Origin of the sequence: Amycolatopsis sp. A1MSW2902 (assembly GCF_017312175.1) — a bacterium.
In the GTDB taxonomy this organism is placed as follows: Bacteria; Actinomycetota; Actinomycetes; order Mycobacteriales; family Pseudonocardiaceae; genus Amycolatopsis; species Amycolatopsis nivea.
This window is the reverse complement of sequence record NZ_QJPO01000001.1, coordinates 4,166,372-4,221,504: the sequence shown is the minus strand read 5'-3', so window position 1 is coordinate 4,221,504 and position 55,133 is coordinate 4,166,372. Positions and strand designations below refer to the sequence as shown.

56 protein-coding genes (2 of these 56 running past the window's edge) are annotated in these 55,133 nt (G+C 71.5%); 34 read left to right on the top strand and 22 right to left on the bottom strand.

What is annotated here, in order from left to right; all coding sequences use genetic code 11:
• The 7 genes from DMP23_RS19455 to DMP23_RS19425 form a co-directional block, all read left to right on the top strand.
• Window positions 1-398: the end of an acetoacetate decarboxylase family protein gene (locus DMP23_RS19455; RefSeq protein WP_337821969.1), read on the top strand. It extends 517 nt beyond the left edge of the window; only the last 398 of its 915 coding nucleotides appear in the window; its start codon lies off the left edge, out of view; it ends in the stop codon at window positions 396-398.
• A gap of 414 nt (window positions 399-812) precedes the next feature.
• Complete coding sequence (locus DMP23_RS19450; protein WP_337821968.1) at window positions 813-1,436, top strand: hypothetical protein; 624 nt, start codon at window positions 813-815, stop codon at window positions 1,434-1,436.
• 125 nt (window positions 1,437-1,561) lie between these two features.
• The gene (locus DMP23_RS19445) at window positions 1,562-2,176 is read left to right on the top strand and encodes a Crp/Fnr family transcriptional regulator (RefSeq protein WP_337821967.1); all 615 of its coding nucleotides are present in this window, start codon (window positions 1,562-1,564) and stop codon (window positions 2,174-2,176) included.
• A 120-nt stretch (window positions 2,177-2,296) separates the two neighbouring features.
• Window positions 2,297-3,058 carry a hypothetical protein gene (locus DMP23_RS19440; protein ID WP_337821966.1) on the top strand — a complete coding sequence of 254 codons (762 nt, stop codon included), beginning with the start codon at window positions 2,297-2,299 and terminating at the stop codon, window positions 3,056-3,058.
• A complete protein-coding gene (locus DMP23_RS19435) occupies window positions 3,051-3,641 on the top strand; it encodes a hypothetical protein (protein ID WP_337821965.1) in 591 nt (196 codons plus the stop codon). Before DMP23_RS19440 ends, DMP23_RS19435 begins: the two co-directional genes overlap by 8 nt.
• A 122-nt stretch (window positions 3,642-3,763) precedes the next feature.
• Entirely contained in the window at window positions 3,764-4,387 is a 624-nt protein-coding gene (locus DMP23_RS19430; RefSeq protein WP_337821964.1) for a hypothetical protein, read from the top strand.
• Between the two features lie 659 nt (window positions 4,388-5,046).
• The gene (locus DMP23_RS19425) at window positions 5,047-5,760 is read left to right on the top strand and encodes a glycerophosphodiester phosphodiesterase family protein (RefSeq protein ID WP_337821963.1); all 714 of its coding nucleotides are present in this window, start codon (window positions 5,047-5,049) and stop codon (window positions 5,758-5,760) included.
• On the opposite strand, the gene DMP23_RS19420 is transcribed toward DMP23_RS19425, so the two are convergent.
• On the bottom strand, window positions 5,738-6,286 hold the full coding sequence (locus tag DMP23_RS19420; RefSeq protein ID WP_337821962.1) for a DUF4231 domain-containing protein: 549 nt from the start codon (window positions 6,284-6,286) through the stop codon (window positions 5,738-5,740). The genes DMP23_RS19425 and DMP23_RS19420 overlap by 23 nt on opposite strands.
• 199 nt (window positions 6,287-6,485) lie before the next feature.
• Window positions 6,486-6,743: an LGFP repeat-containing protein gene (locus tag DMP23_RS19415; protein ID WP_337821961.1), complete on the bottom strand. Its 258-nt coding sequence runs from the start codon at window positions 6,741-6,743 to the stop codon at window positions 6,486-6,488.
• 106 nt (window positions 6,744-6,849) lie between these two features.
• On the opposite strand from DMP23_RS19415, the gene DMP23_RS19410 reads away from it, so the two are divergent.
• Window positions 6,850-7,176, top strand: a complete 327-nt coding sequence (locus DMP23_RS19410; protein ID WP_337821960.1) for a DUF7683 domain-containing protein — start codon at window positions 6,850-6,852, stop codon at window positions 7,174-7,176.
• A gap of 289 nt (window positions 7,177-7,465) precedes the next feature.
• Here the strand turns inward: DMP23_RS19410 and DMP23_RS19405 are convergent, their stop codons facing one another.
• From DMP23_RS19405 to DMP23_RS19365, 9 genes are all read right to left on the bottom strand, one after another.
• On the bottom strand, window positions 7,466-8,692 hold the full coding sequence (locus DMP23_RS19405) for an MFS transporter (protein ID WP_337821959.1): 1,227 nt from the start codon (window positions 8,690-8,692) through the stop codon (window positions 7,466-7,468).
• Between the two features lie 132 nt (window positions 8,693-8,824).
• Window positions 8,825-9,592 (bottom strand): YwiC-like family protein, encoded by a 768-nt coding sequence (locus DMP23_RS19400; RefSeq protein ID WP_337821958.1) that lies wholly within the window; start codon window positions 9,590-9,592, stop codon window positions 8,825-8,827.
• Window positions 9,589-9,987, bottom strand: coding sequence for a CBS domain-containing protein (locus tag DMP23_RS19395; protein WP_337821957.1), 399 nt, complete (start codon window positions 9,985-9,987; stop codon window positions 9,589-9,591). The genes DMP23_RS19400 and DMP23_RS19395 overlap by 4 nt, the downstream gene beginning before the upstream one ends.
• The gene (gene narI / locus DMP23_RS19390; RefSeq protein ID WP_337821956.1) at window positions 9,980-10,726 is read right to left on the bottom strand and encodes a respiratory nitrate reductase subunit gamma; all 747 of its coding nucleotides are present in this window, start codon (window positions 10,724-10,726) and stop codon (window positions 9,980-9,982) included. The genes DMP23_RS19395 and narI overlap by 8 nt, the downstream gene beginning before the upstream one ends.
• On the bottom strand, window positions 10,723-11,400 hold the full coding sequence (narJ, locus tag DMP23_RS19385) for a nitrate reductase molybdenum cofactor assembly chaperone (RefSeq protein ID WP_337821955.1): 678 nt from the start codon (window positions 11,398-11,400) through the stop codon (window positions 10,723-10,725). Before narJ ends, narI begins: the two co-directional genes overlap by 4 nt.
• Window positions 11,397-13,022, bottom strand: coding sequence for a nitrate reductase subunit beta (narH, locus tag DMP23_RS19380; RefSeq protein WP_337821954.1), 1,626 nt, complete (start codon window positions 13,020-13,022; stop codon window positions 11,397-11,399). Before narH ends, narJ begins: the two co-directional genes overlap by 4 nt.
• A 1-nt stretch (window position 13,023) precedes the next feature.
• Entirely contained in the window at window positions 13,024-16,725 is a 3,702-nt protein-coding gene (locus tag DMP23_RS19375; protein ID WP_337821953.1) for a nitrate reductase subunit alpha, read from the bottom strand.
• Between the two features lie 658 nt (window positions 16,726-17,383).
• Window positions 17,384-18,622 (bottom strand): sensor histidine kinase, encoded by a 1,239-nt coding sequence (locus tag DMP23_RS19370; RefSeq protein WP_337821952.1) that lies wholly within the window; start codon window positions 18,620-18,622, stop codon window positions 17,384-17,386.
• The gene (locus DMP23_RS19365; RefSeq protein ID WP_337821951.1) at window positions 18,619-19,302 is read right to left on the bottom strand and encodes a response regulator transcription factor; all 684 of its coding nucleotides are present in this window, start codon (window positions 19,300-19,302) and stop codon (window positions 18,619-18,621) included. Before DMP23_RS19365 ends, DMP23_RS19370 begins: the two co-directional genes overlap by 4 nt.
• Before the next feature lie 115 nt (window positions 19,303-19,417).
• Between DMP23_RS19365 and DMP23_RS19360 the strand changes: the two genes are divergently transcribed.
• The 10 genes from DMP23_RS19360 (at window position 19,418) to DMP23_RS19315 (ending at window position 25,956) form a co-directional block, all read left to right on the top strand.
• Window positions 19,418-19,741, top strand: a complete 324-nt coding sequence (locus DMP23_RS19360; protein WP_337821950.1) for a hypothetical protein — start codon at window positions 19,418-19,420, stop codon at window positions 19,739-19,741.
• Window positions 19,738-20,676: an FAD:protein FMN transferase gene (locus DMP23_RS19355; RefSeq protein WP_337821949.1), complete on the top strand. Its 939-nt coding sequence runs from the start codon at window positions 19,738-19,740 to the stop codon at window positions 20,674-20,676. Before DMP23_RS19360 ends, DMP23_RS19355 begins: the two co-directional genes overlap by 4 nt.
• A 217-nt stretch (window positions 20,677-20,893) precedes the next feature.
• Entirely contained in the window at window positions 20,894-21,241 is a 348-nt protein-coding gene (locus DMP23_RS19350; protein ID WP_337821948.1) for a hypothetical protein, read from the top strand.
• A complete protein-coding gene (locus DMP23_RS19345) occupies window positions 21,241-22,572 on the top strand; it encodes an NADH-ubiquinone oxidoreductase-F iron-sulfur binding region domain-containing protein (protein WP_337821947.1) in 1,332 nt (443 codons plus the stop codon). Before DMP23_RS19350 ends, DMP23_RS19345 begins: the two co-directional genes overlap by 1 nt.
• Complete coding sequence (locus DMP23_RS19340; RefSeq protein WP_134732205.1) at window positions 22,542-22,793, top strand: ferredoxin; 252 nt, start codon at window positions 22,542-22,544, stop codon at window positions 22,791-22,793. Before DMP23_RS19345 ends, DMP23_RS19340 begins: the two co-directional genes overlap by 31 nt.
• 94 nt (window positions 22,794-22,887) lie before the next feature.
• A complete protein-coding gene (locus DMP23_RS19335; RefSeq protein ID WP_337821946.1) occupies window positions 22,888-23,451 on the top strand; it encodes a DUF2231 domain-containing protein in 564 nt (187 codons plus the stop codon).
• Window positions 23,452-23,491: 40 nt separating this feature from the next.
• A complete protein-coding gene (locus tag DMP23_RS19330) occupies window positions 23,492-23,827 on the top strand; it encodes a hypothetical protein (RefSeq protein ID WP_337821945.1) in 336 nt (111 codons plus the stop codon).
• 75 nt (window positions 23,828-23,902) lie between these two features.
• Complete coding sequence (gene sqr, locus DMP23_RS19325) at window positions 23,903-25,150, top strand: type III sulfide quinone reductase, selenoprotein subtype (protein ID WP_337821944.1); 1,248 nt, start codon at window positions 23,903-23,905, stop codon at window positions 25,148-25,150.
• Between the two features lie 15 nt (window positions 25,151-25,165).
• Window positions 25,166-25,483 (top strand): TusE/DsrC/DsvC family sulfur relay protein, encoded by a 318-nt coding sequence (locus tag DMP23_RS19320; RefSeq protein WP_337821943.1) that lies wholly within the window; start codon window positions 25,166-25,168, stop codon window positions 25,481-25,483.
• Between the two features lie 14 nt (window positions 25,484-25,497).
• Window positions 25,498-25,956 carry a DsrE/DsrF/DrsH-like family protein gene (locus tag DMP23_RS19315; protein ID WP_337821942.1) on the top strand — a complete coding sequence of 153 codons (459 nt, stop codon included), beginning with the start codon at window positions 25,498-25,500 and terminating at the stop codon, window positions 25,954-25,956.
• Between the two features lie 74 nt (window positions 25,957-26,030).
• On the opposite strand, the gene DMP23_RS19310 is transcribed toward DMP23_RS19315, so the two are convergent.
• From DMP23_RS19310 to DMP23_RS19295, 4 genes are all read right to left on the bottom strand, one after another.
• On the bottom strand, window positions 26,031-26,471 hold the full coding sequence (locus DMP23_RS19310; protein ID WP_238606279.1) for a DUF6292 family protein: 441 nt from the start codon (window positions 26,469-26,471) through the stop codon (window positions 26,031-26,033).
• 271 nt (window positions 26,472-26,742) lie between these two features.
• Complete coding sequence (locus tag DMP23_RS19305) at window positions 26,743-27,219, bottom strand: hypothetical protein (RefSeq protein WP_275290841.1); 477 nt, start codon at window positions 27,217-27,219, stop codon at window positions 26,743-26,745.
• Window positions 27,220-27,364: 145 nt separating this feature from the next.
• Window positions 27,365-29,308 (bottom strand): ATP-dependent zinc metalloprotease FtsH, encoded by a 1,944-nt coding sequence (gene ftsH / locus DMP23_RS19300; protein WP_337821941.1) that lies wholly within the window; start codon window positions 29,306-29,308, stop codon window positions 27,365-27,367.
• 7 nt (window positions 29,309-29,315) lie between these two features.
• Entirely contained in the window at window positions 29,316-29,645 is a 330-nt protein-coding gene (locus tag DMP23_RS19295) for a hypothetical protein (protein WP_337821940.1), read from the bottom strand.
• Between the two features lie 143 nt (window positions 29,646-29,788).
• Between DMP23_RS19295 and DMP23_RS19290 the strand changes: the two genes are divergently transcribed.
• Window positions 29,789-30,784, top strand: a complete 996-nt coding sequence (locus DMP23_RS19290; protein WP_337824414.1) for a zinc-binding alcohol dehydrogenase family protein — start codon at window positions 29,789-29,791, stop codon at window positions 30,782-30,784.
• A gap of 84 nt (window positions 30,785-30,868) precedes the next feature.
• Window positions 30,869-33,142: a heavy metal translocating P-type ATPase gene (locus DMP23_RS19285; protein WP_337821939.1), complete on the top strand. Its 2,274-nt coding sequence runs from the start codon at window positions 30,869-30,871 to the stop codon at window positions 33,140-33,142.
• On the opposite strand, the gene DMP23_RS19280 is transcribed toward DMP23_RS19285, so the two are convergent.
• Window positions 33,118-34,272: a site-2 protease family protein gene (locus tag DMP23_RS19280; RefSeq protein WP_337821938.1), complete on the bottom strand. Its 1,155-nt coding sequence runs from the start codon at window positions 34,270-34,272 to the stop codon at window positions 33,118-33,120. The genes DMP23_RS19285 and DMP23_RS19280 overlap by 25 nt on opposite strands.
• Window positions 34,273-34,437: 165 nt before the next feature.
• Here DMP23_RS19280 and DMP23_RS19275 point away from each other — a divergent pair, with 165 nt between their 5' ends.
• The 12 genes from DMP23_RS19275 (at window position 34,438) to DMP23_RS19220 (ending at window position 47,478) form a co-directional block, all read left to right on the top strand.
• Window positions 34,438-34,617, top strand: a complete 180-nt coding sequence (locus DMP23_RS19275) for a hypothetical protein (RefSeq protein WP_337821937.1) — start codon at window positions 34,438-34,440, stop codon at window positions 34,615-34,617.
• A complete protein-coding gene (locus DMP23_RS19270; protein WP_337821936.1) occupies window positions 34,614-35,414 on the top strand; it encodes a universal stress protein in 801 nt (266 codons plus the stop codon). The genes DMP23_RS19275 and DMP23_RS19270 overlap by 4 nt, the downstream gene beginning before the upstream one ends.
• A 23-nt stretch (window positions 35,415-35,437) precedes the next feature.
• Window positions 35,438-36,019: a flavodoxin domain-containing protein gene (locus DMP23_RS19265; protein WP_337821935.1), complete on the top strand. Its 582-nt coding sequence runs from the start codon at window positions 35,438-35,440 to the stop codon at window positions 36,017-36,019.
• A gap of 35 nt (window positions 36,020-36,054) precedes the next feature.
• On the top strand, window positions 36,055-36,462 hold the full coding sequence (locus DMP23_RS19260) for an Hsp20/alpha crystallin family protein (RefSeq protein ID WP_337821934.1): 408 nt from the start codon (window positions 36,055-36,057) through the stop codon (window positions 36,460-36,462).
• Window positions 36,463-36,523: 61 nt separating this feature from the next.
• Window positions 36,524-39,169: a GNAT family N-acetyltransferase gene (locus DMP23_RS19255; RefSeq protein WP_337821933.1), complete on the top strand. Its 2,646-nt coding sequence runs from the start codon at window positions 36,524-36,526 to the stop codon at window positions 39,167-39,169.
• 18 nt (window positions 39,170-39,187) lie between these two features.
• Window positions 39,188-40,312: an acetate/propionate family kinase gene (locus DMP23_RS19250; RefSeq protein WP_337821932.1), complete on the top strand. Its 1,125-nt coding sequence runs from the start codon at window positions 39,188-39,190 to the stop codon at window positions 40,310-40,312.
• A complete protein-coding gene (locus tag DMP23_RS19245) occupies window positions 40,278-40,688 on the top strand; it encodes a hypothetical protein (RefSeq protein ID WP_337821931.1) in 411 nt (136 codons plus the stop codon). The genes DMP23_RS19250 and DMP23_RS19245 overlap by 35 nt, the downstream gene beginning before the upstream one ends.
• The gene (locus tag DMP23_RS19240; protein ID WP_337821930.1) at window positions 40,685-41,311 is read left to right on the top strand and encodes a hypothetical protein; all 627 of its coding nucleotides are present in this window, start codon (window positions 40,685-40,687) and stop codon (window positions 41,309-41,311) included. The genes DMP23_RS19245 and DMP23_RS19240 overlap by 4 nt, the downstream gene beginning before the upstream one ends.
• Window positions 41,312-41,320: 9 nt before the next feature.
• Window positions 41,321-43,993: a cation-translocating P-type ATPase gene (locus tag DMP23_RS19235; protein ID WP_337821929.1), complete on the top strand. Its 2,673-nt coding sequence runs from the start codon at window positions 41,321-41,323 to the stop codon at window positions 43,991-43,993.
• A complete protein-coding gene (ppsA, locus tag DMP23_RS19230; RefSeq protein WP_337821928.1) occupies window positions 43,990-46,233 on the top strand; it encodes a phosphoenolpyruvate synthase in 2,244 nt (747 codons plus the stop codon). Before DMP23_RS19235 ends, ppsA begins: the two co-directional genes overlap by 4 nt.
• A gap of 29 nt (window positions 46,234-46,262) precedes the next feature.
• Window positions 46,263-46,766, top strand: coding sequence for a universal stress protein (locus DMP23_RS19225; RefSeq protein WP_238606298.1), 504 nt, complete (start codon window positions 46,263-46,265; stop codon window positions 46,764-46,766).
• A 10-nt stretch (window positions 46,767-46,776) separates the two neighbouring features.
• Window positions 46,777-47,478 (top strand): CBS domain-containing protein, encoded by a 702-nt coding sequence (locus DMP23_RS19220; RefSeq protein WP_337821927.1) that lies wholly within the window; start codon window positions 46,777-46,779, stop codon window positions 47,476-47,478.
• Between the two features lie 247 nt (window positions 47,479-47,725).
• On the opposite strand, the gene DMP23_RS19215 is transcribed toward DMP23_RS19220, so the two are convergent.
• Both DMP23_RS19215 and DMP23_RS19210 read right to left on the bottom strand, forming a co-directional pair.
• Window positions 47,726-48,763 carry a zinc-dependent alcohol dehydrogenase family protein gene (locus DMP23_RS19215; RefSeq protein ID WP_337821926.1) on the bottom strand — a complete coding sequence of 346 codons (1,038 nt, stop codon included), beginning with the start codon at window positions 48,761-48,763 and terminating at the stop codon, window positions 47,726-47,728.
• Window positions 48,764-48,821: 58 nt separating this feature from the next.
• The gene (locus tag DMP23_RS19210; RefSeq protein ID WP_238606302.1) at window positions 48,822-49,418 is read right to left on the bottom strand and encodes a hypothetical protein; all 597 of its coding nucleotides are present in this window, start codon (window positions 49,416-49,418) and stop codon (window positions 48,822-48,824) included.
• A 211-nt stretch (window positions 49,419-49,629) separates the two neighbouring features.
• On the opposite strand from DMP23_RS19210, the gene DMP23_RS19205 reads away from it, so the two are divergent.
• Entirely contained in the window at window positions 49,630-50,559 is a 930-nt protein-coding gene (locus DMP23_RS19205) for a universal stress protein (RefSeq protein ID WP_337821925.1), read from the top strand.
• Here the strand turns inward: DMP23_RS19205 and DMP23_RS19200 are convergent.
• Window positions 50,489-50,728: a PLDc N-terminal domain-containing protein gene (locus tag DMP23_RS19200; RefSeq protein ID WP_337821924.1), complete on the bottom strand. Its 240-nt coding sequence runs from the start codon at window positions 50,726-50,728 to the stop codon at window positions 50,489-50,491. The two genes, DMP23_RS19205 and DMP23_RS19200, sit on opposite strands and share 71 nt — an antisense overlap.
• 146 nt (window positions 50,729-50,874) lie before the next feature.
• On the opposite strand from DMP23_RS19200, the gene DMP23_RS19195 reads away from it, so the two are divergent.
• Window positions 50,875-51,549: a CBS domain-containing protein gene (locus DMP23_RS19195; RefSeq protein WP_337821923.1), complete on the top strand. Its 675-nt coding sequence runs from the start codon at window positions 50,875-50,877 to the stop codon at window positions 51,547-51,549.
• 180 nt (window positions 51,550-51,729) lie between these two features.
• Here DMP23_RS19195 and gap read toward each other — a convergent pair whose 3' ends face one another.
• The 3 genes from gap to DMP23_RS19180 form a co-directional block, all read right to left on the bottom strand.
• Window positions 51,730-52,740: a type I glyceraldehyde-3-phosphate dehydrogenase gene (gap, locus tag DMP23_RS19190; protein ID WP_337821922.1), complete on the bottom strand. Its 1,011-nt coding sequence runs from the start codon at window positions 52,738-52,740 to the stop codon at window positions 51,730-51,732.
• Window positions 52,737-53,993: an NAD(P)/FAD-dependent oxidoreductase gene (locus DMP23_RS19185; RefSeq protein ID WP_337821921.1), complete on the bottom strand. Its 1,257-nt coding sequence runs from the start codon at window positions 53,991-53,993 to the stop codon at window positions 52,737-52,739. The genes gap and DMP23_RS19185 overlap by 4 nt, the downstream gene beginning before the upstream one ends.
• 94 nt (window positions 53,994-54,087) lie before the next feature.
• Window positions 54,088-55,133 carry the 3' portion of a bifunctional aminoglycoside phosphotransferase/ATP-binding protein gene (locus tag DMP23_RS19180; RefSeq protein WP_337821920.1) on the bottom strand. It continues 412 nt past the right edge of the window, so 1,046 of the gene's 1,458 nt are visible here — the last part of the coding sequence; its start codon lies off the right edge, out of view; it ends in the stop codon at window positions 54,088-54,090.

The following is a 55,133-nucleotide window of genomic DNA, read 5'->3' as shown; positions in this document are numbered from 1 at the left end:
GCGGACACGACGGGTACGGCTTTCCCAAGTGGGTCACAGATCTCGACGTCGACATCGACGAGGAACGCACATCGGCGCGGATCGCCAACGCCGACGGCGGCGTCGACGTCGCGTTCTCGGCGCCGACGCCGAAACAGCGGCGGTTCGCCAGCGGCGACAAGGTCTCCACGCTCACCTCGTACACCAAGCGCGACGGCGCGTGGCACTCCACGCTCAACCAGACGAACCTCCTCGCGAGCGGCACCTCGCTGCTGCCGCGCGGATTCGAGCTGACCGTCGGAGAAGGCCGCATGGCGGAGGACCTGCGCGCGCTGAAGGCCGGCCGGGTCATCCAGTTCGACGCCAACACCTCGGCCCAGGCCGCACTGCACATGCCGGTCCCGTTCTCGGTCCGCTGACCTCCCGGAGCACCCGATCATGACCGCCACCGCGGAAAACCCGACCGCCGCCCGCCCAGGACTGCCCGCCTCGCTGACGCGGGCCTGCTTCAGCGGCTGACCGCGCAGGTCGCCGCCGCACCGGATGTGCTGGTGTATCGGGACGTGCGGGCCCAAGCGGAAGTTGCCCGTCGCATCGACGACGCCACAGCGGAGGCGCACCTGTTGTGGGCTGGGAGAAATCCGGCCGGCGAGTACGTCGAACGCCGCACGGCGACCATTCGGCTGAGGGCCCGCGATCGCTTCTGGGCACCGGTCCAGCGCTGAGCCTGTCATTCGGTCGCGCGGCGGGGCAGCGTCGAATTCACCGGACGCGGTGATGGATTTGTTCGGTGGTGAACGGAACTCTCGCGCTGGATCTGCTCTCGTGGCTGGATGGGTTTCGCGAAGCGGGCGGTCGGCGGTGAGGAACGGGTGGCGGTGTGGGTGCGTCATCAGTTCACGTTGAGCGAGGCGATCGAGGCGGTGCTGGCTTCGCATGCGGCCGCGTATGGCGGCTCGCTGCGTGTCGTCGTCGGGGAGTTGTCGGTACGGGGCGTGCGCGCGGATTTGAAGCGTGCGGGACGGGGACGGCAGCTCGACGGGATGCGCGTGCCGGCGGTCGGGGCGGCGGAGTCCGTCGTGCGGCGTTGCCAGGTGGCGCGGGTCCGGGGGCAGCTGCTCCGGCTGGGGATGTTCCCCTCCGAGAGCCACGGGAGCGGCTGCCCGGCGCAGGAGGTCGTCGTGGAACACCAGTTCACGTTCGCCGAGGCGGTGGAGGCGGTGATGGCGGTGAAGTCGATGGTGCGGCCTGCTCCTGGCCGGCGCATTGTTCCGCTGACTGCCGCTGAGGTCCGCAGCGCGTTGTGGTGGTGCGCTGAGCACGGTCCCGACGACGAGTTGATGGAGCGGTGGCGGCTCGAGCCCGCTGACGGTCCGGTGAACCGGTTGGCCGGGTGGGTTCGCGGCGAGCTGGTCCGGCTCGGGGTGTTCACCGGTCCGGCTGCCGGGCGCGGGTGATCGTCCGCGCTTAGGCTGCCTGCTCGGACGGCACGGTGAGCGGAGGATGTGTGGAGCGGGGAGCAGGGGGCGGGCGGCAGCCGTCGTTTCTGAATCGGCTGCCGGAAAGGGACCGGGCCCGGCTGATGACGCTGGGCAGTCCGCAGCGGGTACGGCCGCGGAAACCGGTTCTGGCCGTGGGCAAGGCAGGCGTCGACGTGGTCGTGTTGCAACAGGGCCACGTGAAGGTGACCTCGACCGATCACGAAGCGCGGCAAGTCATTCTGGACGTCGGCGGGCCGGGCGACATCTACGGCGAGGCCGCCGTGATCTCCGGGCGGCCGCGGATGGCTGACGTGATCGCGCTGGACGAGGTGGTGCTGCGGCGGATCGACGCGCAGACGTTCCGCCGGTTCCTGCTTGAGAATCCGGCCGCCAATTACGAGACCTCGGCTCTGCTGTCCGAGCGGTTGTGGAACGCGCAGAGGGAACGCACCAACACCCGCACGCCGGACATGGTCGTCCAGATCGCCCGGCGCTTGCTGTATCTGGTCGACGTCTGCGCGAGCCCGCACGACGGCGGATGGTCGGTGGACGCGCCGCTGACCCAGGAGGAGCAGGCGGCGTTCATCCCCGTCTCCCGCGGCACGCTCGCGAAAGCGCTGAAGCGGTTGCGGAGCCAGCACGTGATCAGGACCGGACGCCGGTCGCTCACCGTGATCGACATTGAACAGCTTCAATCCCTCGCCGAGATGACCTAGATCACCCATTCGAGCAAGGCTGATTCGCGGTTCTGTGCACCGGTGAACAGAACTCGATGCCGGGTAGTCGTGACACTCCTGCCTGTTACCAAATGCAGACAGCGCAGGGGGAGAACACCGATGACCGCGTTCACGTCGAGTCACTACGCCGCGCGCACCAGGGCGGTCGTCGTGGTCGACATCGTCGGCTCGTCGCAAGCCAGCGACGACTTGCTCGATCCGATGAAAACCGAGATGGAGTCCCTGTTCGCCGAGGCGCTGCGCATGTCGGGCTTGTCCTGGGACGAGGCCGGGCATGTGCGGGAGACCGGCGACGGCGTGATGCTCGCCTATTCGGACCATCAGGCTGGGCGGCTCGTCGAGGTCGTGTTCCATCTCGACCACCTTCTGCGCTCGCGCAATCGTTACCACCGTTTCCCGATGCGGGCGCGGGTCGCGGTGCACCTGGGGCCGATGGCGGATCACCAGCGCTACCACCGCACCTACATCACGCTGACCCGGCTGCTCAATTCCGCGGCGTTCGGCGAGGTGGTGCGCCACTGGTGCGACGCCGATCCAGCAGGGGAGCGGTTCGGCGCCGCGCTGGTGATGTCCGAGGCGATCTGGCGGGCGGTGGTCGAACCGTTCACCGTCGGCCTGGTCCCGCCTGCCCGCTGTGCCCCGATCCGCGTGAGCACCGCCGATTTCGCAGGCGACGCCTGGATCCACCTGCCCGGACTGGACACCGCCGGCACCGTCATTCGCCTGCAGGATCCTCCGGTCGCAGCCGTGCTTCCGCCGCTACCGCCCGGGGGACTCAGGCTTACCCATCTGGACCCCGCTGAGCCGAGTTCGCCGAGCGACAACGGTCATGCTGAGAACGGGCTGGCCCGCGGTGCCTAAGTTCCACTCCGAAGCCTGTCCTGTTCTCGGCTACCGCACCAGCCGCGCGGTCGCCTTGACCACGGCGAGGCTGCGGGGCAGGCACGTCGCCGTCGTCGCCCACCAGCCTGCCACCGCCGGGTTGAGCGTCCTCTCCGGCAAGCGCTACTACCTCATCGACCGGCGGCTGCAGACCGAACTCTTCCGCATTGTCCTGTCCTCTGCGCGAACAGAACGCCGCTGGCTGACGGTGACAGCCGACTGGTGGATCCACGACCCTTGCTTGCTCCTGTCGATCGCGCCCACCGACGCGTCCCTGCAGTTGCGCCACGACATCACTCGTGAGGTCAGCGCCCTCGTGCACGCAAGCCCGCGGCAGGAACTGCTCGCCATCCGCCGCCACGTCGACGAACACCTTCGCGGCACAACCACCAAGACCGCCGCCGGATGCGCGTGGAGACTCACCGCGCTCCGCGCCGACGCCGTCCCCGTCGAAAACTCCTGGAGAGCTGATGTCGACACGTGGCTACACTTCCATCTCCGCGACTCGCTCGCCGACGACCCGCCGAGCGGGCGGCACGCCGAGCCGGGGAATCCCGGCTGAAGCGACTGGCATCTCGAGCAAGCGGGTCTCGGTGGTGGGTCCGGCCGACCAGGGCTCGACGCATCAAGTCTGGAATTTGCTCGGCTTGTCTCCTGGGTCTGTTCGAAGAACAGGAGGATTCCATGTCGTTCTTTGCCGTTGGGCACTACCTTGGCCCGGCCGTCGGGCGTGCACCTGGTGCAGCTGCGGAACCACGCGTGTTCGCTGGTCAATGGAGGTATGAGGGGCTTGCCCATAATGCCGACATTTTCTCCCGAGCGCATGGCCGTCAGGCCGTGCAGGAGAACAGTGCGCCGCAGGCGCTCGATACGGACCAGGCACTCACGAGTGCCGCGCTGTGGTGGGTGACCGCAGCGGTGGTCGCGAGCTTGATCGCGGTCTTTGTCCTCCACCGACACATCCGTTCCCGCCACCTCCGCTCTCGTGTCCGCTACGACCTCCTGCCGACGGCGGCGTTCGACCCGTCCCTGCCGGCCGTCATCGCGTTCGCGCACCAGCTGGGCCGCGCGCGCCCGGTGCACGGCTGGGTGCCCCGCTCGGTCGTCGGCGTTCGGGTTCGCTTCGGCACCGACCCGGAATTCGGGAAGATGATCATGAGCATCGAAGGCAGGGAGTCGATCGCCGGGGTGCTGAACAAGCTCAGCTATCCGCAGGTGGAGATCCGCCGCGCGGGAACGGCGTCCGAAGGAGAAACGACCGTCGCTGACGGAGGAGGAATCGCCTCGGAGGCCACCGCGGAGAAATGACCTGGACGGTTGCGAGCGGGAGGTTTGACCGCTCGGAACCGCAGGGCGCGGCGAGTCCGGAGAGCACAGGCCGGGCTGGCTTGGCGGTTGTCGAGGTCGTCGAGCATCCGACGAGGAACTTCTGCGCTATGCGGTGATTCCTCCTGTTGGTGGCCAGTTAGCGGGGGAGTTGTTTGGCCATGCGATCGGTTACGCAGCGTGGCTCTCGGCCGTCGTGGCCATAGCCTGCAGACTGCTGGTCCTCGCGAAGGCACGTCAGCCATGGTGGTGAGTGCTGACTTCGCAGGTGGTGCATGCGATCTCGAACCCGCGTTCAGCCCGACGACGGTCGACGAGCTTTTCGAGCGCCGGCCTGGCACGTTGGAGGATCTGGTTGCCGGGCGGTCGGCTCGGTGGCCCACTTGGCGACGAGCTGTTCCACCAGCGGCGACCGAGAGTAGTCGCGATGGGTCGTGTTCGGGGACGTTTGACGTTCGGCGGCTCGCGCAGACGGCTTGCGAAGCATCGCTGGCCGGCTGCCACGTGCCTCGGACCGAGAGCAGAGAGCCCAGTCCTTCCAGGCAGTCGGCGGGACGCGCCTGGCCTGGACTGCCCGGACGGTACGGTTGCGTGCCGTGATGGGAGGAACGACTGTGACCGCTCCAGGTTGGCTTACCTCAGTGCCTATTGCTCATCGTGGCCTCCACGACGAGGGCGGTGTGCGGCCGGAGAACTCTCTCGCGGCGTTCGCGCATGCCGTGTCGGAGAACGTGCCCTTCGAGTTCGACGTCCAGCTCAGCCGGGACGGCGTGCCGGTCGTTTTGCACGACGCGGACGTCGGCCGGGTGACCTGCGGCGCGGGGCTCGTGAGCGAACTGGATTGGGCGCAGCTGCGGCGGCTGCGGATCGGCGAGTCGGGCGAGCCGGTGCCGCGGCTCGACGACGTTCTCGAAGCGGTGGGCGGCAAGGTCCCGATGGTGGTCGACGTGCGCCGCTGGGGGTTCGACCGCTCGTCGGCGCTCGAACGGGCCGTCGCTGATCGGCTGCGCGGGTACCGCGGCGCTGCGGTTGTGCAGTCGTTCGATCCGTTCGCGGTCAGGCGCTTCCGGCGGCTGTTGCCGGACCGGGCGGTAGGCCAAGCATCCGGGTCGCTGCCGTCCGCAGGTCCGTTGAAGGCGATGCTGGGTCGGATGATGCTCACGAACGCGATCGTGCGGCCGGACTTTCTCGCTTACGAGCTGGCCGGCTTGCCGGACCCGTTCGTCACCTTCTGGCGCGGGCCCCGGCGTCCGGTGCTCGCCTACACCGTGCATTCCCCGGCAGAAGCCGAACGGGCCGCCCGGCTCGCCGATGGCTATTACTTCTCCGGGTTCATTCCGGAGGGTCGTGCTTGACAGCCTGCGCCCGGGCGTGGCCGTGCACGTCGTGCTTCGGGAACGCCAGGTCGGCGAAGAACCAATCCGCTTCGCGCTTGCGGATGTCGACAAGCTTCTGTGCGAACGCCCGGGTGACTTCCCGTTGCTCCTGGCTCGGTGCGTCTTCGCCGGAGTCGACCGCGTCGAGTTTGCTGTGCCACTCCCACCAGGCCGCAGTGATAGCACGCTCGGTGTTGCGCAGCAGGATCCAGGATTGGTCCCACCGGTAGAACGCGCGCAGCGCGGTGACCCCGGCGACGACCACTCCGGCGATCGAGATGATCAGGTCGCGGCCCGGGTAGTCGAGCGTGACCAGCAGCGGCAGCCCGGCGCCGACGACAATCACGATGATCCCGCTGAGCCGGAAGAACCGACGATGCCACGTCGCCCGGGAGTTGTAGAAACTCCGAAGGCGCAATGCGTACGTCTCGACCGCCGCCGGATACCCCTGTGATCGGGGATTCGGCAGGGTGTGAGGGAAGGGTGGTTGGAACTTCAAGGCCATGCGTCCCCCAGCCGACCGTTTCTCTGCATCCGCATACGTCGCCAGCACGTTACTGAACGGGGCGCGGCTGAAGCCAGGTTCCTCGGGACGACCGACGACAAGCAACCAGTCGGAGTAACGCTGCGCCAGCTTCGCCTGCGAGACGCAGTGACGGAGGCCTTTAGTTGTCTTGGCCTGCGGCGGTTCGCGGCCATGCAAGTCATGCGCGACTTTGATCGCGCCAGCACGGCGCGGCGCGGGGGCGCAGAGATCCGTCAGTTGCCAAGGTCGTGGACCAACGTGCTGCGAGCGAGGGTGACCGTGGGGGTGTTGGTGCGGCGGTGCCAGAAGATGGTGCCGTGCCGAAGCGTTGGATCCAGCCGTCGGCGGTGGGTTGTTCGTCGGTGGTGGGGGATCCGAGGGCGCCTTGTTCCCATCCGCGTTGGCGCCACGTTTGGCGGATCATGCCTTGGACCATGTGGGTTTGTCGTGTTTGGGCTGAGTACCGTCAAAGTGTTCTTGATCCCGTCACGGGGGAACCCATCCCCGGGAAAGGCCCCGACCCGAGCCGGAGCGTCGAAACCATGAGTGATCAAGCGGTCGGATGGCAGATCGAGGCGTTCCGCGAGTCGGACGAGCTCTTGGCTTGGTCCGTGGACCTTCCTGCCGGGGTCAGCCACCAGACACTGGAGACCGTGCTCGGAATGGACGACTTGTCCGTCCCGGAGGGCTACCCGATCTCCGCGGAACAGGTGCGTGCCCTTTTGGACTGCTTCGATACGCCCGCAGGCACCGTTGGTCAGCTCGACGAGGACAGATTCGCCTACTTCATCAGCGCTTTCGCGGACCCGAGGATTGCGACGGAGGATTCAAACCCGTTGGCGCAGAATACGGCGACGGACAGGCGCTAACGGTAAGGCGGGCTCCAGGCCATGACCTTCAGCCCGGACCGGAAACTGGCCGCGATCGCCAATATCGACACCACCGTCAGCCTCTGGGACGTGGTGATCGGACAGCTGCGTCCTCGCCGGAAGATCCGGCGCGGTCCTCGCCGTGCGCTTCAGCCGCGACAGCAGCCTGCTGGCCACCGCACGGCAGCGAAGGAACCATCCACGTCCGGAACGTCGCGTCCCGCCAGGAAGCAACCACGCTGCGGGCCCGTCCCGGACGCGTGTTCGCACAGCTTGGCGGCCGCAGTACTCACACACCGGCCTTCTCCACACGGAAGTGCTGCTGCAGCGACCGCTTCGCCACCGTTGCGGTGAACGCGAGGGCTGCGGCGGCGACCAGCGCGAGTGCGGCAAGGCCGAGCGCGTACGAGCCGAGGCCGCCGTAGAGCGCTCCCATCACCAGCGGCGGAATGAACCCGCCCAGGCCTCCGGCCGCTCCGACAACTCCGGTCACCGAACCGACTTTGTTCGCCGGGACGAGCATGGCGACCATCGCGAACACTGCGCCGCTGCCCGCTCCGAGGGCTGCGGCCATTGCCAGGAATGCCAATGTGCCGAGCGGCATCAGGCCGGGAGTGAACGCTTGTACCGCGGCGCAGGCAGCGACGACGCCGAACACTCCGGCCAGCACGCGCACGGGGCCGAAGCGGTCCGAAAGCCAGCCGCCGATCGGGCGCATCACCACGGCGAAGAGGACGAAACCGGCCATCCGGTTGGCGGCTTCGGTCTGGGCCAGTCCGTAGCCGGTCTTGAGGTAGGCCGGGAGGTAGACCGAAAACGCGACGTAGCCGCCGAAGGCGATCGCGTACAGTGCCGAGGCCTGCCAGGTCACCGCGAGCCGGAGGGTCTGGCGCATCCGCTGGGCCAGCGGTTCCGTCGGGACTGTGCGGTCTGGTGCGTCGCGCAGCAGGACGGCGGCGAGGATCGCGTAACCGACGAGGACGGCCGCGGTGATCAGGAACGGGGTCGCGACGCTTCCGGCCTTGACCAGCGGGACGGTCGTCAGCGCGCTGATCGCGGTGCCGCCCATGCCCGCGCCGAAGATGCCGATCGCGAGTCCGCGCCGCTCGGGTGGGAACCAGGCGTTGACGAACGGGACGCCGATCGCGAACGACGTGCCGCCGAGGCCGAGGAAGAAGCCGCCGATCAGGAGCGCGAGCAGCGACGAATGCCCGGCGAGGCCGAGGAACAGCACCGGCAGCGCGGTCAGTGCCGAGAGCACCGGGAACATGATCCGGCCGCCGTAGCGGTCGGTGAGCGCGCCGACCGGGATCCGGCCGAGCGAGCCGACCACGACCGGGACGGCGACCATCAGGGCCTGTTCGAACGCGGTCAGCTTCAAGGAGTCCTTGAACAGCGGGCCGAGCGGGCTGAGCAGTGCCCAGGCCCAGAAGTTGAGCGCGAACCCGGCGGTCGCGAGGGTCAGCATCAGCGCGGGTCTGCCGGCTCCGGCCGGGCGGTCCTGTGTCGAGGTCATCGACGCCTCATTCGTGTCGTGCGAGCGCCCGCCGGTCGGCGAGGGCCCGTCCAGTTTCCGGCTCCGGCGGGATCGGCAGCAGAGCCGAATTTCCCCGGGCGGGGGCCGAAGGTCCTCACCGTCCACTCCGGACTAGAAGGTGAGAAATCCCGCAGTGGCAACGGAAACCAGTCCGGCGAGTTCGACCATCCCGATCCGCGACGGCCGCCACGACGGGTCGTGCCACCAGGCGGCGCGAGCGGCGAGCAGCACGAACGCGGCCACCGGCCACCACCAGCCGGCGGCCATCGCGAGCGCGAGCGTCGCGACGACGGCGGCGAGCGAGAAAGCCCGCGCCGCAGCGGTATACGCGGGATTGGCGCGCTCGCGGATCAGTGACTTCACGTGCAGCGTGGAGCCGATGAGAGCGACGGCGGTGAGCGCCGCGGCGGCGAGCACCGGAGCGGCGGTCATGGCTGCCCAGGGCTGGCTCCCGGCGGACACTCCGGCCACGACCGGAACCAGCGGCGCGCACTCGGCGATGAGGACAAGATCATTGGCCATCGACCGTTCGCGGCGCGCTCGCGCGAACCCGAGATTGACCCCGAACAGCGTCAGATATCCGAGCAATACCCAGATCAGCCAGGGACGCGCGCTCAGCACGACCGCGCCCGCGGTCGCGCACACCGGAGTCCACAGCAGCGCGGCCCGGCAAAACCGGCTGGGCCGTCGTGCGGTGAGCAGCCCGGTCACGGCCCAGCCCGCCGGATGGGCGGACACCCAGGCCACCGCGAACGGGATCAGCCAGGCGGACCAGCCGCCTGCCGCGGCGCCGAGCAGAAGCGGCAGGCCGAGAAATCCCCAGGCTCCGTGCTGCGGCGGAACGACGGGAGCCTTGCGGCGCGTCGCCGGTGCGGTCACCGCAGACGCTCCGCGGCCCGCGCGGCGACGTCGGCGTCGCTGCAGAATCCGGTGCGGCGGCGTTTGAGGCACAGCAGTCCGAGCAGTGCGCCGTCACGGTCGACGACGGCGAGCCTCCGCTGCCCGCGACGGAGCAGGAGCTGGCGCGCGTCCTCGGCGGGCAGATCGGCGGAGACGGTCCGGCCCGTCAGCCGTGCGTGCCGCAGGGCGGGGCCGGATGCGGTTTCGTCCAGGTCTTCGCGAACGAGCGTGCCCAGGAGTCGGCCGGACTCGGTGAACAGGAGCATGTGGACGTGGTCGTCGGCGAAACAAGCCCTGGCTTCGACGACGGAAGCCTTGGCGGGCAAGGTTTTCGGCAGCCGGACGACCACATCGGCGACCGTCGGTTCAGGCAAGGGTTTGCCTCTCTTCGGTCGCCCGGTCTCGCACGACGGCCGGAGCCGGTTGCGGTGCAGGCGGCGCGCCGCGACGGGCGCGGTAGACGACGTACGGCCGCCACAGGTAGGCCAGCGGCGCCGACCACACGTGCACCAGCCGCGTGAACGGCCACAGCGCGAGCAAAAGGAATCCGCCGACCGCGTGCAGCTGGTAGACCAGCGGGGCGTCGATCATCAGCTGGCTCTGCGGGGAGAACCAGAAGATGCCGCGGAACCAGACGGCGATGGTCTCGCGGTAGTCGTAGCCGTGTCCGAACAGGTTGACGCCGACCGTGGCCGTCATGCCGAGCACCACCATCGCGGCGAGCGCGACGTACAGGACTTTGTCCATTGTGGTCGTCGCACGGCGCACCCGGCCGTTGACCACGCGGCGCGCGATCAGCAGCACCAGCCCGGCGACCAGCACGAGCCCGGAGAGCGTGCCGCCCCACACCGCGACGGCGTGGTACAGCCCTTCGGGGACACCGATCGCGCTCGTCAGCGACGACGGCACCAGCAGGCCGCCCGCGTGTCCCACGATCACGCCGAACGCGCCGAGGTGAAACAGCGGAGAGGCCCACCGCAGAATGCGGCTTTCCAGCAACTGGCTGGTGTGCGTGGTCCAGCCGAACTGGTCGTGGCGCCACCGCCAGACGTGGCCGAGCACGAACACCGCCAGGCAGGCGTAGGGCAGCACGATCCAGACGAAGGTGGTCACGGGGCACTCTCCAGGGAAGGACACGAGCCAGAGGTGAGTTCGGGGCCGAAGCCGATCGCGTCGACGTCGGCTCCGTAAGCCGCCAGCCCGATCGATTCCACCGGCGGGCCGTCGACGGCGAGCGCGGCGACCGCGGCCCGGTCGTCCGGGGTCAGCGGCGGCAGCGCGGCGACGACAGCGTCGACGACGTGCCGGTACGGCGATCCGGCTTCTTCGAGCGCGCAGCGCAGCAATTCCAGGCCGCGCCGGTGCTGGCGCAGCGGGGCCTCGCCGTCTCCGGGACCCGCGGCGGCGGCGAATTCCAGGACCACCGGCAGGAGGTCGGGCAGTTCGCCCTCGGCCAGACGCAGGCCGTGCGCGCGGTAGCGCTGTTTCAGCGTGAGCAAAGCGATGCCGCGCTTGCGGGTGTCGCCGTGCAGGTAGTAGGTCAGGTACAGCCCGCTGCGCCGCCGCAGGTCGAACGTGCGTACGTAATGGGTCTCGACGGCAAGCGTTTCGGTGGTGAGCAGCCAGTCGAGAAACGCCGTCAGCTGGTCGCGGACCTCGGGGTCGGCGATCGCCTCGACCGTCTCGCGGAGTTCGTCCGCCGCGGAGAACAGCCGGGCGTCGGGATAGGCGAGCAGGACCGAGGCGAGGTCGAACAACCGGGTCCGGTCCGCCGGATCGACCGTCATGCCGTGCCTCCCGCCGGGTCGATGGTCAGCCCGAGCCTGCCGTCGGAGCGACGGCTGAGGAGGCCGCGGCGCCCTGGACGGACTCGCTCGTCTTCGGACACGAGGTGGAATCGCTCGGCGGTGGCGGCCTGTTCGGTCATCCCCGGTCCGCCCGTGCAGTCGAGCGAGCAGTCCGAAGTGGACGCTGCCTGCGCTTCGAGCGCCGCGGCGTCCTTGTCGTAGGCCGCGGGCACGACGTAGCGCTCGTCGTACTTGGCGATGGCCAGGAGCCGGTACATCGCTTCGATCTGCTCGCCCGGCATTCCCACGGCGTCGCACAGTTCCTCGGCGACAGTGCCGTCGAGGGTGCGCGCCCGCATGTAGGAGCGCATGGCGGCGAGCTTCATCAGCACTCCGGCGACGGCCTCGGAGTCGCCTGCGGTGAACAGTTCCGCCAGGTACTCGACCGGGATCCGGAGGTCGCGGATGGTGTGGAAAACGTCGTCGGCGTCGGTGTCGTCGCGTCCGGCGGCCCCGACCGCGTCGAGCACCGGGGACAGCGGCGGCACGTACCAGACCATCGGCAGCGTGCGGTACTCCGGATGCAGCGGCAACGCGATCCGGTACTCGCTGATCAGCCGCCACACCGGCGACGCCTGCGCGGCGAGCACCCATTCCTCCGGCAGACCCGCTTCATACGCCAGCCGCACCGTTTCCGGGTCGTGCGGATCGAGGAACACCGAGCGCTGCGCGGCGAGCAGCTCGTGCTCGTCCTCCACCGAGGCCGCGGCCAGTACCGCGTCCTCGTCGTAGAAGACCAGCCCGAGATAGCGCAGCCTGCCGACGCACGTTTCGGAACAAATGGTCGGCTGGCCCGCTTCGATCCGCGGGAAGCAAAAGGTGCACTTCTCCGCTTTGCCGGTGGCGTGGTTGACGTAGACCTTCTTGTACGGGCACGCGCTCACGCACATCCGCCAGCCGCGGCACCGGTCCTGATCGACCAGGACGATCCCGTCCTCCTCGCGCTTGTACATCGCGCCCGAGGGACAGGCGGAAACGCACGCCGGGTTCAGGCAGTGCTCGCAGATCCGCGGCAGGTGGAACATGAACGTCTTCTCGAACTCGAACTTCACCCGCGCGGCGGCCTCGGGGTCCATGGCCGCGATGTTCGGGTCGGTTCCGGCCCGTTCGGGCGCGCCGCCGAGACCGTCCTCCCAGTTGGCGCCCCACTCCAGGCGCATCGGCTCGCCGGTGAGCGCCGAACGCGGCTGCTTGACCGGCGTGTCGGCCGACCCGGCGGGCGCGTCGAGGAGGATGTCCTTGTCGAAGGCGGCGGGTTCGTAATAGTCCTCGAGCGACGGCAGGTCCGGGTTGGCGAAGATCCGAGACAGCCGCTTCGCCCGGCCGCCCGAGCGGAGCACCAGCCTGCCCTTGGCGTCGAGCTTCCAGCCGCCTTTCCAGCGTTCCTGGTCCTCGTAGTGCTTCGGGTAGCCGATGCCGGGTTTGGTCTCGACGTTGTTGAACCAGACGTACTCGGTGCCCTCGCGGTTGGTCCAGGTCTGCTTGCAGGTGACCGAGCAGGTGTGGCACCCGATGCACTTGTCGAGGTTCATCACCATCGCCACTTGAGCGCGGATGCGCATGTCAGTACTCCACTTCCTGGCTGCGCCGCCGCACGACGGTGATCTCGTCGCGCTGGCTGCCGATCGGTCCGTAGTAGTTGAAGGCGTAGGTCAGCTGGGCGTGCCCGCCCGCGAGATGCGTGGGCTTGACCAGCAACCGGGTCATCGAGTTGTGGTAGCCGCCGCGCTTTCCCTTGCCGCGGCCGCCTTTTTCGGTCTTCGGGACGTTCACCGTGCGTTCGGGGGAGTGGTACTGGAACACCGTGCCCTCGGGCATCCGGTGGCTGACCACGGCCCGGGCGACGATCACGCCGTTGCGGTTGACCGCCTCGACCCAGTCGTTGTCGGCGACGCCGATCTTCGCGGCGTCCTCGACGCTCATCCACAGCACCGGCCCGCCGCGCGACAGCGCGAGCATCAGCTCGTTGTCGTGGTACATCGAGTGGATCGACCATTTCGCGTGCGGGGTCAGGAACCGGACGGTGACGCCGCCGTCGGCGAGGTCGCCGGGCTTCCCGAAGTGCCGCGCCATGTTCAGCGGCGGCCGGTAGCCGGGCAGATTCTCGCCCAGTTCGGCGACCCAGTCGTGTTCGACGAAGAACTGCTGCCGTCCGGTGAGCGTGTGCCACGGCTTGCGGCGCTCGACGTTGATGGTGAACGGCGAATAGCGGCGGCCGCCCTTTTCCGAACCGGACCATTCCGGGCTCGTGATCACCGGCTGCGGCGCCTGTTGCGTGGCCGCGTAGGTGACGTGCTCGGTTTCGTGGCCCTCGACCAGGTCGGTGAACTGCTGCCCGGTCTGCTTTTCCAGCTTCAGGAAGCCTTCGTGCGCGACGCGGCCGTTGGTCGTGCCGGAGAGCGCGAGGATCGCCTCGCACATCCGGTCCGCTGTGGACAGCGACGGCCGCCCGGCGAGCGGGCCGTCGGCGATGACGCCGTTGCGGCGGCGCAGGTATTCCAGTTCCGGCGCGACGTCGACGGTGATGCCCTTGGTGGTGGTGCCGAGTTTGTCCAGCAGCGGGCCGACCGCGCGCATCTTGGCACCGAGCAGGGTGTAGTCGCGCTCGATTTCGATCAGCTTCGGCATCGTCACGCCCGGCACCGGCGCGCATTCGCCGCGGCCCCAGTCCCGGACCCGCCCGGACGGCGTGGCCAGTTCGTCGGGAGTGTCGTGCTGCAGCGGCGCGGCCAGCACGTCGCGGCGAGTGCCGAGATGGGCGACCGCGAGCTCGCTGACCTTGTCCGCCAGCGCGAGGAACGCGTCGTAGTCGGTGCGCACCTCCCCGGGCGGCTCGACCGCGGGGGAGAAGGCGTGCACGAAGGGGTGCATGTCGGTGGTGGAGATGTCGTGCTTCTCGTACCAGGTCGCGGCGGGCAGCACGAGGTCGGAGTGCAGGCCGGTGTTGGTCATCCGGAAGTCGACCGTGGTGAGCAGGTCGAGCTTGCCGGTCGGCGCGTCGTCCCGCCACTTCACGTCGCGCGGGCGTTCGTCCGTGCCGCATTCGTCGGCCGAGGCGAGGGAATCCACGCCGAGCAGGTGCTTGAGGAAGAACTCGTTGCCCTTGCCCGAGGAGCCGAGCAGGTTGGCCCGCCACAGGGTCAGGCAGCGCGGGAAGTTCGCCGGGTCGTCGGGGTCGTCGGCGACCGCGTGCAGCCGCCCCGCCCGCAGTTCGCCGACGATGTGCTCGGCCGCGTTGACTCCGGCGGCCGCGGCCTCGTCGGCGAGGTCGAGCGGGTTGCGGTCGAACGCGGGGTGGCCGGGCGACCAGCCCATCCGCTGCGCGGCAGCGACCGTGTCGGCGAAGGACATCCCGGCCAGCCTGCCCTCGCCGAGCGGGGAAGCCAGCTCGTCGGCGGGCACCTTCTCGTAGCGCCACTGGTCGGTGTGCAGGTACCAGAACGGCGTGGCGGCCTGGTGGCGCATCGGGCGCTGCCAGTCGAAAGCGAAGCTCAGGTGCTGCTGCCCGGTGAGCGGCCGGGCCTTCTCCTGCCCGACGTAGTGCGCCCAGCCGCCGCCGTTGACGCCCTGGCAGCCGGTGAGGGTGACCAGCGCGATCAGCGCGCGGTAGGTCATGTCCGAGTGGAACCACTGGTTCGCGCCCGCGCCGAGCGCGATCATTGACCGGCCGTGGCTGCGTTCGGCGTTGCGCGCCAGTTCGCGCCCGATCCGGGCGGCCAGCGCCGCCGGCACGCCGGTGATCCGCTCTTGCCAGGCCGGGGTGTGCGGAGCGTCGGCGTCGTCGTACCCGGTGGGCCACTCGCCCGGCAGGTCGCCGCGCTGGACGCCGTACTGGGCCATGAGCAGGTCGAAGACGCTGGTGACGAGGTGTTCTCCGACCCGCACGACGGGCACTCCGCGCCGCATGGTGGCGCCGCCCTCGGTCTCGCCGATGTCGAAGCGGGCGAGGTCGACGGCGACCTGGCCGCTGGCGTGGCCGAGCACGCCGAGCGCGGGCACGACGTCGCCGAGGTCGAGGTTCCAGCGGCCTTCGCCCTCGGCGCCGTAACGGAAACCCAGGGATCCGTTGGGCACCAAGGGTTTTCCAGTGGCGTCGTCGAGCAGGACGGTCTTGTGCCGCGCCCCTTCGCCGTCGTCGCCGAGATCGGCGGCGGTGAGGAAGCGGTCGGTGGCGTAGACGCCGGGCTCGCGTTCCCGCAGCGTCACGAGGAATGGCAGGTCGGTGTTGGACCGCACGTAGTCGGTGAAGTAGGGCACCTGGCGGTCGCGGAAGAACTCGGTGAGGACGACGTGCCCCATGGCCATCGCCAGCGCCCCGTCCGTGCCCGGGTGCGGAGCCAGCCAGTCGTCGGCGAACTTGACGTTGTCGGCGTAGTCCGGGCTGACCGCGACCACTTTCGCGCCGCGGTAGCGCGCCTCGGCGAGGAAATGCGCGTCCGGGGTGCGGGTGACCGGGATGTTGGAGCCCCACATGACCAGGTAGGTGGAGTTCCACCAGTCGCCCGCCTCGGGCACGTCGGTCTGGTCGCCCCACACCTGCGGCGAGGCGACCGGCAGGTCGGCGTACCAGTCGTAGAACGACAGCAGCGTGCCGCCGAGCAGCGCGTGGTAGCGGGTGCCCGCGGCGAAGGACGCCATCGACATCGCCGGGATCGGCGAGAAGCCGACCACGCGGTCGGGCCCGAAGGTCTTGGTGGTGTAGACGTGCGCGGCGGCGATCATCGTCGTCGCCTCGTCGAAGGTGGCGCGGACGAACCCGCCGCGGCCGCGCTGTTCCTTGTAGGCCTTGGCTTTGCGCGGGTCCTCGACGATGTCCGCCCAGGCCGCGACCGGGTCGCCGAACCGCCGCATCCCGGCCCGGAACATGGTGAGCAGCGAACCCCGCACGTACGGATGGCGCACCCGCGACGGCGAGTACTCGTACCAGGAGAACGACGCGCCCCGGGGGCAGCCGCGCGGCTCGTAGTCGGGGCTGTCCGGCCCGGTGCCCGGGTAGTCGGTCGCCTGGTGCTCCCAGGTGATCAGCCCGTCCTTGACGAAAACGTTCCAGGAGCAGGAACCGGTGCAGTTCACCCCGTGCGTCGAACGCACGACGCGGTCGTAGCTCCACCGGTCGCGGTAGAACGACTCCCACGCGTTCGCGTCGATCTGGTGCAGGGTGCGCCCGTGGTCGCCGACGGTCTCCTTGGTCAGCAGTCGCCGCACGCCGAGCAGCGGTCCGTGCCCGGGAACGCGGTCGTTGGCCGGCACTGGTCGTGTGGGCAATGCGACTCCTTCGGGCGGTCGGCTCGGCGGGACTGTCCCGCTGCGACACCACCCTGGTGCCGGCCGTACGCCATTCAGCTTCGGCGAAGGAGGCGGACCGTTCACCGGGCGTTCGTCACGGGTCGAAGTGACCTTCGGCCTCTGCGGGCCGCCATGCGCCGTACGCGCAGTCCTGTCGGGAATCCACCGCGATTCCGCGGGAAGCATCTCTTGCGCCCGCCGTCGATTGGCTGCTGCGCAAGCGGAACGGACGGCCGTGACGGTGTTCTCCGCAGGGAGCGGCGGCAGCGGAGGGGGCCGGGGACGAGGGGAAGAGCCCCATGCCGCCGCCACCGCTCGAGGCGAGAGCGCTGCTGCCGAATCGTCGGGGTTGGCCCGCTCGCGGCTCTCGCGCTTTCGATTCTTCTTCTTGCCGTCGGGGAACGGCAGGGCGCAATGTCCTCGCCGCTGAGGACGAAGGGCCGCGCCGGTGTCCGCTGTCGCTGCTGGCGTCGCCGATGAGCATCCGGTCGGCCAGCGGTCGAGATCCTCAGCGGAGGCATCTCGGTGCCGGACGGGGCGGACCTCATTGCCCGTCGTCGACCGCGGAAGACGTTCTGCCGCAACGAGGACGGGCCGCGGCTTCGCTGCCGCCGGCTCCCCGCGCAGAATCGGCTGATCAGCCGGGCGAGGCGCGGGAATCGCGTCCGGCCAGCGGCAGGGTCAAGGTCAGCAGCGCGCCGCCGCCGGGGTTGCTTCCGGCCGTGATGTGGCCGCCGTGCCGGTCGGCGATTTCGCTCACCAGGGCCAGCCCGAGGCCGTAGTGGCGGCGCGGCGAGGATTCGGGGCGGGCGGACGAGAATCGCTCGAACAATCCCGGCAGGACCGCGGGGTCGATGCCGGGCCCGTCGTCGGAAACCTCGACGACGCCGGTGGTTCCGGTTTGCTTCGTCGTGATGGTGACCGCCGAACGGGCGTGGGTCACGGCGTTGTCGACCAACGCGGTCACGGCGCGGAGGAGGCCGCCCTGAGTGCCGCGCACGAGCAGCGTCGGCACCGTCGGACGCGCCTCGATGACGATCGAGCGCTCGGCCGCGGCCGGGGTTCCGGCGGCGGCCGCCCGGGCGGCGAGTTCCACGAGATCGAGGGTCGCGGTGAGTCCGTCCGCGCGGACGTCGGCGGCCAGCAGAAGGTCTTCGAGGATGTCGGTGAGGTGCCCGGCGTCGGCGACCACCCCGTCGATTTCGGCGGTCAGCCGTTCTCGGGAGTCGCCGCGCCGCAGGTGCCGGCGCAGTACCTGGACGCGCGTGGACAGCAGGGTCAACGGGGTGCGGAGTTCGTGGCTCGCGTCGGCGACGAACCGTCGTTGCATGCCCAGCGCGGTGGCCAGCGGCGCGACCGCGCGCCGCCCGAACCACACACCCGCGCCTACTGCCAGCAGCAGCCCCACTCCGCCGCTGAAGAGCATGGCGGCGAGCAACCGCTCGCGTTCGTCGTTGTTCGCCCGCAGGTCCAGCGCCGCTTGCACGGTCTGCGTGCCGCGCTGCTCGGTGTAGACCTCGTAGCCGGCTCGCTCGCCGCGGACCTCGTCGGTTTGCGCGGTCCCGGTCTTCGCGACGTTCGCCAGCGCCGCCCGGTCGGGCAGGACGGCCGGTGCGCCGGGCGTCGCCGTCAGGCCGCCGGGTCCCTGGATGGCGAGCCAGACCCCGGCGGGCGGGTCCTGCACATCGTCGGCCTGCGAGGCGGCCTGCTGCAGCAGGGTGGCCACGCCGGTTTGCTGGCTTCGCAGCACCATCAACACCGCGAGGCCGGACAGCAGCACGACAATCGCGGCGACGGACAGCCCGACCTGCAAGCCCAGTCGCCAGGTCGCGCGTCGCAGCAGCCTCGCTTCGGTCGAAGCCGGCGGGCGGCTCACGGCGCGCCCAGCTGGTATCCGCGCCCGTGGACCGTCGCGATGACCGGCCGCCCGAGCTTTCGGCGCAGGTACGACACGTAGGTGTCGACGACGGCCTCGCTGTCGGCCTCCGGGAAGGCCAGGCTGAGCAGATCCCGCCGGGTGAAGACCCGGGAGGGCCTGCCCGCGAGCGTCGCCAGCAGCGCGCATTCCCGTTCGGACAGCCGGACCGGCTCGCCCGCCCCGGGGCCTGGCTCGACCTGGCGGGTGTCCAGGTTCAGCCGCATCGTGCCGACCGGCAGCACCCGGGCGACGTCGAGGTGGCGGCGGCGCAGCGCGCGCAGCCTGGCGAGCAGTTCGTCCACGTCGAACGGTTTGGGCAGATAGTCCTCGGCTCCGGCGTCCAGGCCCGCGACGCGGTCCGCGGGGTTGCCGAGCGCGGAAAGCACCAGCACCGGCGTCGTGAGGCCTTTGCCGCGCAGCCGGGCGAGCACGTCGAGGCCGTCGAGCGCGGGCAGGCCCCGGTCCAGGATCACCACGTCGTACTGCCGCACCAGGCCGAGGTGCAGGCCGCGCTGCCCGTCCGCGGCGGTTTCGACCTCGTAGCCCTCGTCGGACAGCAGTTCGGTCAGGAGACCGGCCAGTTCGGCGTTGTCCTCGACCAGCAGGACCCGGCCGGAGCCGCGGTGCGCAGTGTCCATCCCGCAATCGTGCCTGGTCGGGAGACGCCCGGCATCCGCGGCCCGGATTCCCAGATTTTCCCCAGGACTCCCGTCGAAACTGGGCAGCAGACCTCCCGGCCAAAAGGAGACCCACGTGAATCACCGGCAACGCATCCGGGCCCGCGCCCGCGGCCGCCGCAGCATCTCGACGGCGACGTGGACGGCGGGACTGGGCGGCGCGGCGCTGGCCACGGTCTTCGGGGTGACGCTCGCTCAGCAAGCGACGGCGGACACCACCGCACCGGCTGCTTCGCCCGTCACCTCCTCGCCGTCCACGGTCCCGCCGCCGCAGCCCTCCGCGGACAGCACCCCGGACAGCATCCCGGAGACCAGCGCGCCTCCGGCGGTCAGCCCGCCCGCGCAGCCGCCGGTCGTCGGTCGCCGGCACCACAGTGCCGCGCGCTCGGGCGGCTCATGACCACGGCCGCAGAACCGCTCGCGAGCATCCGGTTCCGCGCGCTGGGCACCACCGCCGAACTGGTGGTGACCGAGCCGGACCGCCTCCCGGTCGCCACGGACCTGCTCCGGACCGAACTGCGTGCCGTCGACGAGACGTGCAGCCGGTTTCGCGACGATTCGGAGATCGCCGAGCTGCACCGCCACGCCGGTTCTCCCGTGCGGGTCAGCCCCTTGCTGGCCGAAGCGCTGCAGGTCGCGTTGCGGGCCGCCGAGGCGACCGGCGGGCTGGTCGATCCGACGGTCGGCCGAGCAGTGTGCGAGCTCGGCTACGACCGGGACTTCGCCGCGATCGATCGCGATCTCGCGGCACCGGTCAAGCCGGCAGGCGAGGCTCCGGGCTGGTGGCGGATCACCGCCGACTGGCCCCGGCGCGAGGTCGTCGTGCCGCGCGGCGTGCGGCTGGACCTGGGAGCTACTGGGAAGGCCTGGGCAGCCGACCGTGCCAGCACCGTGCTCGCGCGCGAACTCGGCTGCGGCGTGCTGGTCGGGCTCGGCGGCGACGTCGCTGTCGCGGGACGCGCACCGGCCGGGGGATGGCCGGTGGTGGTCGGCGACGACCACGCCGCGGCGGATCCTCTCCGCGACCCGGTGATCGCCGTGGCCAGCGGCGGACTGGCCACGTCCAGCACGGTGTGCCGCACCTGGCGGCGAGCCGGGCGGACGGTGCACCACATCGTCGACCCGCGCACCGGGGACCTCCCGGATCCCTGCTGGCGGACCGTCACCGTCGCCGCGGCCACGTGCGCGGACGCCAACACGGCCAGCACCGCGGCCGTCGTGCTCGGCGAGCTCGCTCCGGCGTGGCTCGCGGAACGCCGGCTGCCCGCTCGCCTGGTCGCCTCGGACGGGCGCGTCGTCCGCGTCGCCGGATGGCCGGAAGAGGCGCCGGCATGAGCGCGTTGTGGTACGTCAGCCGGGCGACGGGACTGGCCGCGCTGGTGCTGTTCACGGCCGTGGTGGTCCTCGGCGCGATCTCCAGCGCCCGGCTCGCGTCGCAGAGGTGGCCGAGGTTCGCCGTCGCCGCCTTCCACCGGAATCTGTCCCTGATCACGCTTGCTTTCTTGGCCGTCCACATCGCGACGGCGATCATCGACACGTACGCGGGCATCCGGTGGATCAGCGTGGTGGTCCCGTTCTCCCGTTCGTCTCGGCGTACCACCCGGTGTCGCTCGGCATCGGAGCCGTCGCGTTCGATCTGCTCGTCGCTGTGGTCGTGTCCAGCCTGCTCCGTCCCCGGATCAACGCCAAGGTCTGGAAAGCCGTGCACTGGGCCGCGTATCTCTCCTGGCCCGCGGCCGTGGTGCACGGCTTCGAGATCGGCGGCGCCGACTCCCGGCTGGGCTGGGTCCGGGTGCTGCTGGTGGCGTGCGTGCTCGCCGCCGCGGCGGCCGTGGGGTGGCGCGCGACGGTGCGGCATCCCGACACCGAGGCCCGGCGCGGCACCCTGGGAGGTCTGTGATGACCACCGCTCGCCATCCCCGGGCGGCCAGCGGGCCGCTGCTGCCGCCTGACCCGGCCCGCCCGCGCCGTCTTCTCGCGGGCTGGCTGGAAGCCCGGCAGTCCGCCGGATTCGCCGAGCACAGCGCCCGGTACGGTGCGCTGCCCGTCGAACGCTACGCCGGACGGAACGGCCAGGCCCTGCTGCTGTCCACAGTGGACGCTTCAGGGCTGCGGGGGCGCGGCGGGGCGGGTTTCCCCACCGGCCGCAAGCTGCGTGCCGTCGCCCGCGGCCGCCGCCCGGTCGTCGTGGCCAACGGCTGCGAGGGCGAACCGGCGAGCGGCAAGGACCGAGCGCTGCTCACCGTCGCGCCGCACCTGGTCATCGACGGGGCGGTGCTGGCCGCGACGGCGACCGACGCGACGGAGATCATCCTGTGCGTGCACCGCGCCGATCCGATCGCCGGCTCCGTGGCCGGTGCGCTGGCCGAGCGGCCGAGCGGAGAGATCCCGATCCGGCTGGTCCAGGCGCCCGGCCGGTACGTGGCGAGCGAGGAATCCGCGCTCGTCAACTTCCTGGAGACCGGCGACGCCCGGCCGACCGCGAAACCGCCCCGTCCTTTCGAGCGCGGGGTGCGCGGCCGGCCGACCCTGGTCGACAACGTCGAAACGCTCGCCCATCTCGCCCTGATCGCCCGCTACGGCTCGGAGTGGTTCCGCGGCTGCGGCACCCGGGACTCGCCCGGCACCACGCTGGTCACCGCCGGCGGCGGAGTCGCCCGGCCGGGGGTGTACGAAACCGCGTTCGGCACCCCGGTCGCGGAGGTGCTCGACCAGGCGGGCGGCCCGGCCGGAACACCGCAGGCGATCCTGTTCGGCGGATACGGCGGCACCTGGCTGCCCGCGCCCGCCGCGGCGGGCATCCGGCTGTCCCATGAGGACCTTCGCGCGGCGGGCGCGGCACTCGGCGTCGCCTCGCTGACCGTGCTGCCCGCGCGCGCCTGCGGTCTCGCCGAAACCGCTCGGGTGCTGCGCTATCTGGCGGGGGAGTCCGCCCGCCAATGCGGTCCGTGCATGTTCGGACTCCCCGCCGTCGCCGACGATTTCACCTCCCTGGTGCTCGGCGGCCGGGCAGCGGCGCTGGCCGGACAACGGCTCCGCACGCGGCTCTCGGTCATTCCCGGGCGCGGCGCGTGCGCCCATCCCGACGGCGCCGTCCGGCTGGCCGCGAGCGCGCTGCGGTGTTTCGCCGACGATCTGCGAGCCCACCTCGCCGGCCGTCCGTGCGCGTGGGCGGCGCACCCCGCGCTGCCCTTGCCGGAATGGAACAACCGAAGCGGCGATTGGACGTGACCGTGCCCGAACGACGCTCCCGTCAGCTGCGGGTCGACCCGATCGCCTGCCGGGCCCACGGAATCTGCGCCGAACTCCTGCCCGAACTGATCGACCTCGACGAGTGGGGCTACCCGATCCTGGTCGACCGGCCGGTGCCGGGCCCGGTGCTGTCCGACGCGCGCCAGGCGGTCGCCGCCTGCCCGACCCTGGCGCTGCGGCTGGCGGGCGGGCGCCGATGACTGCCCGGTGCGAACCGGTCTCCACCGTGCCGCCGTGAGCACGCCTTCGCAGAGTTCCCGCTGAATCGCGAAATTCCACCGGATTAAGGACATCATGACGACCGTGAACGGCCTGCCCGCCCACATCCTGCTCGTGCACGCGATTGTCGTGCTGCTGCCGTTGAGCGCACTGCTGCTGGTGCTGAGCAGCGTCTGGCCGAAAGCGCGCGCCAGGCTCGCCGCGCCGAACGCCGTGCTGGCCGTGATCGCGCTGATCCTGGTCCCGATCACCACGAACGCCGGCGAATGGCTCGAGCGGCGAGTTCCGCGGACTCAGTTGCTGCGCGACCACACCGAACTGGGCGACACCGCGCTCTGGGTCGCGATCCCAGTCGCCGTGCTCGCGCTGGTGGTGTGGTGGCGCCAGCGCGAAAACGCCCTGCTGACGGGCAAAACCGACGTCGGGACCGCCGAGGACAACGCCGCGGTCGCCACCGCCGTGCGCCGCAAGACTTACCTGGCGCCCGCCTCGACGAAGGTCACGACCGTGATCGCGGTCGTCGCGGTCCTGGTCGCCGGCGCGACTGTCTACGACGTCTACCGCATCGGCGATTCCGGTGCGCAGGCATCGTGGCAGGGTAAGTTCAGCGAGAACGCCGCCCCACGCGGTACTCGGTGACGCTCCGCCGCGGGGGGCCGCCGAGGAGGGAGCAGAAGCGATGACCGATCACCCGGCAGTGTCTTCGATCGACGCGGTGGCCGCCGAATTGCAGGTCGAAGCCGGCGCGCACGGATCACGGCGGGCCGCGCGGACGCTGGTGTCCGGAACCTCCCAGCGGGCGACGCTGATCGCATTGGGGGACGGCGCCGAGCTGGCCGAGCACGACTCGCCGCCCGCGGCCACCCTCCAGGTCGTCGTCGGCACCGTGCGGCTGCACACCCAGAGTGCGGAGTGGACGCTGGAACGCGGGCAACTGGCCGTCGTTCCGCCGGAACGCCACGGGCTGCAGGCGCTGGGAGACGCGGTCGTGCTGCTGACTGTCGCGCTGCGGTAACCGGCCCTCCTTGGTCGCCCCCGCCGGTGACCGAAGACCCTAACCGGACCGGCGGGCCGCTTCGAGACTGGAGCGGTGACCAAGCACATCGTGATTCTCGGCGGCGGGACGGGCGGCACCCTGGCCGCGAACCGGCTGCGGCGCGGTCTGGGCGATCAGGTCCGGATCACCGTGGTGGACCAGGACAACGACCACGTGTACCAGCCGGGCCTGTTGTTCGTGCCGTTCGGCCTCGCCCAGCCGGAGGACCTCGTCCGGTCCCGCCCGGCGCAGTTGCACCGGGGAATCGAGTACCACCGCAGCGCGGTAGACCACGTCGACGCCGAAGCCGCGCGAGTCCGTCTGGCGGACGGCACGATGCTCGCGTACGACGCGCTCGTGATCGCGACCGGCGCCCGGCTCGTGCCCGAGGAAACCGAGGGACTCACCGGCCCGGGCTGGCGGGAGACGGTGCACACCTTCTACGACTACGCCGGGGCGATGGCGCTCGCGTCCGCGCTCGACGAGTTCACCGGCGGGCGCCTCGTGGTGAACGTGATCGACCTGCCGATCAAATGCCCGGTAGCCCCCTTGGAATTCTGCTTCCTCGCCGACTGGTACTTCACCGAACGGAAAATCCGCGACGAAGTGCGGATCACCTATGTCACGCCGCTCGATTCCGCGTTCACCAAGCCGGTGGCGGCGAAGACGCTCGCCGGTCTGCTGGAGGACAAGAGCATCGAACTGGTGACGGAGTTCAACACCGGCGAGGTCGACGGCGCGTCCGGTCGGCTGGTCTCCTACGACGGCCGCGAGGTCCCGTTCGATCTCGCGGTGGTGGTGCCGATGCACAGCGGAGCGTCCTATGTGGACCGATCGCCCGGTTTGGGTGACGAGTTCGGCTTCGTTGCCGTCGATCCGCACACGCTGCAGTCCACGGCGTACCGCAACATCTTCGCGCTCGGCGACGCCGCCGGGGTGCCGGCGTCCAAGGCCGGTTCGGTCACCCACTTCGAGGGCGCGGTGCTGGCCCGCAACGTCGCGCGCTACCTCGCCGGCCGTCCGCTCGACCCCGGATTCGACGGGCACACCAACTGCTTCATCGAGAGCGGTTTCCACAAGGCGATGCTCATCGACTTCAACTACGACACCGAACCGCTGCCCGGTCATTTCCCGGCGGCGGCCGGACTTCCGCTGCTGCGCGAATCGCGGCTGAACCACCTCGGCAAGCTGATGTTCTCGTGGCTGTACTGGCACAGCCTGCTGCCCGGCCGGGAAATCCCCGGCATCGCCGCCGAGATGCCCCGCGCGGGCAAGGAGTTCCCGGCGCCCGCGGAACACTGACCAGAAAGGACGCTCATGGCCACCGCGACCTACGCGGGCACCGAGGTGCCTGTCAACGACGAGGGTTTCTTCACCGAGCCGGATTCCTGGACCGAGCAGATGGCTCCGGAGATCGCCCGCGAATCCGGCATCGACGCGCTGACCGACGAGCACTGGAAGGTCATCGAGTTCATGCGGCGGGAATACGCGGAGAAGGGCACCGGCCCGACCGTGCGGGCGCTCGGGCGCACTTCCGGCGTCCCGATCAAGGACCTGTACCGGCTCTTCCCGAAAGGCCCGGCCAAGCTCGCCGCGAAAATCGCCGGAATCCCGAAACCGCGCGGCTACATCTGAGGAGGAATCCCGGCATGATCGAAAAAGTCTCCGTCATCATCTCGAAAGGCTCGCTGGACGCGATCTACCCCGGCCTGATCATGGCCAACGGGGCGCGCGCGGAAGGCATCGAAGCCGATCTGTTCTTCACTTTCTTCGGGCTGGACGCCGTGCACAAGGCCAGGCACGACCACATCAAGCTGGCGACCGTCGGCAATCCGGGCTTGCACCTGGCCACGTGGGCGGGCGGACTGCCCGGCGTCTCGTCGGTCATGACGCAGTATCTCGAACGGAAGATGGAAAAGCTCGACATCCCGGCCATTCCGGAATTCCTCGAAATGATTTCCGACACCGGGGCCGGGCTGTACGCGTGCAAGGCGTCGGTCGACCTGTTCGGCCTCGAAAAGGACGATCTGATCGAGCAGGTGCGGGACATCATTACCGTCGGCGAATTCTACGCCAAAGCGGCGGGCGGCCAGATCATTTTCACCTGAGTGCCCCGCTGCGCGCGCGAAGCACCAGCTTGGCTGTGCCGCCCGCTTGCGTCTCCGCTCCCGCTCGACCGGGGTCACTGGCTGGACAGCGGTTGCGGAGTCCGGTAGCCGAGAAGCCGGGCGAGGAGGTCGGCCCGCCCGCGGTTCAGCTCCGGCGGCGCGGGCGGCGGCGTGCGCCGGGTCAGGGCGCGGACCGCGCGGACGAATTCCCGGACGCGGGAAGGGGGCGGTACCAGGTCGTCGCCGAGGTAGGCCACCACGAGCAGGTCTTCGCCGGAATGGGTTTCGATGGTGAACGACCAGCCGTGCCGTTCGTCCCAGACCAGCGCTGTGTCGCGTCCGGGATGGACCGCGAGCTGCCCGTCGAGTGCGAGGTAGGCCGACATCGGCGAGTCGAGGTCCATCGTGGCGGACTCGGGGCCGACGCCTGCCGCGACGCTCACCGCGTCGAGGTAGCCGCTCATTCCGCAGTGCAGGAGGTATTCGTCGTCGGTGGTCGCTTGCTGGCCGCTCATCGGTTCTCGTTTCTGCTGCCGCCTGGCACGGCGGATTTCTCGGCGCCGGCGGTTCGGCCGGGCGGGCTTCCGCCTATGCCCGGAATGGCGTTCCCGCGCTCGCCCTGGCCGCCGGTCCGCGACGGTCAGGGGGAATCGGGCGCCCGGCTGCCTGTCTCCAGGCTGCGCTTCGGGCGGGTGCCGGAAAAGGGCCGAAGGTCCCCGGCTCCGCCCTCTGTGGACGGAGGCCAGAGCCGCGCACAGGTTCGCCGCGCCGCGCGGTTCCGTTCGCTCAGGCGCACAGGTCGCGGCCGGATGAGCGGTCGAAGGCCGCGGCGATGCTCGCCCGGCACGCGCGGGTCAGCTGGCGGGTGGCGCGGTTGTCGGGGGTCTGGCCGCAGCGCGGGCAGGAGAACCGCACGTCGCCGGAGAGTTCGTCGACGGCCGCGTCGAGCGGGCGGCCACACGGGCGGCACCAGCGGTGGCCGCTGAGCGGCACCGCGTGGTGCGGGGACGAGACGCACTGGTGGAGCCAGCGGCGATGGGTCCGGCAGGTGATCCGGTCGAACGGGTCGAGATCGGTCTCCTCGCGGGCGTCTTCCTCGGTCAGCGCGAGCGCGAGACGGAGGTCGCGGAGATCGGCGTACCGGGCGTCGACGCGACCGTCCGGCACCAGCGCGAGCCGGTCGTGGCGGTTGCGCCGCAGTCCGGCCGGGACGGTCGTCGAGGGCGCGGGAGGGCGGTCCGGGGAAATGCGGTCGATGCTCATGGTCGCCTCGCTTTCGTTGCGTCCGAGCTTCCGCTTCGACGCTCGGGTCCACGAGGGCCGCACTGCCCGTTCCGGAGGGCCCGCCGGCTCCCGGCGGCGAGCGGTTCTCCTTGCCGCACGGGGACTTTAGGCACCGGATCGGCACCTATCGCGGCACTGCGGCCGGGATTTCGGCCAAATCCTCGGGCGCGGTTCGGCTGGCCGCCAGAGCAGCCTGCACGGCCGTGCCGTCGACGGTCTCTTCTTCGCGCAGCCGCTCGGCGAGCCGGTCGAGCGCGTCGCGGTGCTGTTCGAGCAGGGCGACCGCCCGGGCCTCGGCCTCCCGCACGAGGCGGCCGATTTCCTGGTCCACCACGCGTTGCGTTTGTTCGGAGTACGGCCTGCCCAGCAGCGCCGGGCCGTCGTCGGCGACGGCGGGGGCTCCGCCGCGGCTGTAGCCGATCGGGCCGAGCGCGGGGGAGAGCCCGAACTCGGTGACCATTTTCGCGGCGATCGCGGTGGCGCTCGCGAGATCGTTGGCGGCACCAGTCGACGCTTCTCCCAGCGCGACCAGTTCGGCCGCCCGTCCGCCGAGGCGCACCGTGAGCAGATCGGCGAGGTAGCTCTCGGAGTAGAGCCGCCGTTCGGCCTCCGGCAACTGCTCGGTGGCGCCGAGGGCCATGCCCGCGGGCAGGATCGTCACCTTCGCCACGGGGTCGGCGTGTTCGCACAGCGCCGCGACGAGAGCATGCCCGGCCTCGTGCACGGCGACAGACCGGCGCTCCTCGGGAAGCAGCGCGTTCGAGGCGTCGCGGCGGCCGAGCAGGACCCGGTCCCGTGCGGTCGCGAGGTCGTCCGCGGTCAGCACGGTCCGGTTGTCCCGCACGGCGTTGATCGCCGCCTCGTTGACGAGGTTGGCCAGATCGGCGCCGGAGAACCCGGGCGTGCCGCGGGCGACGACCGTCAGGTCGACGTCCGGATCGAGCCGCTTTCCGTCGATGTGGGCCGCGAGAATCTCAGCCCGCTCGGCCTGGTTGGGCAACGGGACGGTGACCTGCCGGTCGAACCGGCCGGGGCGCAGCAGCGCGGGGTCGAGGGTTTCCGGCCGGTTCGTCGCGGCGAGCACGACGGTGCCGCCGCTCTGGTCGAAACCGTCCATTTCGGCCAGCAGCTGGTTCAGCGTCTGCTCGCGCTCTTCGTGCCCGCCGGCGCCGCCGATGCCGCGGCGGCTGCCGACGGCGTCGATCTCGTCGATGAAGATGATCGACGGCGCGCGATCGCGGGCCTCGGAGAACAGGTCGCGCACCCGGGAAGCCCCGACGCCGACGAACATCTCCACGAACGCGGACCCGGTGATGGACAGGAACGGCACGCTCGCCTCGCCGGCCACCGCGCGGGCGAGGAGGGTTTTCCCGGTGCCGGGCGGCCCGACCATCAGCACCCCGCGCGGACCCTTGGCCCCGGCGGCGGCGTACCGCGAGGGATCGCGCAGGAAGTCGACGACCTCGGCGATCTCCTGTTTCACCCCCTCGTACCCGGCGATGTCGGCAAACCTCGTGCCGGGTCGCTGAGCCTCGATGATCTTGGCCTTCGACCGGCCGAACCCGCCGATGCCGCCCATACCTCCCATGCCGCCGAGCCCGCCCGCGCCGAGAGTGCGCTGCGCGCGCCGGCCCGCCCACCAGAACAGTCCGAAGATCACCAGGATCGGCAGATACGCCAGCAGAGCGGTGAAGACCGAATCGCCGCTGCTGGTCTTCGCGCCGGTGACGGCGACGTTTTTCTCGCGCAGCTTGGCGTCGAGCCGCGGATCGCCGAGCGCGGTGGGAAGCTGGCTGGTGAACTTGCCGCCGTCACGGTAGTTCCCGGAGACCGCGCCGTCGCCGCCGACCGTGATCTCGGCGACCTGGTTGGCGTCTACTTTGGACAGCAGCTCGGTGTAGGCGAGCGCCGGGACCGACGAGGTCCACAGCGAGGGACCGGCGATGAGCACCACGGTGACGAGAACCGCCGCGGTGAGCAGGAGCCCGATGAGGCCGCCGTTGCGGTGCTCTTCGGGCTTGTGCGCGGGCGGGTCCGGAGGCGGCCCGGGACGGGCGGTGCGGGACATCCCGGGCTTACTTGCCGTTGCGGCGACGGTGGCGCCGGGCGTGCGCGGGCCCGTGGAAGACGCTGGCGACGAGGACGGCGCCGACGACGAATCCGAAGTCGTAGAGATGGCCGTTGTTGCGCACCTCGTAGACGCCGACGTGGTCGTTGAACAACGACACCAGGAAGGTGATCGGGCAGATGAACCCGTGCCACAGCCCCAGCCAGAACCCCGGGCCGGCACCCGGTTCGGCGACAGTGGAGGCCTGGGCCGCGCAGGCGGCGAGGCTCAGCACCGGTGCCAGGAGGGCACCGGCCGCCGCGAGCCGGTGCCGCGCCGGGCGCGTGGGAGCAGTCATGGCACCACTCTGCGCAACGGCGGCGCCGCAGAGAAGAGCCGAACGTCCCCGGCGGCCGGGACCTGCGCACGTCGTCCCGGATCCGGCCCGCCGACATCCTGGACGGGGCACTGCGGACGAGAGGAGCCGCGATGACGGCGGAAATGCGGGCCTGGCGGGTGCGCGCGCCCGGTCCGATGGCTGGTCGGCCGCTGGTGCGGGAACGGATGCCGGTCCCGGAGCCACGAGACGGCGAACTGCTGGTGCGGGTGCGCGTGTGCGGGGTGTGCCGGACCGATTTGCACGTGGCGGAGGGCGATCTTCCAGTGCACCGCGCCGGAGTGGTGCCCGGCCACGAGATCGTGGGCGAGGTGGTCGAGGCGAGGGCCGGCGGCTTCGGGACGGGGGACCGGGTCGGCATCGCCTGGTTGCGCGGAACCTGCGGCGCGTGCCGCTATTGCGTGTCCGGCAAGGAGAACTTGTGCCCGGAGTCGAGGTACACCGGATGGGACGCCGACGGCGGATACGCCGAGTACGCCGTCGTCCCCGCCGCGTTCGCGCATCGGTTGCCTGCCGGCTACTCCGACGAAGAGCTGGCGCCGTTGCTGTGCGCCGGGGTGATCGGCTACCGGGCGTTGAAGCGGGCCGAGGTCCCCGAAGGCGGCCGGCTCGGCATTTACGGGTTCGGCGGCAGTGCGCATCTCTCCGCGCAGGTGGCGCTCGCGCGCGGGGCGACGGTGCACGTGCTGACCCGCAGTCCGGAAGCCCGGAAGCTGGCGCTCGAGCTCGGTGCCGCTTCCGCGGGCGACGCGGCAGAGGCGCCGCCGGAACCGCTGGATTCGGCGATCCTCTTCGCGCCAGCCGGGGAACTGGTGCCGGTCGCGCTGGCGGCGCTGGACCGCGGCGGCACGCTCTCGATCGCGGGTATCCATCTTTCGGACATACCCGTGCTGAATTACCAGCACCATCTCTTCCAGGAGCGGCAAGTGCGCAGCGTCACCGCGAACACGAGGGCGGACGCGCGGGAGTTCCTGGAGTTCGCGGCTGCGCACCGGCTGCACGTCCGGACGATGTCCTATCCGCTGTCCGCGGCGGCGGAGGCGTTGACGGACCTGGCGGCGGACCGGGTCACCGGAGCCGCTGTCCTGCACGCGGACTGACGCCGTCCACTGTGGACTGAGTCGGGGTCCTTCGGCCCTTGCCCGGCCGGGGGCGTTCGGCGCATCGTGCGGCCGGGAGGCGTCATGACACTTCAAGGGAAGCGGCTGCCGGGCGAAGCGCTGTTGCTCGTCGCGGTGGCTGTGTTGCTGGCAGCCGGAGGAATTCTCTGGTGGTGGGGGAAACCCGGGTCCGGCGGCTGCTGGGCGGCGGCGACCGCGGTCGCGCTGGCTCCCGCCGTCTGGTGGGTGGCCGAGGATCTGCGGCACCGGCGCTGGGGCGCGGATTCGCTGGCGGTGCTGGCGCTCGCCTCGACCCTCGCGGTCGGCGAGTTCCTCGCCGGCGCGGTCGTCGCGGTGATGGTCGCGACCGGGCGGGTGCTCGAATCGCGGGCACAGCGCCGCGCCGCGCGGGACCTGACCGCGCTGCTGGACCGGGTGCCGCAAACGGCGCACGTGCGGGCGGGGGACGACCTTCGCGAGGTCCCGGCGGGCGAAGTCGCCGCGGGGGACGCGGTGATCGTCCTGCCCGGCGAGGTCGTTCCCGTGGACGGGACGCTCGCCACCGGCGGGGTGTTCGACGAGTCGGCCCTTACTGGGGAACCGCTCCCGGTCGCGCGCACCGCCGGGGACGCGGTCCGCAGCGGAGTGGTGAACGCCGGGGCCGCGGCGGAGATCACGGCGGCGGCGAGCGCGGACGAAAGCACGTACGCCGGGGTGGTCCGGCTGGCCGAGTCGGCGGCGGCGCAGACGGCGCCGGTCGCGCGGCTGGCGGACCGGGTGGCCGTGTGGTTCTTGCCCGCGGCGTTGCTGATGGCCGGTGCGGCGTGGCTGCTGAGCGGCGAAGCGGAGCGGGCGGTCGCGGTGCTGGTGACCGCGACTCCGTGCCCGCTGCTGCTGGCGGTGCCGATCGCGGTGACCGCGGGGATGTCGCGCACCGCGAGGGCGGGGGTCGTGGTCAAGGACGGTGCCGCGCTGGAGTCGCTTGGCCAGGCCCGGGTGCTGCTCATGGACAAGACCGGCACGGTCACCGCCGGGCGGCCGGAGGTGACCGACGTGGTGTGCGCGCCGGGGCACCCCGTCGAGGAGGTGCTCCGGCTGGCCGCGAGCGTCGAGTACTACTCGCCGCACGTGCTCGCCGCGGCGGTCGTCCGGGCCGCGGAATCGGCCGGGATCGAACGCGTCCCGGCGGTCGAGGTCGGCGAGGTGCCCGGTTCCGGCGTGGCCGGGCGCGTCGGCGGGCGGCTGGTCCGGGTGGGCAGGCCGGCCGCCGACCGGGAGACGCCGGCCTGGGCGCGCAGTGCCGCGCGCCGGGGACGGCTCGACCTGGCGACCGTGCTCTGGGTCGAGTGCGACGGCGAGCCGGTGGCGGCGCTGCTGGCGAAGGACCGGGTCCGCCCCGACGCGGCCCGCACGACGCGCCGGCTGCGGGCGGCCGGGATCGCCACGATCGGGCTGCTCACCGGCGATCGGGTGGACAACGCGCGGGAGGTCGCGGCCTTGCTCGGCCTCGACCGCGTCCAGGCGGAGGTCAGCCCGGCGGAGAAGGTCGCGGCGGTTTCCGCCGCTCGGGCCGAGGGACTCGTCGTGATGACCGGCGACGGCGTGAACGACGCTCCGGCGCTCGCGGCGGCCGATGTCGGCGTCGCGCTCGGTTCCCGCGGCGCCACGGCCGCGGCGCAGGCGGCCGACGCGGTGATCCTCGACGACCGCCTGGACCGGCTCGCCGACGCCGCGGAGATCGCCCGGCGCGCGCGGCGGCTGGCAGTGCAGAGCGCCGCGGCCGGAGTGGCGCTGTCGCTGGCGGCGATGGCGGCCGCGGCGGCCGGTTTCCTCACGCCGGTCTGGGGCGCGATCGTGCAGGAAGGCATCGACGTCGCGGTGATCCTCAACGCCTTGCGCGCCTTGCGGGTCCCCGCGGTCGCGGCTCCGGCGCCCGCCCGGCTGGTGCACCGCTTCGAGACCGAGCACGAGCGGCTCCGGCCCGCGCTGCTGGCGATCCGGCAGGCCGCCGACGCACTGGCCGGCGGGCCGACCCCGGCGGCGGATCGGGCTGTCCGGCACGCGTGCGACGTGCTGCTGCGGCAAGTCCTGCCGCACGAGACCGCGGAGGAGACCGAGCTGTACCCGGCGCTGGCCACTGCGCTGGGCAGTCCGGAGAGCACGGTGCCGATGAGCCGCGCGCACGCGGAGATCGCCCGGCTGGCGCGGCGGCTGGAACGGCATCTGGCCGAGTCGCCGTCGGCGATCCAGGCGGACCAGGTCGACGACCTGCGCGCGACGCTCTACGGGCTGGACGCGGTGCTCACCCTGCATTTCGCGCAGGAGGAGGAAGCCTATTTCACGCTGCCGGCGTCGTGAGCGGGCCGTACGCCGAGTCCGGCGAGTTCGAGCGTCCGCGCGAGATCGCCCGGCGCCGCGACCCCGGTGAGTTCGCCGTGGTCGACGACGAGCACCAGGTCCTGGCCGGGACGCAGCCGCGCGCCGGCGAACACTTCGGAGAGCGGCGTGTCCGGGCTGGCGATCAGGCAGGCGGGCGGCTTGACGCAGATGTCCTCCAGCCGCGTGGCGGTCCGCTCGGTCTCCGGGACGCGGGACAGCGCGGAAAGACTGACGACACCGACCGGCGCCCCGGTGAAGGACACCACGGGGAAGGTCCGGAACCGGGTCCGCGCGGCCTGGTCCAGGAAGCCTTGCACGGTGTACCAGCCGGGTGCGGTGACCGGTTCGGTGCTCATGACGTCGCGGAGCCGGAGCTGGGAAAGCAGCTGCCGCAGCGGGGCCGCGGACATCTCGGTGCGCGCGGCGACGGCGAGGAACCAGCTGATGGCGATCGTCCAGAGTCCGCCGAGGTTGCCCAGCGCCAGAATTTGCCAGGCGCCGAAGGCCGCGAGCGCGCTCGCGAGCACCTGGCCGCCGGCGGCGGCGATCCGCCGGGCACGGGCCCGGTTTCCGGTCAGCCGCCACGCGACGGCTTCGAGAACGCGCCCGCCGTCGAGCGGCGTCCCCGGCAGCAGATTGAAAACCGCGAGCACGCCGTTCGCCCAGCCGAGCCAGGTGAGCGCCACGGTGACCACCGCGGGCAGTACAGGGGAGGCAAGCGCGGACGCGCCGAGGAACCCTCCGCCCACCACAGCGCTCGCCGCGGGCCCGGCCGCCGCGATGAGCAGCGCGGAGCGCGGCGTCGGCGGTTCCTCGGGCAACTCGGCGGAACCGCCGAGCAGCCACAGCGTGATGCGTTCCGCCCGGAGCCCGTAATGCCGCGCGACGAGCGCGTGGCACAGCTCGTGCGCGAGTAGGGACGCCAGGAACACCAGCGCGCTCGCCACCGCGACCGTCCAGTTGACCGCAACCGGCGAACCACGGGCGCCGAGCGGAAGGACGGTCGTCGCGAGGAGATCGGCCAGCAGGCCCATCACGATCAGCACGGACCAGTGCGCGCCGACGCGGATCCCGGCGACGCGGCCGAGCGGGAATGTCGCCTGTGTCATGGCCCGAATCTCCCGCTGGACCGGCGCCGGCGGCAGGGCCGCAGCGCCTCTAGCCGCGGGACCAAAGACTCCGGCGCCGCGGACGTCCGCCCGCAGCGGCCGCCGGCCGCGCGGTCTTAGCGTCGGCTTCGGGACGAGCGAGTCCCGGCTCGGAGGAGGCACGCGATGGACGAGAAGGAAAAGGCGCTGATCGAGGAAGACGCCCGCCGCAGCGTCGCCGAGCGCGGACAGCACGGCGGGCACGGTCCGGCGATGCGGCGGTATCTCCTGGCGGAGGAACAGCGGGCGAGCAACGAAAACGAGCACGGCGAGGCCCCTGAGCTGGCACCAGAGCCGCCCCGATGATCCCGCCGGTGGTCGTCGGGATCGACGGCTCGCCGGAGTCATCGGCCGCCGTCCGGTGGGCGGCGGCGCAAGCCCGTCCGCGCGGCGGCGGGCTCGTGGTGTTCCGCGCCGAACTGTTCGACGACCCGGACCTGCTGCCGCACCGGAAACCGCCCGTCGAAGCGGAATTGCTGCTCGAACCCGGGTACCGCCTGCTTCGCCGGGCGGCGGACGAGGCACGCCGCGCGATGCCCGGGGTCTCCGTGCGGATGTGTCTTCGGCTCGGGGCCGCGGCCGGCCTTCTCGTCGAACAGTCGGCCGAAGCCGGGTTGCTCGTCCTCGGCTCGTCCGGCGTGGGCGGGATGCGGGGCGCGGTCACCGGTTCGGTGCCGCTCAGCGTCGCGGCGTCCGCTCGCTGTCCGGTAGCGGTCGTGCGCGGCCGCGCGGATCCGGCAGGGCCGGTGGTGGTCGGGGTCGACGATTCCGGCGGCAGCGAACGAGCGCTGGCCTTCGCCTTCGAAACCGCCGAAACGCACGGAGCGGCGCTGGAAGCGGTGCACGCGTGGCATGACGGAAACCGGGAAAACGGTGTCCCCGAACAGGTCGCCGCGTGGTCCCGGAAACATCCGGCGGTTCCGGTGCGAGTCCGGGCGGTACGTGCTCGTTCGGCGGCCCGTGCGCTCGCCGCGATCTCCCGGGGTGCCCGGGTGGTCGTCGTGGGCAGCCGCGGCCGCGGACCGGTCGCGGGCGGCCTGCTCGGCTCGACCGGCAACGGTCTGCTGGCGCACGCGGCCTGTCCGGTCGTGATCGCCCGCTGACTGTGACGAAAGGACGGAGTCTCATGAGAATTGTTGTCGCGGTGGCGACCCGGCACGGGGCGACCCGGGAGATCGCCGAGCAGATCGCGGTTTCGCTGCGGGGAGAGCTCGCGAAGACGGGCAGGGCCGCGGAGGTGGTGGTGGCCGACGCGGGCAGCGTTGAGTCGTTCGCCGGCTGCGACGCGGCGGTGCTCGGCAGCGCGGTCTATATCGGACACTGGCTCGAGCCCGCTCGCGAACTGGTGCGGGCCCATCAGGACGAGCTGTCCCGGATCCCGGTGTGGCTGTTTTCCAGCGGTCCGGTGGGGGAGCGGAGCAAACCCGGCGAAGAACCGGTGGACGTCACCGACGTGCTCGCCCGCAGCGGAGCGAAGGAGCACCGGTTGTTCGGCGGCCGGCTCGACCGTGCCCTGCTGCGGTTCCCGGAACGCGCGATGGTCGCCGCGCTGCGGGTGCGCGACGGCGACAACCGGGACTGGCCGGTGATCCGCGCCTGGGGCCGGGCGATCGCCCGCGAGCTGAGCGCGGGGACGGCCGGTGACCTTCGTCCATCGTCTTCAGGCAATCCGGCCGCGTCGCCGCGGCGGGCGCCTGGAGTTGTCTGAAAGTGCGAGACCGTTCGCGAAGAGAGGAGCGCGCAATGACGTCGCTGTTGCCCGGTTCCCGGCTGGCGCTGCCGAGCATCGCCGCCTTGCTCGACCACCCGTGGCCGTTCGCCGAGCACAACCCGGTGCGGATCGAGGAGTCCGCCGAGGACGGCAAGTACACGGTGCGGGCCGAGTTGCCGGGGTTCGATCCAGAGAAACACATCTCCGTGACCACGCACGACGGGCTGCTGACCATCGAGGCGGAGCGCGAAGCGAAGAAGGACACGGGCGGCCGCAGCGAGTTCTACTACGGCAAGTTCAGCCGCGCGGTAGGCCTTCCCGCCGGTGCCGAGGCCGCCAAGATCGCCGCGAAGTACGCCGACGGCATTCTCGAGATCTCGATGCCGCTGGCGCGGCAGCCGCACGAGAAGCAGGTTTCGATCCACGTCGACAAGGCATGACGGACCAGGCGGCGGGCACGGTCGCGGCCGTGCCCGCCGCCTCGCGCAGGGAGGAGTTCCGATGAGCGCGGACCAGCCCGCACGGGTGCTGCTTGCCGACGGACAGGTCGGCCTGGTGCGCCCGCTCGGACCGGCCGACACCGAGGCCGTGCTGCGGCTGCACACCGACCTCGGGGAGCGGGACCGGTACTTCCGGTTCTTCGGCCCGCTGCCGTCCACTGTGGACAGGCTGGCGGCGGAGATCGCCGGGACGTCCGACGAATGCCACACGGCCGTCGGCTGTTTTCTCGGCGAGCAGCTGGCCGGGGTCGCGCACTGCGAGCGGATCGGGCAAAGCGCCGACGCCGAGATCGCGCTCGTCGTGGACGGGCACCGGCGCACGCACGGGATCGCGACGCTGCTGCTCGAACACCTCGCCGCGGCTGCCCGCGCGCACGGCATCTCCCGGTTCGTCGCCGAAGTGCTCGCGGAGAACGCGAAGGTGATCCGGGTGTTCGCCGAACTCGGCCTGCCCTACGAGATCGACCACGAGGGCCCGGAATGGTCCGTCACGATCTGGCTGGACGGCGAGGACCGCTACCCGGACGCGTTCGCCCGCCGCGACGAGGTCGCCGAGGCGGCCAGCCTGGCGCATCTGCTGCGGCCGGCGTCGGTCGCGGTGATCGGCGCGGGCAGGCGGCCGGGCTCGGTGGGGCACGCGGTGCTGGCGAACTTGCTGGACAGCGGTTTTCCCGGCTCGGTCGAGGTCGTGCATCCGGTGGCGGAAGAAATCCTCGGCGTGCGCTGCGCGCCGTCGGTCGCGGACCTGACCCGGACTCCCGAGCTGGTGGTGATCTGCCTTCCCGCGGAAGCCGCCGCGGACGCGGTGGAGGAATGCGGCAAACGCGGAGCGGCCGCGGCGGTCGTCGTTTCGTCCGGGCTGACCGGGACCGCGGCCGGCGAGCGCGTCCGCGACGCGGTGCGCAGGCACGGCATGCGGCTGGTCGGCCCGAACTGTCTCGGCGTGCTTTCGACGGATCCGTCCTGTCCGGTGGACGCGACGTTCCTCGCCCGCCGTCCGCGGGCCGGGAGCATCGGCGTCGTGACACAGTCCGGCGGGGTCGGGATCGCCCTCGTCGAGGCGCTGACCGGGCTCGGCCTCGGGCTTTCCTCGCTGGTCTCCACCGGCGACAAATACGACGTGAGCGGCAACGACCTGCTGCTGTGGTGGGCGAGCGACCGGCACACCGAGACTGTGGTGCTGTACCTCGAATCTTTCGGCAATCCCCGCAGATTCGCCCGGCTGGCGGCTCGGCTGGCGAGGACCCGGCCGGTGCTCGCGGTGCGGGCCGGAAGCGGCGGGACCGCCCAGCGCGCCGCTGCTTCACACACTGCCGCCGCGGCGACTCCCGCGGTGACTCGTGACGCGCTTTACGCACAGGCGGGCATCATCGCCGTCGACACGGTAGCGGAGCTGGTGGATGTGCTCGCCGGTGTTTCCTGGCAACCGCTTCCGCATGGCCGTCGGGTCGCGGTGCTGAGCAACGCCGGCGGAGCTGGGGTGCTCGCGGCCGACGCGTGCGAGCGCGAAGGACTCACGATGGCGAGCCTGTCGGCGGAGACCGCGGCCAGTCTGCGCGAGCTGCTGCCCGCCGAGGCCGCTGTGCACAATCCGGTGGACACGACAGCGGCGGTTCCGGCGGAGAAATTCGGGCAGGCGCTGAAGATCGTGCTCGCCGATCCGGGCGTCGACGCGGTCATCGCGGCGACGGTTCCGACTGCGGTCGGGAACCCCGCGGCCGCGCTCGCCGACGTGCTGCCGGGCGCGGAGAAGACCGTGCTCGCGGTCCGGCCGGGACAGCGGGAACGGGTGTCGCCGCTGTGCGCGGACGGACCCGCGGTCACCGCGTGCTACGACGATCCGGCCACCGCCGCGCTCGTGCTCGCCCGGCAAGCCGAGTACGCCGGATGGCTCGCTCGGCCCAGGAACGACGCCACGACTCTGCCGGAGATCGATTCCGCCGCGGTGCGGGAATTCGCGACGGCGCGCGCAGCGGAGCGCGAAGGCTGGCTGTCGCCCGCCGCCGCGGCGGAACTGCTCCGGCTCGCGGGAATCCCGTTGGTGCCGACCCGATACGCCCGCGACGAGACCGAGACTGTCCGCGCCGCCGAGGAATTCGACGGGCCGATCGCGGTGAAGGCGGATGCCGAGGGAGTGTTGCACAAGTCCGCTGGCGGCGGCGTGCTGCTCGGCGTCGAGGGACCGTCCGGCGCGCGGGACGCGTACCGGCTGCTGCTGACGCGCTTCGGTCCGGCGCTGCGCGGCGCGGTGATCCAGCCGATGGCCGACCGGGGCCGGGAACTGCTCGTCGGCGTCCGGTCGGACCCGGTGTTCGGCCCGCTGGTGGTGTTCGGGCTGGGCGGGGTCGACACCGATCTGGTGGCCGACCGCGCCGCGCGGCTCGCCCCGCTCACCGGACCGGACGCGGACTTGCTGCTCGACGGCCTGCGCTCGGCCGAGGCGCTGTGGGGGTCCGGCATCGACCGGGCCGCGGTGCGCGAGCTGCTGCTGAAGACCGGCCGGCTGGCGACGCTCGTGCCGGAGCTGGCGGAACTGGACCTGAATCCGGTGGTCGCGCGGGCGGACGGCTGCGCCGCGCTCGACGTCCGGATCCGGCTCGAGCGCCGGAAGCCCGCCGATCCGTACCTGCGCAAGCTGTCCGGCTGACCGAGCGAGGAGAAGCCAGTGCGAATCCTGACCCTGAATCCCGGGTCCTCCAGTGTGAAGGCGGCGGTCGTGCACGACGGCGTCGCGGTCGGCTGGGCGGCGTGGCAGAGCGACATGTCCCGCGCGGTCGTCGATGCCGTGGAGCGCTGGCCCCGGCCGGACGCGGTGGCGGTGCGGTTCGTCCACGGCGGCGCGCAGAAAGCGCCGGTGCTGGTGACCGACCAGGTGATCGCGAACCTCGACCGGCTGGTTCCGCTGGCACCGATCCACCAGCCGCTGTCGCTGGACGTCACCCGGCAGGTCCGGGCACTGCTGCCCGGCGTGCCGGTGGTGGCCTGCTTCGACACCGCGTTCCACGCCGAGCTGCCCGACGCGGCAGCGCACTACCCGCTGCCGCGCGAGTGGACGCGGCAGAACCGGTTGCGCCGTTACGGTTTCCACGGTTTGTCCGTGCAGTACGCGGTGCGCCGTGCCGCGGAACTGCTGCGGCGGCCGGCCGACGAGCTGCAACTGGTCTGCGCACACGTCGGAGCCGGGGTGTCGGTGACCGCGGTGCGCGGCGGGCGGAGCGTGGACACCTCGATGGGGTTCACCCCGCTGGAAGGGCCCGCGATGGCCACCCGGTCCGGTTCGATCGACCCGGGATTGCTGCTGCACGTCATGAAAACCGCGCCGATGGGCCCCGACGAGCTGGCCGACGCGCTGTGCCTGCGGTCCGGGCTCGCCGGGATGAGCGGGACCAGCGGCGACCTCGGAGAAGTGCGGACGGCCGCCGCGGCCGGGAACGCCGACGCCGCGCTGGCGGTCGAGGTCTACGTCCACCGGCTCCGCCGGGAGATCGGCGCGGCGGCGGTCAGCCTCGACCGGCTCGACGCGCTGGTGTTCACCGGCGGGGTCGCGCAGTACCAGCCGGAAACAGTCGCCGAGGTCGCGCGCGGCCTCGGGGCGCTGGGCGTGCGGGTGGGGGCGCTCGAGAGGTCCGACGCGGACCGGGCGATCAGCGCGTCCGGCTCGGCCGCGCCGGTGCTTGTCGTCCGCGCCCGGGAAGACCTGGAACTCGCCCGCGGCGCGGAAACCGTGCTCGCCGATCTGGGAAATGAGGTGCATCGTGCACGTACTGCTGACCGAAGCGAAGTTCGGTGACTGCGACGCGCTCAGCAAGCCGTTGCGGGACAACGGGTGCCGGGTCAGCCGGTGCCATGCGCGGGAAGGGATCTGCCTCGCACTCGCGCCGGGTTCGTCGTGCCCGCTCGACGACCGCGCCGATCCGCCGGTGCTCGCCGTGGACGTTCGCGACGCCGGGGACGAGCTCACCGCACGCGAGTTCGGGGTCGTGTGCGCGCTGCGGAAACAAGTGCCGGTGGCGATCGTCCCGCCGAAACCTGGGCTGCCGGCGGCCGCGCCCGCGGGGCTTGAGGACCGGGTCACGGTGACCGACGCGGAGACTTTGCTGGCCACCTGCCAGGCAGCGGTCGCGATCCCGAGCCCGAGGCCGGAACCCGCCGGAGCGATCGGATGAGCGACGTCGCTTTCGCCTGGGACCGCTGCGCGCGAGCGGTGCTCGTGGACGCGCTGGCGCGGCTGGACGTGCGCCGTTTCGTGGTCGAGACCCGGGCAGGCGAGCTGGCGATCTCCCGGGTGGGCCGGCTCCGGCACGATCCCGGCGGACGCAACGTGCTCGCCGGATGCGGCACCGCGCTGTCCGCCGCGTGGATCGTGCTCCGGGGGCTGGGCATCCGCCCGGTGCTGTCGTTCCCGGACGACCCGGGCCGCCCGGACGTGGTCGCGGCCGTGACTCCCGGGGCGGACGACCCGGCGACCGCGAGCGACTGGGACCGGTACCTCGCCTTGCGCGCGGTCGCCGGTCCGCCGCGAGGCCGCGCGGTGCCGGTCGCCGATCCGGGCGTGCTCGCGGAGCTGGCGGGGGAGAACCCCTGGCCGCGCACCCGGGTATCGCGGCACGCGGGCAGCCGGGGCCTCGTGGTGCTCGCCGAAGGAACGACTCGCGTCGACCGCGTTCTGGTCGGCGCGGCGGTCCATTCCCTGCGGGTCGCAGCCGCGGTCCGCGGATTGACGACCGAGGTGCGTCCCGGGGACCAGAGCCCGGCACCGCAAGCGATCCTTCTCGTGTTCGAGAGCTGAGGGAATTCCATGACCACGCATCTGCGCCCGCCGCCCGCGACAGCGGAGCCCGAGGTCGACGCACGGGAGCCGATCGGCCGCCTGCTGCGGGATCTCCGTTCCGCGCCGGGCGGCTTGAGCGGCCGGGAAGCGGCCCGGCGACTGCAGGTCTACGGCCCGAACGAGCTGCCGCACAAGGGCGGCAGGCAATGGCCGCTCGCCCTGCTGCGCCAGCTGGTACACCCGCTCGCGCTGCTGCTGTGGGTCGCGGCCGGGCTGGCGTGGTTCGCCGGGACGACCAACCTGGCGTTCGCGATCGTCGGGGTGATCATCCTGAACGGGCTGCTTGCGTTCTTCCAGGAGCAGCAGGCGGAGCGGGCGGTCGAAGCACTGGGCAAGTACCTGCCCGAGCGCAGCGCGGTGCTGCGCGACGGCGTCGTCGTGCACCTCGAATCAACCGAGCTGGTTCGCGGCGACGTCGTCTTGCTCGCCGAAGGCGACCGGGTTCCGGCGGACGCGCGGCTGATCGAAGGCACGGTGGAGGTCGACGCGTCGATGCTCACCGGCGAGTCGGCTCCGGTGACCCGGACCGCCGACGCCGTGGACGACGCCGACCGTTCGCTGGATTCCCCGGTGCTGGTCTTCAGCGGCACGGTCTGTGTCGCGGGTTCCGCGCGGGCCGTGGTGCACGCGACCGGACGGCGCACCGAGATCGGCCGGATCGCGTCGCTCTCGGCCCGGATCGGCCGCGAGGAGAGCCCGCTGGAGCGGCAGGTGCGGCGGGTCGCGTGGCTGATCGCCGGGGTCGCGGTGGTCGTCGGGGTCGGGTTCCTTCCGCTCGGCGTCGCGGCGGGGCTTTCGTGGTCGGCCGCCTTCGTGTTCGCGATCGGCCTGCTGGTGGCCAACGTGCCCGAAGGCCTGCTGCCGACGATCACGCTCGCGCTGGCGGCCGGGGTGCGGTCGATGGCGAAGGCGGGCGCGCTCGTGAAGCGGCTGTCGGCGGTGGAGACGCTGGGCTCGACCACCGTGATCTGCACGGACAAAACCGGCACGCTGACCCAGAACTCGATGCGGGTCGAGGAACTGCGCGGCCCGGACGGCGCGGATTCGGCGCAGCCGCGCGAGACCGCCGAGGTCCTCGCGCGGTGCAGCACCGCGGACCTCGACGGGGAATCCGGCGATCCGACCGAACTCGCGCTGCTTCGGTTCGCCGCGGACCATGGCGCGAACGTGACCGCGAACGCCCGTGAAGCCGCACGGAAAACGTTGTACCCGTTCGATCCCCGGCTCAAGCGGATGTCCACAGTGGACTTCGTGGAGGGCGGCCTCGTGGTGGCGGTGAAGGGCGCGCCCGAACAGGTGCTCCCGTTGTGCACCACGGAGTTCGACGGAACGGAGCTGACCGCGACCCGGCGCACGCAACTGGCGGCGCTCGTCGACAGCATGGCCGGGCGCGCGCTGCGGGTGCTGGCCGTCGCCCGGCGGGAGACGCCGGCGATCCCGGGCAGCCGCGTGGAAGCGGAGAACGGGTTGTGCCTGCTCGGCTTCGTCGGCCTGGTCGACCCGCCTCGCCCGGAGGTCGCCGCGGCGGTCGCGGACTGCCATTCCGCCGGGATCACCGTGCACGTCGTGACCGGGGACAACGGGCTGACCGCGGCCGAGATCGCCCGCCGGGTCGGCATCGGCGCGGACCGGGTCGTGGACGGCACCGCGCTCGCGCGCATGCCGGAGCCGGACCTCGACACAGTGCTGGTCGGGGGAGACGAAGTGGTGTTCTCGCGTGCCGCGCCGGAGGACAAACTGCGCATCGCCGACGCGTTGCGCGACTGCGGCGAGGTCGTCGCGATGACCGGCGACGGGGTGAACGACGCGCCCGCGCTGCGGCGGGCCGACATCGGCGTCGCGATGGGCGTCGGCGGCACCGACGTGGCCAAAGAAGCCGCGACCGTCGTGCTGACCGACGACAACTTCGCGACCATCGTCGCCGGGGTCCGCGAGGGCCGCCGGGTGTTCGACAACGTCCGCAAATTCGTGCTGTACATCTTCGCGCACGCGGTGCCGGAGGTGCTGCCGTTCCTGCTTTTCGCGATCTCCGGCGGCGCGATCCCGTTGCCGCTCACGGTATTGCAGATCCTCGCGATCGACCTCGGCACCGAAACGCTGCCCGCGCTCGCGCTCGGCCGGGAGCCCGCCGAACCCGGGCTGATGGCCCGCGAGCCGCGCTCCCGCCGCGAAGGCGTGGTGACCGGCCGGATGCTCCTGCGAGCGTGGGGAATCATGGGCGTGCTGTCGGCGGCGCTCGTGCTCGGCGCCTTTTTCGCGGTGCTGTACGCCGCGGGCTGGCACCCCGGCGCGGACGTGTCGGACGGCGCGCCGCTGCACCACGCCTATCTCCAAGCCACCACGGCCAGCTTCGCCGCGATCGTGTTCTGCCAGATCGGCACCGCGTTCGCCGCCCGCACCGAACGGGTGTCGCTGCGGGCGATCGGCCTGGGCACCAACAAGCTTCTGCTCGGCGGCATCGCCTTCGAACTGGCCTTCGCCGCCGCGCTCATCTACCTGCCCTGGCTCCAGGACGTCTTCGGCACCGCGGCGCTGCCCGCGTGGGTGTACGCGGTGCTGGCGCCGATGCCGGTGCTGGTCTGGGGCGCGGACGAGCTGTTCCGCCGCCTGACCCGCCGTACCCGAGGAGGATCGTCATGACACACGTGCGCAAACTGGCCGAGATCCGGCTCGCTGATGCCGAGACGGCGGGCGGCAAGGGGGCGAACCTCGGCGAGCTGATCTCCGCGGGCTACCCGGTGCCGGACGGATTCGTCGTCACTCGCGACGCGTACTGGTCCGCGCTGGAGGCCGCCGGGGTCCGTGCCGAGATCGCCGACCTGCACGCCAAGGCGCTGATCGCGGTGGACGACGCACAGGAGCTGGCGGCCGCCTGCGAGCGGCTGCGAGAGCTGGTGCGCTCCGCCGGGCTGCCTCCGGAACTGGCGTCGGAGGTGACCGGCGCGTACCGGGCACTAGGCGACCGGCCGGTGGTGGCGGTGCGCTCGTCGGCAACCGGGGAGGACGGCAGCGAAGCCTCCTTCGCGGGCATGAACGCCAGCTACACCAATGTCGTCGACGAAGAAGCCTTGGCCGCGCGAGTGGTGGACTGCTGGACGTCGTTGTTCTCGCCGCGCGTGGTGAGCTACCGGGCGAGCCGGGGATTCACCGGCGAACCGGCGATCGCGGTCGTCGTGCAGCGGATGATCCCGGCCGAGCGGTCCGGCGTGATCTTCACCGCCGACCCGCGCAGCGGCGACCGCGACCGGGCGGTGGTCGAAGCGGTGTTCGGCCAGGGCGAGGCGATCGTGAGCGGTGCGGTGGACCCGGACACCTACGTGGTGGCGAAAGAGGACCTCCGCGTGCTCAGCGCGCGGATCGGCGCGCAGTCGCACAAGATCATCCCCGAAGCGGGCGGGGGAGACGTGAAGGTCGCGCTGAGCGCACAGGCAGGCGGCCGGCGCGTGCTCGACGACGCCACCGTGCTCGGGCTGACCCGGCTCGCCTGCCGGGTCGAGGACCACTACGGCGTGCCGCAGGACATCGAGTTCGCCATCGCCGATCACCAGACCTGGCTCGTGCAGTCCCGGCCGATCACCACCCTGCCGCCGGTTCAGGAAGGCGCCGCCGGCGTGCTGGTGACCGGGCTGGCGGCCTCGCCCGGCGAGGGCAGCGGCGCGGTCCGGGTGCTGAACGATCCGGCCGAAGCACGGCGGCTGCGCGACGGCGAGGTGCTGGTGGCCCCGATGACGACACCGGACTGGGTCCCGGCGATCCGTCGCGCGGCGGCGCTGGTCACCGACGGCGGCGGGATGACCTGTCACGCCGCGGTGGTCGCCCGGGAACTGGGCGTGCCGTGCGTCGTCGGCACCGGCGACGCCACCCGGGTGCTCGCGGACCGCACGCTGATCACCGTCGACGGCACGAAAGGCGAGGTGCGAGCGGGAGCGATCGCGCGCGAGGCGGCGCACCCGAAACCGGTCGCCGTGCCCGCAGCCGCCGAGGCGATCGGCACCCGGTTGTACGTCAATCTCGCGATGCCCGACCACGCCGCCGAGGTCGCGGCCCAGCCGGTCGACGGGGTCGGCCTGCTGAGGGCCGAGTTCCTGCTGACCACGGCACTCGGCGGACGGCATCCGCGCGCCCTGATCGCGCGCGGCGAGGAAGAGTCCTTTGTGGACGCTATGGCGGAATCGCTGCTCGAGATCACCGCCGCGTTCGGCTCGCGTCCGGTGGTCTACCGCGCGACCGACCTGCGCAGCAACGAATTCCGCGGCCTCGACGGCGGAGCCGAGTACGAGCAGGTCGAGAACAACCCGATGATCGGCTACCGCGGCTGCTACCGCTACGTGCGCGAGCACGACCTGTTCGCGCTGGAACTCCGGACGCTGGCGCGGGTGCGGGAGCGGACGCCGAACCTGCACCTGATGATCCCGTTCGTGCGCACGAAATGGGAACTGGAGGCGTGCCTGGAGGCGGTGGACGCGAGCCCGCTCGGCAAGCAGCGCGGGCTGCACCGGTGGATCATGGCCGAGGTCCCGTCGGTCGTCTACTGGCTGCGCGAGTACGCCGGCCTCGGCATCGACGGGGTATCGATCGGCAGCAACGACCTCACCCAGCTGATGCTCGGCGTCGACCGGGATTCGGCGGTGTGCGCGGAACTGTTCGACGAGGCCGATCCCGCGGTGCTGGACGCGGTCTCGAGAATCGTGCGGACAGCCCGCGACCGCGGCATCACGTCGTCGCTGTGCGGCCAGGCGCCGTCGACGAACCCGGCGTTCACCGAACATCTCGTGCGCGCCGGGATCACGTCGATCTCGGTCAACCCGGACGCGATCGGGGCGGCGCGCGGCGCGATCGCCGCGGCCGAACGCCGCGTCCTGCTGGAAAAGGCGCGCTGAGCGCCGCATCGTGCACGGAGGAGAAAACCATGACCACAGCGAATGAACACGAAATCGTCGTCGGCGTCGACGGGTCGGCGGGCAGCGCCGCGGCGGTCCGCTGGGCGCTGGCGGAAGCGAAGTCGAGCGGCCGGACGGTGGTGGCGTTGCGTGCCTGGACGTTCGACCCGCTCGGCGACCTCGAATCGGCGGTCACCCGTTCGCCGGACGACATCGCCGCTCGCTACCAGCACGAACTGGACCAAGTGCTGGACCAAGCACGGGACGAGGCCGAAGGGGTGCGAGTGCGCAGCGGCACGATCGACGGCGCGCCCGGCCCGGCACTGGTCCGCGCGTCGGCGGAGGCGGCGATGCTGGTGCTGGGCAGCCACGGGCACAGCCGGGTGCTGCGCATGCTCGTCGGCTCGGTCTCCGAGTACTGCCTGCGGCACGCGCGCTGCCCGGTGGTCATCGTCCCGGCCCGGTCGGCCGAAGAACGGGAACCACTGCCGGAAGCGGCCGCGGGCGCGTACTACCCCGGACCCCTGTTGTGAGGAGCGGAAAATGAAGAGAACACGCCGGATCCGCTCGGTGATGACGACCGATGTCGCACAGGTCGTGCCGGGCACGTCGTTCAAGGCCGTCGCCGCACTGCTGGAAGAACGCGGCGTCGGCGGGGCGCCGGTCGTCGACAAGGACGGCCGCGTACTCGGGGTCGTCTCGCGCGGCGATCTGCTGGAGCGCAACGTCGAGCACCACGGCATCGGACCGCAGGCACGACGCGGCAAGCACAAGGCGGAAGCGCTTTTCGCGGCCGACCTGATGACGGCGCCACCCGTCACGGTGGACGTGGAGGACGACGTCGTGCGCGCGGCCCAGCTGATGGAGAAGCACCGGGTGCACCGGCTGCCAGTGCTCGAAGCCGACGGGACGCTGGCCGGGATCGTGTCCCGGGCGGACCTCGTGCGGGCGTATTTGCGTTCGGACAACGACATCCGCGAGGAAGTGCGCGACGAGGTCTTGAAACAGGAGATGTGCCTCGACCCGTCCACGCTGTACGTCTCGGTGCACGACGGGGTGGTGTCGCTGAGCGGGGCCGTCGAGCGGTACAGCATGATCGGGGTGATCAAGGCCCTGATCAGCCGGGTCGACGGGGTGGTCGAGGTGCGGGAGCACCTGCGGGCGGAGCTGGACGACCGGAACATCGGGCCGGGCGTGCCCGCGGCGGGCGGGATGTTCCCGGACCGGTCGATCCATCGTCCGTGAGCCAGGCCGGAACGTACGTGAGGGCCTCCCTGAGGGAATCAGATTCCGTCAGGGAGGCCCTCACGTACTTCGGCGGGTGCGGAGAGCCACCCGGCCCGGCCGATACTGCGCATCGCGGTAAGGCCGCCGCACGCCACAGCTGTTGAGAAGACCCGAATGTGGCATTGGATGCGTGCGACGCACCCAATGCCACATTGGTTGCGTTCCGGCGGCCGGGCTCGTTCGCGAACGTTCGCCGGACCGCGGCTCACTCGCGGAACAAAGCGACCTTCAGCGCACCGCTGTCCTGCGGATGCGCGAAGACGTCATACGCCTCGTCCATCTCCTGCAACCCGAACCGGTGCGTGACCATCCGGCTGACGTCGAGGTGTCCGGCGGCGAGCATCCGCAGCAGCATCGGCGTGCTGGAGGTGTCGACCAGGCCGGTGGTGATGGTGACGTTGCGGATCCAGAGCCGTTCGAGGTGCAGCGTGGCCGGTTTGCCGTGCACGCCGATGTTCGCGACCCGGCCGCCGGGGCGGACGAGCTCGGCGCACAGTTCGAACGTCTCCGGGACGCCGACGGCTTCGAGGGCCACGTCCGCACCGAGCCCGCCGCCTGCTTCGCGTACCGCGGCCTCCGCTTCCGAGGGCTGGACCGTCACGTCGGCACCAGCCGCTTTGGCTGCCGCGAGCCGGGCGGGTTCCTTGTCGATCACGATGATCGACGACGGGCTGTAGAGCCGGGCCCCGGTGATCGCCGCGAGGCCGATCGGGCCAGCCCCGACGATCGCCACGACATCACCGGGGCGGACCTGTCCATTGAGGACTCCTACCTCGTAGGAGGTGGGGAGGATGTCGGCCAGCAACAAGGCCGCTTCGTCGCTCACCGACGGCGGCAGCAGGTAGACGGAGGTGTCGGCGAACGGGACGCGGGCGAATTCCGCCTGCACGCCGTCGACCAGGTGGCCGAGGATCCAGCCGCCTCCGCCGAGGCATTGGCCGTAGCTGCCGCGGCGGCAGTATTCGCAGCGGCCGCAGGCGCTGATGCAGGACACGAGCACGCGGTCGCCCGGCTTGACCGAGGCGACCACGTCGCCGGTGCGCACGACGGTGCCGACCGCTTCGTGGCCGAGGATCCGGCCGCGTTCGACCTCGGGGACGTCGCCTTTCAGGATGTGCAGGTCGGTGCCGCAGATGGTGACGGCGTCGATCCGGACGATCGCGTCGGTCGGCGCGAGGATTTCCGGGTCCGGGCGGTCGGTCCAGGACCGGCGACCGGGGCCGTCGTACACGAGTGCCTTCACAGTTCCTCCTTCACAGGACTGCGGGCGTCCGCCGGCACGGCGGACGCCCGTGGACGGTTCAGCGCAGCCAGGTCCGGTCGCCGACGAAGGCGGCCCAGCGGCGGCCGATTCCCCACGTGTCGCCGGCGCAGGCGGCGGCGAGCACGATCAGGACAAGGGCGTAGACCAGGTGGTAGTCGAGGAACGGGTTGGCCGAATGCGTGGCCGCTCCCGCGCCGGTGCTGCGGGCAGGCGGCCATTCCGCGGCCCACATGAGCAGCATCAGCAGGGTCCCGGAGACCGCGGCGATCCGCAGTCCGGCCCCGGCGGCCAGCGCCAGCCCGATGCCGAGCAGGCTCAGCATGAACAGCCAGTCGGCCCACCACGTTCCGGCCCACGCGTGGAACATCGACGCGAACGGGCCGACGTCGACCTTGCTCAGGAAGCCGTTGGTGGGCGAGCCGCCGTGGATCCAGGCTCCGGCGGCGGGCGTGGAGTAGCCCAGGCCGAGCAGTTTGTCGGCGAAGGGCCACAGGAACAGGAATCCGGCGGCGATCCGCAGGACCGCGAGCGACCGGGCCCCGTAGCTCGCCCAGGGCGGCTGCGCGACCGTCTCGTTGCGACCGGCCGGAGTCCGGCTCGCCGGGGGTGTGCTGTGCTGGGATTTGACGGACATGGGGACCTCCATTCGTCTCTGGCCCGAGTCTGATCCGCCGGGCCAATGCGGCTCTGGAGCCGAAAGTCCTCGTCGGACAGGCCGTTGGGCGCGGACCGCCGAGGAGGGGCCGAAGGTCCATGCACGAGGGGACCGACGCCGCTGCCGCCCGGTGCCGTCCGCGCCTACCGTCCGGAGGGAAAACCCGGCTGGACAAGGAAAGGCGGAACCGATGACCGAACCCGCACTCGTCGCCGCAGTCGACGGCTCGCTGGCTTCCCTGCACGCGGTCGGGTGGGCGGCGCGCGCCGCGGCGGGACGCGGGGTTCCGCTGCGCCTCGTGCACGTCCTCGACGAGCTGGCCCTCGACTTCCCCCGTCCATTGCCGACAGTGGAGAACTTCGGCAAGGTGCTCACCGCGCGCGGGCACCGGATCCTGCGCACCGCCCGCGACGCCGCCCAGGAAGCGGTCCCCGGACTGACTCCGGATCTGGTGCTGCTGCGCGGAATCGTCGGGAAGTGCCTCGCCGCGCAGTCCCGCGGGGCGGTGCTGCTGGTGCTCGGGACCCCCGGACTGCGTCCGCTGGGCCGGATCCTGCTCGGCTCGGTGTCGATCTCTCTCGCTGCGCACGCGGACTGCCCGGTGGCGCTCGTCCGGCCGCACGCGGGCGACGAAGAGCCGCCGGCGACCGGACCGGTCGTCGTGGGAGTCGACGGTTCGCCGTCGAGCGAACTGGCGCTGGGGACGGCGTTCGAGGAAGCCGCGTGGCGGAACGCTCCGCTGACCGCGGTGCACTGCTGGGACGACCGGCTGCTGTCGGCGATCTTCCGGGAGAACCGCTGGAACGCCGACAGCGGGATCGAGCAGGAGGCGCACGTGGTGCTCGCCGAGCGGGTCGCCGGGTGGGCGGAGAAATATCCCGGCGTCGATGTGCGGCAGCTGGTGGTGCGCGGCCGTCCTGCCGAGCAGTTGCTGGACCTGGCGGACCGGGCGCAGCTGCTCGTCGTGGGCAGCCGCGGACGCGGCGGGTTCGGCGGACTGCTGCTCGGGTCCACGAGCCAGGCGGCGATGTCCTACGCGCTGTGCCCGGTCATCGTCGCCGGTTCCGGCGAGGAACCGCCCGGCCCCAGCGGAAATACGCCAGCGGACCCGCGAAGTTGACCGCGATCGCTACCGCCCAGGCGGATTTCGGGCCGTTGACCCCGTCCTCGGGCCGTTTCGCGAGATCCCACCAGGCGGCCGCGGCCAGCAGTACCTGCACCGCGGCGGCGGCCAGGACGGTCCGCCGCTGCGCGGGGGAGAGATCGGAAAACTTCCGGTGTGCTCGCATGGGCTCCTCCTCCTGGTCGGGCTCCCAGGCAACACCGCCGCGAGACCGGCGGGGAAGGGGAGAACGGCCCGGCTCCCGGGGACCGCGGACTCCGGCCGCCCGGCGAGGGAAAGCATACGGTGCAACGAAAACTCGGAGGTGCTGTGATGACCGGACTGCTGGTCTCGGAGGTGATGAACTGGCCGGTGGTGACTGCCGCGCCGGACACGCCGTTCAAGGAACTGGTCGATCTTCTCGCCGCCAACCGCATTTCGGCGGTGCCGGTGACCGACGGGTCGGGGCGGCCGGTCGGGGTGGTTTCGGAGCAGGAACTGCTCGCCCGGTACGACAGCCGGGCCGAAGGACCCCCGCCCGGCTTTTTCGCCTCTCCTCGCCGCCGTCGCCGCTGGGCGCGAGCGCGGGGCCGGCGGGCCCTCGACGTGATGCGCACCCCGGTGCGCATCGTCCGGCAGGACGAACCGCTGGCCGATGCGGCGCGGTGGATGGTCGAGGCGAACCTGCGCCGGTTGTTCGTCGTCGACGGTTCCGGATCGCTCACCGGAGTGCTCGCCCGCCGGGACGTGCTCGCGGTGTTTCTCCGGCCGGACGCGGAAATCAAGGAAGCGGTCGAACGCCGGGTGCTGCGCGAGGCGCTGTGGGCGGACCCCGCGACGACGTCGGTGCGGGTGGACGACGGCGTGGTCACCTTGACCGGGACCGTCGACAGCCCCGGCGAGGTGCAGCGTGCCGAGCTGCTGACCGAGGTGCTGCCCGGAGTGGTGGGCGTGCGCAACCGGCTGCAGTACGCGGGGGACCGGCACGAGGCCACCGCCCAGGGGTGAGACGGCAATGCCAGGGCACAGACGACAATCCTGCTCACAATGGGCCCGGCAGGAGCCGTGCCGGGCCGCTTGGCGTGGGCAGCCGAACGCATAGCGCCGCCCTGAGCGCCTGGCATCGGCGGTGCGACGACCGTGAAGGCCGCCCCGGCACTGCCGGGGCGGCCTTCACGGTTTTCAGCCTCAGCTGAGGGCTCGCCCGATGGTTTCGGCGAGCTCGACGGTGCGGGCCGCGTAGCCCCATTCGTTGTCGTACCAGCCGAAGACCTTGACCAGATGGCCCTCGGCCTTGGTCAGGCCGGCGTCGAAGACGCACGACGCGGGGTCGCCGATGATGTCGCGCGACACCAGAGGAGCTTCGGAGTAGCGGAGGATGCCCTTGAGCGGTCCGTCGGCGGCCTGGGCGAACGCGCGGTTGAGTTCGTCCGCGGTGACGTCCCGCTCGAGTTCCACGGTCAGGTCGGTGAGCGAACCGTCCTCGACCGGGACCCGGATCGCGACCCCGTCGAGCTTGCCCGCCAGCGCCGGGAGGACCTCGCCGATCGCCCGTGCGGCTCCGGTGCTCGTCGGGATCAGGTTCACCGCGGCCGACCGGGCCCGGCGCGGGTCCCGGTGCGGCCGGTCGAGCAGCGCCTGGTCCCCGGTGTAGCTGTGGATCGTGGTGAGCAGCCCGCGCCGGATCCCGAACGCTTCGTGCAGCACCTTGACCATCGGCGCGGCGCAGTTCGTGGTGCACGAGGCGTTGGAGACCACGTCGTGGCGCGCCGGGTCGTAGTCGCCGTCGTTGACGCCGAGCACCAGCGTCGCGTCGAGTCCCTTGCCCGGCGCGGAAACGATCACCTTCCGCGCGCCCGCCGCGAGATGCCCGGCGGCCGCCTCGCGGGTGCGGAAGCGGCCGGTCGATTCGATCACGACCGACACGCCGAATTCGTGCCACGGCAGCTTCGCCGGTTCGGTCTCGGACGTCACCTGCACGGTCCGGTCGCCGACCTCGATCGCGTCGCCGATCACCCGCACCGGCAGCCGCAGCGGACCGTAGGTGGAGTCGTGCGCGAGCAGGTGGGCGAGAGCGTCCGGGGTGGTGACGTCGTTGACCGCGACCACCTCGACCGGGCTGTCCGGCCGTTCCAGGACACGGCGCAGGAAATCGCGGCCGATACGGCCGAATCCGTTGATGCCGACTCGAACGGTCATGGTTTCTCCATCAGGGTGTCGGTGGTCCGGTGAGTGATTTCGGGACCGTGGCGGAAAGCGGCTCGTCCGGCGCGGAGGGGAAGGCCGAGCCGGAACCGGGCGGAAAGCGCGGTCTCGGCGAGCCGTGCGCCGGCGCGCCAGAGGACGCTGGTGCTGACCCAGTACCGGGCCGACGCCTCGTCGACGTGCGCGGGATCGCCGCCGGGGGAGAGCGGAATCTGGGCGAAGGCGGCGTCGTCGAGCATGTCCAGCACGTGCCGCACGACCGGGACGCGCCGGGCGGACAGCTGCGCCCCGGTCCGATGGGCGATAATCGCCGCGGCGACCGCGTCGGCCTGCAGCAGGGCGAGATGTCCCAGCTTCAGCGGAAAGTCCCCAGCGTCGCCGGGCGCGTAGACCTCCGGGCGCCCAGTCACCGCGCGAGTGTCCGGGTCGCACCTCAGGAACCCTCGGTCGTCGGCAGGCAGTCCGGCGTAGCCGACGGAAGCAACCTGCGGAGGGAACGCGACGAGCACGTCGAATTCCCGGACGGAGCCGTCGGCGAACACGGCGCTGCGCTCGGCCGCCTCGGCGAGCGTCGACGCGGTGCGGCTGTCGATGCCGCGCGCTTCGAACTGCCGGGACATAAGTGCGTGCAGCTTGGGGCCGAAGGCCTGGACGTAGGTCTCTTCGCAGGTGTCGAAGGCGATCTCCACGTTGTCGCGGATTTGCTTGCGGCGCAGCCAGGTGTCGAGCATCAGCGCGAGCTCGTACAGCGGGGCCGCGCAGTGATTGCCCGGCGGCAGCGCGAAAAGCACTCGCTGCGGCCGGCCGTGCCGGGCGTTCCGGGCCGCCCAGCGCAGATCCTCGCCGAGCTGGTGCAGCGCGCCCGGAGTCGCGATCGAGTGCGCGTGTTCGGCGAGTCCGGGGATCTCCTCCGGCCGGCTCGCCGCTCCGGTGGCGACGACGAGCCGGTCGTAGGCCATCGGCCCGCGGGAGGTGTGCACCTGCCCGCGGTCGAGGTCGATCCCTTCGGCGGTCGCGATCACCGTGCCGATGCCGCGCCGCCGGAACGCGCGGTGCAGCGGAACGTGCAGCGGTTCTTCGGCGGCTCCGAACGGCAGCCGGACCGTTCCGGGGCGGAACAGGAAATCGTCGCGTTCGGACACCACGGTGACGCCCACGTCGTCCTCGCTCGCCCGGGCGCGGAGCCGGAACGCTGTTTCCAGCCCGGCGAAACCGCTGCCCAGAACGACGACCTCGCTGCGTGCCATGCTGTCTCCTCCCTTTCCCCGCCCACCGTGCCCGCGCTCGCCGGAGGTACGGCAGGGACGTTGGCGGGCAGGGCGAGGGACGTTCGTCCTCCGGTCACGAGCACTGCGCGAGATGCGCGAGCGCGGTTTCGACCGTGTCGGCCGGCGTTCCGGTCGTGTCGAGCGGGAACGCCGAGGGCCACGGCGCGGCGTCTTCCGCCATTTCGCGGGCGACGGCGGGACCGGCGTCGGACAGCGATCCGGTCCGGGTCGTCAGCCTGCGTTCGCGCAGGCCGTCAGGTGCGGTGCAGCGCAGTGCGCACAGCCTGCTGCCGGACTGTGCCGCGACGGCGGCGATGGCTTCTCTTTCGTGCGCGGAGGTCCACGACGCGTCGAGAACGACGGTCTCGCCGAGTTCGAGCAGCGCGGCTGTGCGCCGGGCGAGTTCGGAGTAGGTCAGCGCGGTCCATGAGGGCGTGTAAATCCCGTGCCGGTAGTCGGAGGGAACGTGGTGTTCCGGGTCGATTCCGGCGATTTCCTTGCGGATCCGGTCGCTCTGCAGCAGGGTCGCGCCGAGCGCGTCGGCGACGCGGGCGGCCACCGTGGACTTTCCCGAACCGGGCAGACCGCCGACCAGCACCGTCCGGACCTCGCCCGCGCGGAGATGGCGAAGCGTTGTTTCCGCGTACGCGCGAGCGAGCTCCGCGGCCGCCGGATGTCCTTGCGCGTGGCGGAGACAGGCGACCTTCACCCGCACGAACGCGCGGTAGGCGAGATAGTGGTGCCGCAGTGCCGGCGGAGCGTTGTCCCCGGAGAATTCGGCGTACGCGGCGAGCAGTTCGGCAGCGAGTGCGGGAGCGCCGAGCCGTTCGAGGTCCATCGCGAGGAACGCGACGTCGTCCAGTCCGTCGACGTACCGGAGATGGTCGTCGAATTCCAGGCAGTCGAGCACACGAGGGCCGTCTTCGAGGCAGAAGATGTCGTCGGCGATCAGGTCGCCGTGGCCGTCGACGACCCGGCGCTCGGCGATGCGGCGGGCGAAGAGCGGAGCGCGTCCGGCGAGGAACACGTCGGTGCGGCTCTCGATTTCCTTGCCGGTCGCCGCGTCCAGCACGACCCCGTGGAACGGCCGCACCTGGTCGAAGCTCGCGTGCCAGCGGA

What these genes read in the sequence shown, in the direction of transcription:
- DMP23_RS19240 (WP_337821930.1), top strand. Translation starts at nt 40,685, where the DNA reads ATGAGCGACGTCGCTTTCGCCTGGGACCGCTGCGCGCGAGCGGTGCTC.
- DMP23_RS19450 (WP_337821968.1), top strand. Translation starts at nt 813, where the DNA reads ATGGGTTTCGCGAAGCGGGCGGTCGGCGGTGAGGAACGGGTGGCGGTG.
- DMP23_RS19225 (WP_238606298.1), top strand. Translation starts at nt 46,263, where the DNA reads ATGACCACAGCGAATGAACACGAAATCGTCGTCGGCGTCGACGGGTCG.
- ppsA (WP_337821928.1), top strand. Translation starts at nt 43,990, where the DNA reads ATGACACACGTGCGCAAACTGGCCGAGATCCGGCTCGCTGATGCCGAG.
- DMP23_RS19355 (WP_337821949.1), top strand. Translation starts at nt 19,738, where the DNA reads ATGACCACGGCCGCAGAACCGCTCGCGAGCATCCGGTTCCGCGCGCTG.
- narH (WP_337821954.1), bottom strand. Translation starts at nt 13,022, where the DNA reads ATGCGCATCCGCGCTCAAGTGGCGATGGTGATGAACCTCGACAAGTGC.
- DMP23_RS19270 (WP_337821936.1), top strand. Translation starts at nt 34,614, where the DNA reads ATGATCCCGCCGGTGGTCGTCGGGATCGACGGCTCGCCGGAGTCATCG.
- DMP23_RS19200 (WP_337821924.1), bottom strand. Translation starts at nt 50,728, where the DNA reads ATGCGAGCACACCGGAAGTTTTCCGATCTCTCCCCCGCGCAGCGGCGG.
- DMP23_RS19205 (WP_337821925.1), top strand. Translation starts at nt 49,630, where the DNA reads ATGACCGAACCCGCACTCGTCGCCGCAGTCGACGGCTCGCTGGCTTCC.
- DMP23_RS19305 (WP_275290841.1), bottom strand. Translation starts at nt 27,219, where the DNA reads ATGAGCATCGACCGCATTTCCCCGGACCGCCCTCCCGCGCCCTCGACG.
- DMP23_RS19340 (WP_134732205.1), top strand. Translation starts at nt 22,542, where the DNA reads ATGGAACAACCGAAGCGGCGATTGGACGTGACCGTGCCCGAACGACGC.
- DMP23_RS19280 (WP_337821938.1), bottom strand. Translation starts at nt 34,272, where the DNA reads ATGACACAGGCGACATTCCCGCTCGGCCGCGTCGCCGGGATCCGCGTC.
- DMP23_RS19295 (WP_337821940.1), bottom strand. Translation starts at nt 29,645, where the DNA reads ATGACTGCTCCCACGCGCCCGGCGCGGCACCGGCTCGCGGCGGCCGGT.
- DMP23_RS19260 (WP_337821934.1), top strand. Translation starts at nt 36,055, where the DNA reads ATGACGTCGCTGTTGCCCGGTTCCCGGCTGGCGCTGCCGAGCATCGCC.
- DMP23_RS19335 (WP_337821946.1), top strand. Translation starts at nt 22,888, where the DNA reads ATGACGACCGTGAACGGCCTGCCCGCCCACATCCTGCTCGTGCACGCG.
- DMP23_RS19330 (WP_337821945.1), top strand. Translation starts at nt 23,492, where the DNA reads ATGACCGATCACCCGGCAGTGTCTTCGATCGACGCGGTGGCCGCCGAA.
- gap (WP_337821922.1), bottom strand. Translation starts at nt 52,740, where the DNA reads ATGACCGTTCGAGTCGGCATCAACGGATTCGGCCGTATCGGCCGCGAT.
- DMP23_RS19265 (WP_337821935.1), top strand. Translation starts at nt 35,438, where the DNA reads ATGAGAATTGTTGTCGCGGTGGCGACCCGGCACGGGGCGACCCGGGAG.
- DMP23_RS19310 (WP_238606279.1), bottom strand. Translation starts at nt 26,471, where the DNA reads ATGAGCGGCCAGCAAGCGACCACCGACGACGAATACCTCCTGCACTGC.
- DMP23_RS19410 (WP_337821960.1), top strand. Translation starts at nt 6,850, where the DNA reads ATGAGTGATCAAGCGGTCGGATGGCAGATCGAGGCGTTCCGCGAGTCG.
- DMP23_RS19405 (WP_337821959.1), bottom strand. Translation starts at nt 8,692, where the DNA reads ATGACCTCGACACAGGACCGCCCGGCCGGAGCCGGCAGACCCGCGCTG.
- DMP23_RS19365 (WP_337821951.1), bottom strand. Translation starts at nt 19,302, where the DNA reads ATGGACACTGCGCACCGCGGCTCCGGCCGGGTCCTGCTGGTCGAGGAC.
- DMP23_RS19440 (WP_337821966.1), top strand. Translation starts at nt 2,297, where the DNA reads ATGACCGCGTTCACGTCGAGTCACTACGCCGCGCGCACCAGGGCGGTC.
- DMP23_RS19315 (WP_337821942.1), top strand. Translation starts at nt 25,498, where the DNA reads ATGATCGAAAAAGTCTCCGTCATCATCTCGAAAGGCTCGCTGGACGCG.
- DMP23_RS19320 (WP_337821943.1), top strand. Translation starts at nt 25,166, where the DNA reads ATGGCCACCGCGACCTACGCGGGCACCGAGGTGCCTGTCAACGACGAG.
- DMP23_RS19430 (WP_337821964.1), top strand. Translation starts at nt 3,764, where the DNA reads ATGTCGTTCTTTGCCGTTGGGCACTACCTTGGCCCGGCCGTCGGGCGT.
- DMP23_RS19210 (WP_238606302.1), bottom strand. Translation starts at nt 49,418, where the DNA reads ATGTCCGTCAAATCCCAGCACAGCACACCCCCGGCGAGCCGGACTCCG.
- DMP23_RS19275 (WP_337821937.1), top strand. Translation starts at nt 34,438, where the DNA reads ATGGACGAGAAGGAAAAGGCGCTGATCGAGGAAGACGCCCGCCGCAGC.
- ftsH (WP_337821941.1), bottom strand. Translation starts at nt 29,308, where the DNA reads ATGTCCCGCACCGCCCGTCCCGGGCCGCCTCCGGACCCGCCCGCGCAC.
- DMP23_RS19415 (WP_337821961.1), bottom strand. Translation starts at nt 6,743, where the DNA reads ATGGTCCAAGGCATGATCCGCCAAACGTGGCGCCAACGCGGATGGGAA.
- DMP23_RS19195 (WP_337821923.1), top strand. Translation starts at nt 50,875, where the DNA reads ATGACCGGACTGCTGGTCTCGGAGGTGATGAACTGGCCGGTGGTGACT.
- DMP23_RS19185 (WP_337821921.1), bottom strand. Translation starts at nt 53,993, where the DNA reads ATGGCACGCAGCGAGGTCGTCGTTCTGGGCAGCGGTTTCGCCGGGCTG.
- DMP23_RS19345 (WP_337821947.1), top strand. Translation starts at nt 21,241, where the DNA reads ATGACCACCGCTCGCCATCCCCGGGCGGCCAGCGGGCCGCTGCTGCCG.
- narJ (WP_337821955.1), bottom strand. Translation starts at nt 11,400, where the DNA reads ATGACGGTCGATCCGGCGGACCGGACCCGGTTGTTCGACCTCGCCTCG.
- DMP23_RS19445 (WP_337821967.1), top strand. Translation starts at nt 1,562, where the DNA reads ATGACGCTGGGCAGTCCGCAGCGGGTACGGCCGCGGAAACCGGTTCTG.
- DMP23_RS19290 (WP_337824414.1), top strand. Translation starts at nt 29,789, where the DNA reads ATGCGGGCCTGGCGGGTGCGCGCGCCCGGTCCGATGGCTGGTCGGCCG.
- DMP23_RS19235 (WP_337821929.1), top strand. Translation starts at nt 41,321, where the DNA reads ATGACCACGCATCTGCGCCCGCCGCCCGCGACAGCGGAGCCCGAGGTC.
- DMP23_RS19420 (WP_337821962.1), bottom strand. Translation starts at nt 6,286, where the DNA reads ATGGCCTTGAAGTTCCAACCACCCTTCCCTCACACCCTGCCGAATCCC.
- DMP23_RS19220 (WP_337821927.1), top strand. Translation starts at nt 46,777, where the DNA reads ATGAAGAGAACACGCCGGATCCGCTCGGTGATGACGACCGATGTCGCA.
- DMP23_RS19255 (WP_337821933.1), top strand. Translation starts at nt 36,524, where the DNA reads ATGAGCGCGGACCAGCCCGCACGGGTGCTGCTTGCCGACGGACAGGTC.
- DMP23_RS19285 (WP_337821939.1), top strand. Translation starts at nt 30,869, where the DNA reads ATGACACTTCAAGGGAAGCGGCTGCCGGGCGAAGCGCTGTTGCTCGTC.